At 62.6% G+C, this 55,156-nt stretch carries 58 protein-coding genes and 1 pseudogene (1 of these 59 cut by a window edge); 35 read left to right on the plus strand and 24 right to left on the minus strand.

All coding sequences use genetic code 11. The features are described 5' to 3' along the window. Positions 1-290 precede the first annotated feature (290 nt). Positions 291-1,370, minus strand: coding sequence for a GNAT family N-acetyltransferase (locus KBX07_RS08330; protein ID WP_005291410.1), 1,080 nt, complete (start codon positions 1,368-1,370; stop codon positions 291-293). A gap of 97 nt (positions 1,371-1,467) precedes the next feature. Here KBX07_RS08330 and KBX07_RS08335 point away from each other — a divergent pair, with 97 nt between their 5' ends. Next, positions 1,468-2,019: a helix-turn-helix domain-containing protein gene (locus KBX07_RS08335; protein ID WP_256023859.1), complete on the plus strand. Its 552-nt coding sequence runs from the start codon at positions 1,468-1,470 to the stop codon at positions 2,017-2,019. Between the two features lie 193 nt (positions 2,020-2,212). Here KBX07_RS08335 and KBX07_RS08340 read toward each other — a convergent pair whose 3' ends face one another. The 4 genes from KBX07_RS08340 to KBX07_RS08355 are packed head-to-tail and all read right to left on the minus strand — an operon-like array spanning position 2,213 to position 4,627. Further along, positions 2,213-2,485, minus strand: a complete 273-nt coding sequence (locus tag KBX07_RS08340; protein WP_255997124.1) for a mycoredoxin — start codon at positions 2,483-2,485, stop codon at positions 2,213-2,215. A 2-nt stretch (positions 2,486-2,487) separates the two neighbouring features. Continuing rightward, entirely contained in the window at positions 2,488-3,006 is a 519-nt protein-coding gene (locus KBX07_RS08345; protein ID WP_256023755.1) for a dihydrofolate reductase, read from the minus strand. Positions 3,007-3,008: 2 nt separating this feature from the next. Further along, positions 3,009-3,815, minus strand: a complete 807-nt coding sequence (locus tag KBX07_RS08350; RefSeq protein ID WP_256023757.1) for a thymidylate synthase — start codon at positions 3,813-3,815, stop codon at positions 3,009-3,011. 38 nt (positions 3,816-3,853) lie between these two features. Beyond that, a complete protein-coding gene (locus tag KBX07_RS08355) occupies positions 3,854-4,627 on the minus strand; it encodes a 3'(2'),5'-bisphosphate nucleotidase CysQ (RefSeq protein ID WP_256003290.1) in 774 nt (257 codons plus the stop codon). 231 nt (positions 4,628-4,858) lie between these two features. On the opposite strand from KBX07_RS08355, the gene KBX07_RS08360 reads away from it, so the two are divergent. Continuing rightward, positions 4,859-9,667, plus strand: a complete 4,809-nt coding sequence (locus tag KBX07_RS08360) for a DEAD/DEAH box helicase (RefSeq protein ID WP_256023758.1) — start codon at positions 4,859-4,861, stop codon at positions 9,665-9,667. Continuing rightward, the gene (locus tag KBX07_RS08365) at positions 9,654-10,502 is read left to right on the plus strand and encodes a DNA-formamidopyrimidine glycosylase family protein (protein ID WP_256023760.1); all 849 of its coding nucleotides are present in this window, start codon (positions 9,654-9,656) and stop codon (positions 10,500-10,502) included. The genes KBX07_RS08360 and KBX07_RS08365 overlap by 14 nt, the downstream gene beginning before the upstream one ends. 103 nt (positions 10,503-10,605) lie before the next feature. On the opposite strand, the gene KBX07_RS08370 is transcribed toward KBX07_RS08365, so the two are convergent. The 3 genes from KBX07_RS08370 to pgi form a co-directional block, all read right to left on the minus strand. Then, complete coding sequence (locus tag KBX07_RS08370) at positions 10,606-11,238, minus strand: DedA family protein (protein ID WP_005291391.1); 633 nt, start codon at positions 11,236-11,238, stop codon at positions 10,606-10,608. Positions 11,239-11,314: 76 nt separating this feature from the next. Next, positions 11,315-12,799, minus strand: a complete 1,485-nt coding sequence (locus tag KBX07_RS08375; protein WP_255995379.1) for a glutamate-cysteine ligase family protein — start codon at positions 12,797-12,799, stop codon at positions 11,315-11,317. A 46-nt stretch (positions 12,800-12,845) separates the two neighbouring features. Next, on the minus strand, positions 12,846-14,483 hold the full coding sequence (gene pgi / locus KBX07_RS08380; RefSeq protein WP_256023762.1) for a glucose-6-phosphate isomerase: 1,638 nt from the start codon (positions 14,481-14,483) through the stop codon (positions 12,846-12,848). Between the two features lie 62 nt (positions 14,484-14,545). Between pgi and KBX07_RS08385 the strand changes: the two genes are divergently transcribed. Then, the gene (locus tag KBX07_RS08385) at positions 14,546-14,869 is read left to right on the plus strand and encodes an antibiotic biosynthesis monooxygenase (protein ID WP_255997116.1); all 324 of its coding nucleotides are present in this window, start codon (positions 14,546-14,548) and stop codon (positions 14,867-14,869) included. A 103-nt stretch (positions 14,870-14,972) separates the two neighbouring features. Here the strand turns inward: KBX07_RS08385 and KBX07_RS08390 are convergent, their stop codons facing one another. Further along, a complete protein-coding gene (locus KBX07_RS08390) occupies positions 14,973-15,665 on the minus strand; it encodes a hypothetical protein (protein WP_256023763.1) in 693 nt (230 codons plus the stop codon). 482 nt (positions 15,666-16,147) lie between these two features. Further along, positions 16,148-16,441, minus strand: coding sequence for a chorismate mutase (locus tag KBX07_RS08395; protein WP_255995384.1), 294 nt, complete (start codon positions 16,439-16,441; stop codon positions 16,148-16,150). A gap of 70 nt (positions 16,442-16,511) precedes the next feature. On the opposite strand from KBX07_RS08395, the gene pcrA reads away from it, so the two are divergent. After that, the gene (pcrA, locus tag KBX07_RS08400; RefSeq protein ID WP_256023765.1) at positions 16,512-18,806 is read left to right on the plus strand and encodes a DNA helicase PcrA; all 2,295 of its coding nucleotides are present in this window, start codon (positions 16,512-16,514) and stop codon (positions 18,804-18,806) included. Here the strand turns inward: pcrA and KBX07_RS08405 are convergent, their stop codons facing one another. Both KBX07_RS08405 and KBX07_RS08410 read right to left on the minus strand, forming a co-directional pair. Further along, the gene (locus KBX07_RS08405; RefSeq protein ID WP_256023766.1) at positions 18,807-19,484 is read right to left on the minus strand and encodes a M23 family metallopeptidase; all 678 of its coding nucleotides are present in this window, start codon (positions 19,482-19,484) and stop codon (positions 18,807-18,809) included. 314 nt (positions 19,485-19,798) lie between these two features. Beyond that, complete coding sequence (locus KBX07_RS08410; RefSeq protein WP_005291376.1) at positions 19,799-20,509, minus strand: M23 family metallopeptidase; 711 nt, start codon at positions 20,507-20,509, stop codon at positions 19,799-19,801. A gap of 223 nt (positions 20,510-20,732) precedes the next feature. Between KBX07_RS08410 and KBX07_RS08415 the strand changes: the two genes are divergently transcribed. The 5 genes from KBX07_RS08415 to KBX07_RS08435 all read left to right on the plus strand — a co-directional run bounded on the left by KBX07_RS08415 (position 20,733) and on the right by KBX07_RS08435 (position 25,903). Beyond that, entirely contained in the window at positions 20,733-22,256 is a 1,524-nt protein-coding gene (locus KBX07_RS08415) for a DUF6350 family protein (RefSeq protein ID WP_256023768.1), read from the plus strand. Between the two features lie 2 nt (positions 22,257-22,258). After that, positions 22,259-22,864, plus strand: coding sequence for a phosphoribosylglycinamide formyltransferase (gene purN, locus KBX07_RS08420; RefSeq protein ID WP_370687280.1), 606 nt, complete (start codon positions 22,259-22,261; stop codon positions 22,862-22,864). Beyond that, positions 22,861-24,387: a bifunctional phosphoribosylaminoimidazolecarboxamide formyltransferase/IMP cyclohydrolase gene (purH, locus tag KBX07_RS08425; RefSeq protein WP_256023771.1), complete on the plus strand. Its 1,527-nt coding sequence runs from the start codon at positions 22,861-22,863 to the stop codon at positions 24,385-24,387. The genes purN and purH overlap by 4 nt, the downstream gene beginning before the upstream one ends. A gap of 62 nt (positions 24,388-24,449) precedes the next feature. After that, positions 24,450-25,004: a hypothetical protein gene (locus KBX07_RS08430; protein ID WP_156774847.1), complete on the plus strand. Its 555-nt coding sequence runs from the start codon at positions 24,450-24,452 to the stop codon at positions 25,002-25,004. A gap of 125 nt (positions 25,005-25,129) precedes the next feature. Further along, positions 25,130-25,903 carry a hypothetical protein gene (locus KBX07_RS08435; RefSeq protein ID WP_255997107.1) on the plus strand — a complete coding sequence of 258 codons (774 nt, stop codon included), beginning with the start codon at positions 25,130-25,132 and terminating at the stop codon, positions 25,901-25,903. Here KBX07_RS08435 and KBX07_RS08440 read toward each other — a convergent pair. After that, positions 25,900-26,562 carry a TetR/AcrR family transcriptional regulator gene (locus KBX07_RS08440; RefSeq protein ID WP_005291364.1) on the minus strand — a complete coding sequence of 221 codons (663 nt, stop codon included), beginning with the start codon at positions 26,560-26,562 and terminating at the stop codon, positions 25,900-25,902. The two genes, KBX07_RS08435 and KBX07_RS08440, sit on opposite strands and share 4 nt — an antisense overlap. Before the next feature lie 114 nt (positions 26,563-26,676). On the opposite strand from KBX07_RS08440, the gene KBX07_RS08445 reads away from it, so the two are divergent. Both KBX07_RS08445 and KBX07_RS08450 read left to right on the plus strand, forming a co-directional pair. Next, on the plus strand, positions 26,677-27,237 hold the full coding sequence (locus KBX07_RS08445) for a hypothetical protein (RefSeq protein ID WP_256023772.1): 561 nt from the start codon (positions 26,677-26,679) through the stop codon (positions 27,235-27,237). 42 nt (positions 27,238-27,279) lie between these two features. Next, positions 27,280-27,570 (plus strand): hypothetical protein, encoded by a 291-nt coding sequence (locus KBX07_RS08450; protein ID WP_256023774.1) that lies wholly within the window; start codon positions 27,280-27,282, stop codon positions 27,568-27,570. Between the two features lie 101 nt (positions 27,571-27,671). On the opposite strand, the gene rpsR is transcribed toward KBX07_RS08450, so the two are convergent. Genes rpsR through rpmB form a run of 4 tightly spaced genes read right to left on the minus strand, consistent with a single transcriptional unit; the run spans position 27,672 to position 28,647 of the window. Further along, positions 27,672-27,920, minus strand: coding sequence for a 30S ribosomal protein S18 (gene rpsR, locus KBX07_RS08455; RefSeq protein WP_256023775.1), 249 nt, complete (start codon positions 27,918-27,920; stop codon positions 27,672-27,674). A gap of 18 nt (positions 27,921-27,938) precedes the next feature. After that, positions 27,939-28,244 carry a 30S ribosomal protein S14 gene (gene rpsN, locus KBX07_RS08460; protein ID WP_005291358.1) on the minus strand — a complete coding sequence of 102 codons (306 nt, stop codon included), beginning with the start codon at positions 28,242-28,244 and terminating at the stop codon, positions 27,939-27,941. A 2-nt stretch (positions 28,245-28,246) separates the two neighbouring features. Then, complete coding sequence (rpmG, locus tag KBX07_RS08465; protein ID WP_005291356.1) at positions 28,247-28,411, minus strand: 50S ribosomal protein L33; 165 nt, start codon at positions 28,409-28,411, stop codon at positions 28,247-28,249. Then, positions 28,411-28,647, minus strand: coding sequence for a 50S ribosomal protein L28 (gene rpmB, locus KBX07_RS08470; protein WP_040423806.1), 237 nt, complete (start codon positions 28,645-28,647; stop codon positions 28,411-28,413). Before rpmB ends, rpmG begins: the two co-directional genes overlap by 1 nt. Positions 28,648-28,984: 337 nt before the next feature. Here rpmB and KBX07_RS08475 point away from each other — a divergent pair, with 337 nt between their 5' ends. The 11 genes and pseudogenes from KBX07_RS08475 (at position 28,985) to KBX07_RS08515 (ending at position 36,194) form a co-directional block, all read left to right on the plus strand. Then, the gene (locus tag KBX07_RS08475) at positions 28,985-29,887 is read left to right on the plus strand and encodes a CPBP family intramembrane glutamic endopeptidase (RefSeq protein ID WP_256023777.1); all 903 of its coding nucleotides are present in this window, start codon (positions 28,985-28,987) and stop codon (positions 29,885-29,887) included. Then, positions 29,884-30,930, plus strand: a complete 1,047-nt coding sequence (locus KBX07_RS08480) for a DUF418 domain-containing protein (protein ID WP_256023778.1) — start codon at positions 29,884-29,886, stop codon at positions 30,928-30,930. Before KBX07_RS08475 ends, KBX07_RS08480 begins: the two co-directional genes overlap by 4 nt. Continuing rightward, positions 30,875-31,015 carry a DUF418 domain-containing protein gene (locus KBX07_RS11450; RefSeq protein WP_370687281.1) on the plus strand — a complete coding sequence of 47 codons (141 nt, stop codon included), beginning with the start codon at positions 30,875-30,877 and terminating at the stop codon, positions 31,013-31,015. The genes KBX07_RS08480 and KBX07_RS11450 overlap by 56 nt, the downstream gene beginning before the upstream one ends. Then, positions 30,970-31,179: pseudogene (locus KBX07_RS11455) on the plus strand (DUF418 domain-containing protein); the annotation flags it as partial. The gene KBX07_RS11450 and the pseudogene KBX07_RS11455, both read left to right, overlap by 46 nt. Before the next feature lie 139 nt (positions 31,180-31,318). Continuing rightward, positions 31,319-31,591 carry a type B 50S ribosomal protein L31 gene (locus KBX07_RS08485; RefSeq protein WP_005291347.1) on the plus strand — a complete coding sequence of 91 codons (273 nt, stop codon included), beginning with the start codon at positions 31,319-31,321 and terminating at the stop codon, positions 31,589-31,591. Positions 31,592-31,619: 28 nt separating this feature from the next. Next, on the plus strand, positions 31,620-31,793 hold the full coding sequence (rpmF, locus tag KBX07_RS08490; protein WP_005291345.1) for a 50S ribosomal protein L32: 174 nt from the start codon (positions 31,620-31,622) through the stop codon (positions 31,791-31,793). A 113-nt stretch (positions 31,794-31,906) separates the two neighbouring features. Next, positions 31,907-32,605 carry a response regulator transcription factor gene (locus KBX07_RS08495; protein ID WP_005291343.1) on the plus strand — a complete coding sequence of 233 codons (699 nt, stop codon included), beginning with the start codon at positions 31,907-31,909 and terminating at the stop codon, positions 32,603-32,605. Beyond that, on the plus strand, positions 32,602-34,038 hold the full coding sequence (locus KBX07_RS11460) for an ATP-binding protein (protein ID WP_256003341.1): 1,437 nt from the start codon (positions 32,602-32,604) through the stop codon (positions 34,036-34,038). Before KBX07_RS08495 ends, KBX07_RS11460 begins: the two co-directional genes overlap by 4 nt. A gap of 100 nt (positions 34,039-34,138) precedes the next feature. After that, complete coding sequence (locus KBX07_RS08505; RefSeq protein ID WP_370687282.1) at positions 34,139-35,365, plus strand: trypsin-like peptidase domain-containing protein; 1,227 nt, start codon at positions 34,139-34,141, stop codon at positions 35,363-35,365. Between the two features lie 69 nt (positions 35,366-35,434). Then, the gene (locus tag KBX07_RS08510; RefSeq protein WP_005291333.1) at positions 35,435-36,001 is read left to right on the plus strand and encodes a molybdenum cofactor biosynthesis protein B; all 567 of its coding nucleotides are present in this window, start codon (positions 35,435-35,437) and stop codon (positions 35,999-36,001) included. Positions 36,002-36,023: 22 nt separating this feature from the next. Then, entirely contained in the window at positions 36,024-36,194 is a 171-nt protein-coding gene (locus tag KBX07_RS08515; RefSeq protein ID WP_256003343.1) for a hypothetical protein, read from the plus strand. A gap of 20 nt (positions 36,195-36,214) precedes the next feature. Here KBX07_RS08515 and mscL read toward each other — a convergent pair whose 3' ends face one another. The 3 genes from mscL to KBX07_RS08530 are packed head-to-tail and all read right to left on the minus strand — an operon-like array spanning position 36,215 to position 37,896. After that, positions 36,215-36,640: a large-conductance mechanosensitive channel protein MscL gene (gene mscL / locus KBX07_RS08520; RefSeq protein ID WP_256018862.1), complete on the minus strand. Its 426-nt coding sequence runs from the start codon at positions 36,638-36,640 to the stop codon at positions 36,215-36,217. Positions 36,641-36,678: 38 nt separating this feature from the next. Then, positions 36,679-37,308, minus strand: coding sequence for an SAF domain-containing protein (locus tag KBX07_RS08525; RefSeq protein ID WP_256003347.1), 630 nt, complete (start codon positions 37,306-37,308; stop codon positions 36,679-36,681). A gap of 3 nt (positions 37,309-37,311) precedes the next feature. Next, entirely contained in the window at positions 37,312-37,896 is a 585-nt protein-coding gene (locus KBX07_RS08530) for a 5-formyltetrahydrofolate cyclo-ligase (RefSeq protein ID WP_256003349.1), read from the minus strand. Between the two features lie 70 nt (positions 37,897-37,966). On the opposite strand from KBX07_RS08530, the gene KBX07_RS08535 reads away from it, so the two are divergent. The 5 genes from KBX07_RS08535 (at position 37,967) to KBX07_RS08555 (ending at position 42,633) form a co-directional block, all read left to right on the plus strand. Next, positions 37,967-38,911 carry a UTP--glucose-1-phosphate uridylyltransferase gene (locus KBX07_RS08535; protein ID WP_255997101.1) on the plus strand — a complete coding sequence of 315 codons (945 nt, stop codon included), beginning with the start codon at positions 37,967-37,969 and terminating at the stop codon, positions 38,909-38,911. A 12-nt stretch (positions 38,912-38,923) separates the two neighbouring features. After that, positions 38,924-40,189 carry a gephyrin-like molybdotransferase Glp gene (gene glp / locus KBX07_RS08540; protein WP_256023780.1) on the plus strand — a complete coding sequence of 422 codons (1,266 nt, stop codon included), beginning with the start codon at positions 38,924-38,926 and terminating at the stop codon, positions 40,187-40,189. Further along, positions 40,186-40,863 (plus strand): GNAT family N-acetyltransferase, encoded by a 678-nt coding sequence (locus tag KBX07_RS08545; RefSeq protein ID WP_256023782.1) that lies wholly within the window; start codon positions 40,186-40,188, stop codon positions 40,861-40,863. Before glp ends, KBX07_RS08545 begins: the two co-directional genes overlap by 4 nt. A gap of 108 nt (positions 40,864-40,971) precedes the next feature. Continuing rightward, a complete protein-coding gene (gene glpR, locus KBX07_RS08550; RefSeq protein ID WP_256023783.1) occupies positions 40,972-42,078 on the plus strand; it encodes a gephyrin-like molybdotransferase receptor GlpR in 1,107 nt (368 codons plus the stop codon). A 24-nt stretch (positions 42,079-42,102) separates the two neighbouring features. Then, a complete protein-coding gene (locus KBX07_RS08555) occupies positions 42,103-42,633 on the plus strand; it encodes a hotdog fold domain-containing protein (protein ID WP_005291314.1) in 531 nt (176 codons plus the stop codon). A gap of 25 nt (positions 42,634-42,658) precedes the next feature. On the opposite strand, the gene KBX07_RS08560 is transcribed toward KBX07_RS08555, so the two are convergent. Together KBX07_RS08560 and KBX07_RS08565 are read right to left on the minus strand one after the other, a co-directional pair. Beyond that, positions 42,659-44,302, minus strand: a complete 1,644-nt coding sequence (locus KBX07_RS08560) for a thiamine pyrophosphate-dependent enzyme (protein WP_005291312.1) — start codon at positions 44,300-44,302, stop codon at positions 42,659-42,661. A gap of 67 nt (positions 44,303-44,369) precedes the next feature. Further along, the gene (locus tag KBX07_RS08565; RefSeq protein WP_256003356.1) at positions 44,370-45,107 is read right to left on the minus strand and encodes a DNA-3-methyladenine glycosylase I; all 738 of its coding nucleotides are present in this window, start codon (positions 45,105-45,107) and stop codon (positions 44,370-44,372) included. Between the two features lie 56 nt (positions 45,108-45,163). Between KBX07_RS08565 and KBX07_RS08570 the strand changes: the two genes are divergently transcribed. Then, a complete protein-coding gene (locus tag KBX07_RS08570; RefSeq protein WP_005291308.1) occupies positions 45,164-45,571 on the plus strand; it encodes a DoxX family protein in 408 nt (135 codons plus the stop codon). Positions 45,572-45,581: 10 nt separating this feature from the next. Beyond that, on the plus strand, positions 45,582-46,220 hold the full coding sequence (locus KBX07_RS08575; protein WP_256023785.1) for a zf-HC2 domain-containing protein: 639 nt from the start codon (positions 45,582-45,584) through the stop codon (positions 46,218-46,220). Here the strand turns inward: KBX07_RS08575 and KBX07_RS08580 are convergent, their stop codons facing one another. Then, positions 46,221-47,798 (minus strand): dolichyl-phosphate-mannose--protein mannosyltransferase, encoded by a 1,578-nt coding sequence (locus KBX07_RS08580; protein WP_370687283.1) that lies wholly within the window; start codon positions 47,796-47,798, stop codon positions 46,221-46,223. Positions 47,799-47,848: 50 nt separating this feature from the next. Here KBX07_RS08580 and rsmI point away from each other — a divergent pair, with 50 nt between their 5' ends. From rsmI to metG, 3 genes are read left to right on the plus strand one after another with little or no spacing between them, the layout of a single operon-like run. Continuing rightward, entirely contained in the window at positions 47,849-48,688 is an 840-nt protein-coding gene (gene rsmI, locus KBX07_RS08585; protein WP_256023786.1) for a 16S rRNA (cytidine(1402)-2'-O)-methyltransferase, read from the plus strand. Positions 48,689-48,727: 39 nt separating this feature from the next. Then, on the plus strand, positions 48,728-50,530 hold the full coding sequence (locus KBX07_RS08590; protein ID WP_256003546.1) for a BCCT family transporter: 1,803 nt from the start codon (positions 48,728-48,730) through the stop codon (positions 50,528-50,530). An 18-nt stretch (positions 50,531-50,548) separates the two neighbouring features. After that, on the plus strand, positions 50,549-52,417 hold the full coding sequence (gene metG / locus KBX07_RS08595; protein ID WP_040423804.1) for a methionine--tRNA ligase: 1,869 nt from the start codon (positions 50,549-50,551) through the stop codon (positions 52,415-52,417). Positions 52,418-52,755: 338 nt separating this feature from the next. Here metG and KBX07_RS08600 read toward each other — a convergent pair whose 3' ends face one another. Next, positions 52,756-53,145, minus strand: coding sequence for a DUF3806 domain-containing protein (locus KBX07_RS08600; protein ID WP_005291296.1), 390 nt, complete (start codon positions 53,143-53,145; stop codon positions 52,756-52,758). A 23-nt stretch (positions 53,146-53,168) separates the two neighbouring features. Here KBX07_RS08600 and KBX07_RS08605 point away from each other — a divergent pair, with 23 nt between their 5' ends. Both KBX07_RS08605 and KBX07_RS08610 read left to right on the plus strand, forming a co-directional pair. Then, a complete protein-coding gene (locus tag KBX07_RS08605) occupies positions 53,169-54,020 on the plus strand; it encodes a TatD family hydrolase (protein WP_256003361.1) in 852 nt (283 codons plus the stop codon). Positions 54,021-54,049: 29 nt separating this feature from the next. Continuing rightward, positions 54,050-55,156, plus strand: partial view of a resuscitation-promoting factor gene (locus KBX07_RS08610; protein WP_255995422.1) — the 5' portion only. Its footprint extends 36 nt past the window's final position; only the first 1,107 of its 1,143 coding nucleotides appear in the window; it begins with the start codon at positions 54,050-54,052; the stop codon falls past the right edge of the window.

Consider the following 55,156-nt stretch of genomic DNA (forward strand, 5'->3'; position numbering starts at 1 on the left):
TGAACTCGTCACTGAACTTCCTAGGCATGATCCAATCCTCCTCTAGAAACGATCGGAACTAAACCCAGGACACTTCAACGGGGGTCGTTGCGGGGTGTGTAAGGAAGCGGTGGAAAACGTGTAAGCCGCCGCGGAAGCGGCGGCGAGTCTAGAGGTTGGGGAGTTTACTGAATGTCCCTTCTGAACACGGAAAGCTCCTCTACCTGTATGCATAGGTGAGGTGTTTTGTGTTGTGCAGGGACCGGCACCAAGGAAGTTCGGGCCGAAACCCGCGCATATCAGCGACCCAATCATTGGCCCGTGTTCTCGGAGGCTAGTCGCGCGTATACGAGGGTGTCGGTCCATTCGCCCTTGCTGAACCAGTTTTGGACGTGATGAGCTTCGAGCCGGAGTCCAACGCGCTTAGCGAGCGCCGCGGAGCCACTGTTACGGGCATCCATCTGCGCGGTGATGCGGTGGAGATGGTATTGATCAAACCCGAGGGCAAGTACCGCGCGGACGGCTTCGCTGGCAAAGCCTTGTCCACCGTGCGTGGGGTGGAGCACCCACCCAATCTCCGCCTGGCGGTGTTCCTTATCTGTGAGCCACAGTGCGACGTCTCCGATAGGGGTGTCGTCATGCTCAATGACCAGTGCAAGTGCAGCAGCCTCTCCATCGAGGTCAGTCTTTGATAGCCGCTCCGTGAGATTGTCGCGGGTGACTTCCAAAGTCCATGGCTCGTCCAACAGGTAACGAGCAACGTCAGGTCGTGAGTACAAATCGTGAAGCCATGCGGCATCGTCTGTCTCATGCAGGCGGAGTCGAAGCCGTTCTGTCGTCAACGGCCACGTGGGTGTGGACACGAGATTGCGCCGGTAATGGATCAACTCCTCGCGATGCCCTGCGGGCGTGGTTCCTACATCTTGTCCAGTCTCGCGGAAGCCCGCCGTCGTCAAGCAGCGTTGGGAGGCCGTGTTCTCCGGAAGCGTGCGTGCCGTCAAGGTTTGAAGCCCACTGCTGCGCGCGAAGCGTGATGCCAGCTCCAAGCCCCGACGGGCATGTCCATCCCCTCGTGCATCGGGATGAATCCAGAACCCAACCTCGGCAGCCGCGGGGCTGATGTCAAAGAGAACCACGGAACCCACGAACCGGTCGGTCTCAGCGTCGGCAAGTGTGAGGGCGGCCAACGTGCCGGACGAGAGGCCCGTCGCGACCTCCTCACGGATCATCCGTCGCACGGACTCGGGGGTGTAGTCGGGTTCGGGCAGGTGGGCGAAGCGCCGAACAGCTTCATCTTTGCTGCCGGCTGCATACGCGTCTGCATCTAGTTCGGAGAGAGGGCGTAGGCGAGTGTTCTCAAAGGTGATCGGGAGGTTTGTGGCATCCAACATATGCCAAAACTAACATAGTTTGGATAGGTGCATGTTTGGTTAGGCTGGTGGGGTGAGTTACTGGGAACACCGAAAACCTGTTCAGCGTCTCCGCGCCGTGGATATTGCGGAAATTGCAAGAGCATCAGCGAGGTTGCTGGACGAAGGTGGGCTGAGGGCGCTCACCATGAGAGCTGTGGCTCAACAAGTGGGCGTCGCTCCAGCCAGCCTGTACTCCCGTGTGGAGTCAGTCGATGACCTATTCGACCTCGCCCTCGATACAGCGCTTGCAGACGACCCCGTGATGTCGGACTCGATCCGTACCTCCGACCTGCCCACCCTGATGCAAGATTTCTTCACACACCTCACGACCCACCGGTGGGCAGGTCAGGTCATTGGGATGCGCGCGCCCAGGGGCCCTGCTTACCTGGAGTTTTCTGAGCGCATGTGCGTCCTCCTCGAGCGAGAGGGAGTCCCGGACCCGTTGGGAACTGCCTACCGGTTGTCAAACCTAGTAATCGGCGCCTCTCTGACTGCTCCCATGGCACCCGACGAAAAGCGTGTTGCCATCGACCCCGAACAAGCCCCGGCTTATGCGCGCCTCCACGCGGCGCACCACATTAGCCCACAAGAGATCCTCTCCGAAGGCATCAAGAAACTCTTATCTTGACGAACCATCCCGTTTCTCGGGCCGAAGCCGTGACTGTGGAAGACCTTTTTAGCTGCATATAGGCTTGCGTAGTGTTGTTTTCCCAGGATGGACGATTGCAATCTAGGGTGCCAGCTTAAGCATCTATTTTTCAAAAAGCCCGTATTTTGCAAAATACGAGCTTGAGTGGGCGTTGAAAATTGCAGCCTGGGGGCTAGTTCAGCTCGGCGATCTTCGCCAGCACCTCGCCGGCGGGTGGGTTGGTGGCGTGGGTGCCGTCGGAATAGAGGACGGTGGGCACGACGCGGTTGCCGTTGTTGACGGACTCGACCCAGGCGGAGGCGTCCTCGTTGCCGGGGGCTTCGACGTCGACGATCTCGTGCGGGGCATCGGCGGAGCGCAGGTCCGCGAGCAGCCTGGTGCAAAACGGGCACCAGGAAGTGGCGAAGACGGTGACGGGGGACGTTGTCTCAGGGGTGGTAGCCAACGTTATTGAGCCTTTCGTTTGAATCGTTGGAAGCGGTAGCGGAGGGGAGATTTCTCCACGCCCTCGATGGTCACGCGGCCGCGCTCCGAGGCGAACCAGTCGGTTTCGCTGGTCAGCTCGAAGTCCTCACTGATCCGCGGGGCGTACACGGCATCGTGGGGGAGATGAGGGGAAAGGGAGACGTCGATAAGCGTGCGCTCGATGACGTCGACCTCGTCGAGCGTGGCTTCGTAGAGTTGCGCCCCGCCGATGATCCACGCGTCGGTGTCCACGTCGGGTAGGTCGCGGTAGACGTACGCGCCTTTCGACCACGTGTCCGCTTCACGCGAGGAGATGATGATGTTCGTGCGGCTCGGCAGAGGTTTGAACGGGAGGGATTCCCACGTGCGGCGGCCCATGATGACGGGGTTGCCGAGCGTGGTCTCCTTGAAATGCTTGAGGTCCTCCGGCAGGTGCCACGGCATGCCCGCGCCGTTGCCGATGATGCGGTCGACGGACTGAGCCCAGATTGCGCCGAGCACCGCTACACCGAGACCTTCGCCGCGATCGTCGGGTGAGGGTCGTAGCCTGCGACCGTGATGTCGTCGAAGCCGTAGTCGAAGATGGACTCCGCCTTGGTGAGCTCAAGCTGCGGGTACGGGCGCGGCTCACGCGAAAGCTGCTCTTTGACCTGTTCAATGTGGTCGTTGTAGATGTGGCAGTCGCCGCCCGTCCAAATCAGCTCGCCGACCTCAAGACCCGCTTGCTGAGCGAACATGTGGGTCAGAAGCGAATAGGACGCGATATTGAACGGGACGCCCAGGAACATGTCTGCCGAACGCTGGTAGACCTGCATGGACAGCTTGCCATCGGCGACATAGAGCTGGAAAAGCAGGTGACAGGGCATGAGCGCCATCTTGTCCAGTTCCGAGACATTCCACGCGGAAACGACGTTGCGGCGCGATTCCGGGTCTTGTTTAAGCAAATCGAGCGCATTCTGGATCTGATCGATGTGCTGGCCATCCGGGGTGGGCCAGGAACGCCACTGCACGCCGTAGACCGGGCCCAGCTCGCCATTGGCGTCAGCCCACTCGTTCCAGATCCGAATATTGTTCTCCTGCAGCCAGCGGACATTCGAGTCGCCTTTGAGGAACCAGAGCAGCTCACCGACGACGCCTTTGAAGTAGACCTTCTTCGTGGTCAGCAGCGGGAAAGAATCAGAGAGATCGTAGCGCAGCTGCTTGCCGAACACGCTGATCGTGCCGGTGCCAGTGCGATCGGACTTCGGCGTTCCGGTCTCGAGGATTTCGCGCAGCAGGTCCTCGTACGGGGTGGGGATAGTCCCAGTCATTCACTCACTCTTTGCGGGGGTCGTGCGGTCTGGTGCAGCTATTTGGCGATGCCTTCGTAGCTGCCGTGCTCTTCCTTATACGCTGCGGCATGCTCGAGAATTTCATCGGCGAGCTCCGGGCGGCAGATCAGCAGGTCGGGGATGTAGGTGTCCTCGTTGTTGAAGCGCACCTCGGTGCCGTCCAGGCGCGTGGCGTGGAGGCCCGCTGCCTTTGCCACGCCCACTGGGGCAGCCTGGTCCCACTCGTACTGGCCGCCGGCGTGAATGTAGGCGTCGTAGTCGCCGAGCAGCACGTGCATGGCCTTCGCGCCGGCCGAGCCGATGCCGACTGCCTCGAAGTCCATCTTCTCGGCCACGTACTTCGCCACTGCCGGCGGGCGGTTGTGCGACAGTGCGATCTTGCGGGACAGCGGACCTTCGACGTGGCGCACGTCGGAGGACTTGAACACCACGCCGAGGTCCGGCAGGCCCACGGCGGCGTGGGTGGGAACGCCATTTTCGACGAGTGCGATGTGCACCGCCCAGTCCTGGCGGCCGGTGGCGAATTCCTTCGTGCCGTCCAGCGGATCCACGATCCACACACGCGGGTTGTCCAGGCGGGCCAGATCGTCGACCGCCTCCTCGGACAAGAATCCGTCATCTGGGCGGTGCTGCGCCAGCACACGTGCGATCCAGTTCTGGGCGAGATCGTCGCCTGCCTCCCCCAACTCGCGGCCGCGCAGTAGGCCCACACCGCGGATGCCCTTGAGGATTTCGCCGGTGCCAAGCGCAATGAGGTTAGTCAACCGTGAGTCCGAGTACGTTGCCGTCATGGCCTAGACCTTACCGCGTGCGCGGTGTCCTCGTGCGCTGTGGGCGACTGCTTCTGCAGCGCAACATAACACTTAACTTCCCACATAACATAACACTTGTGGGAAGTTGGGTGTTATGTTGAGTTTCCGCTGGTAGAGGATCGTTTGGTCTTGGCTTCCCATGAAGCTTCCCACTTAACATCACACATGTGGGAAGTTAAGTGTTATGTTCCGGCCGGTTAGGGTGAAAGCGTGCCTGACAGACCTTTCGACCGATTTGTGAGCGGGGATTCCGGTCGCATTCTCGACCGCTTCCACCCGCAGGTGGCCACGTGGTTCGAGGAGGTCTTCGCCGCGCCGACTCCGGTGCAGGAGCAGGCGTGGAAATCGATCTCGGAGGGGGAGAACACCCTCGTTGTCGCCCCGACGGGTTCCGGTAAGACGCTCGCGGCTTTCCTCTGGTCGCTCAATGCGATGGTGCAGCGTTCCGGCCAGCAAGCCCTGCATTTCGACGACAATGCGGCGCTCCAGCGCACCACCACGGGAACGCGCGAGGGCGTGCGGGTGCTCTACATCTCCCCGCTCAAAGCCCTCGGCGTGGATGTCGAGAATAACCTCCGCGCACCCCTGACCGGGATTGCCCGTGTGGCGCAGCGCATGGAGCTGGACATGCCGGATGTCTCCGTGGCTGTGCGCTCCGGCGACACGCCACAGGCGGAACGCAACCGGCAGGCCCGCAAACCCCCGGACATTCTCATCACCACGCCGGAAAGCCTGTACTTGATGCTGACCAGCAAGTCGGCGGGGATTCTGAAAACCGTCGATACCGTGGTCATCGATGAAATCCACGCCCTGGCAGGCACGAAACGCGGCGTCCACTTGGCGCTGTCGCTAGAGCGCCTGCGCCGCCTTGCCGGGAATTTCCAGCGCATCGGTCTCTCGGCCACCGTTCGGCCGCTCGACGCGGTGGCGAATTTCTTGGGCGAGCGCACCTCGATCGTGAACCCGCCGGCGGAAAAGAGATGGCAGCTCGACGTCCACGTGCCCGTCGAGGACATGAGCGACCTGCCCGTGCCGGAGGAGGGCTCGCCGATCGGGGAGGCGGTGATCGACACCTCGTCCATTTCCGACGATGTCCTCGACTTCAACTTGGACGGGCCCGAAGAGAAGAGGGACCTCGCCCCGCCGCCAACTCCGGGCCAATCGTCCATCTGGCCGCACATCGAGGCGCAGTTGTACCGGGAGATCATGGCGCATCGCTCGACGATCGTGTTCGTCAACGCGCGCCGGACCGCGGAGCGCCTGACCAGCCGCCTCAACGAGATCTGGGCGGCGGAGCACGACCCGGAAGCACTCAGCCCGGAACTTCGGTGCCCACCAGCGCAACTGATGAAGGCGACCGACTTGGCAGGCAAAGCCGCGCCAGTGATCGCCCGCGCCCACCACGGCAGCGTGTCCAAAGAAGAGCGCGTGACCACGGAGACTGCCCTGAAGGAAGGCACCCTCAAGGCAGTGGTGTCTACGAGTTCGCTCGAGCTCGGCATCGACATGGGTGCGGTGGACCTGGTCGTGCAGGTTGAATCCCCGCCGTCGGTGGCCTCGGGCCTGCAGCGTGTGGGCCGCGCCGGGCACTCCGTCGGAGCCGTGTCAGAGGGCTCGTTCTATCCGAAGCACCGCTCCGACCTCGTCCAAACAGCGGTGACCGTGCCCCGTATGCGTGAGGGCCTGATCGAGGAGCTGCACACCCCGAAAAGCCCGCTTGACGTGCTCGCACAGCAGACCGTCGCCGCTGTCGCGGTGGAGGACCTCGAAGTCGACGACTGGTACGAGACCGTCACCCGCGCCTGGCCGTACCGCGACTTGGCCCGCGAGGTTTTCAATGCGGTGATCGACCTCGTTGTCGGCGTCTACCCCTCCACCGACTTCGCGGAGCTTAGGCCCAGGGCGATTCTTGACGGCACCACCCTCAAAGCCCGCCCCGGCGCGCAGCGCGTTGCTGTCACCAACGCCGGCACGATTCCAGACCGGGGGATGTTCGGCGTGTTCTTGATCGCAAGCGATCAAGACGGAGGAAGAGGACCGCGCCGCGTCGGGGAGCTCGATGAGGAGATGGTCTATGAGTCCCGCGTCGGCGACGTGTTCACGCTTGGTGCTTCCAGTTGGCGGATCGAGAACATCACGCGCGATCAGGTCCAGGTCAGCCCCGCGCCGGGCCACACCGGCCGCTTGCCGTTCTGGTCCGGCGACAGTTTGGGCCGGCCGTATGAATTGGGTCTTGCGCTTGGCGAGTTTCGTCGAGAAGCGAAAAGCGGCGGTGAGATCGACCCGAGCCTGGATGCGTACGCCCGCGACAACCTCCTGAAATACCTCGACGAGCAGGAGGAAGCGACTGGCATCATCCCTGATGAGAAAACGCTGGTCCTCGAACGCTTCACGGATGAGGTGGGGGACTGGCGGGTCGTGCTGCACACCCCGTTCGGCAAAGGGGTCAATGCCGCGTGGGCGTTGGCGACGGGGTGGCGCGTGGCGCAGGAGACCGGTATGGATGCCCAGGCTGTCGCGGGTGATGACGGCATTGTGCTGCGCCTGCCGCAGGGCGAGAAGGAGCCGGATGCGTCAGTGTTCGGCTTCGACGCAGACGAGATCGCGGACATCGTGACTGAGCAGGTGGGCAACTCCGCGCTCTTCGCGTCCCGTTTCCGCGAGTGCGCCGCCCGCGCACTGCTTCTGCCGCGCCGCAACCCGGGCAAACGCGCGCCGTTGTGGCAGCAGCGTCAGCGCTCCGAGCAGCTTCTCGACGTCGCCCGCAACTACCCGTCCTTCCCGATCATCCTCGAGACAGTCCGCGAGTGCCTACAAGATGTCTACGATTTGCCGGCGCTGCAGGACGTGATGCGCCAGCTGGCTACCCGCCGCATCCGCGTCGCTGAGGTGACCACGGACCAGCCGAGCCCCTTCGCCTCGTCGTTGCTGTTCAACTACACCGGCGCGTTCATGTACGAAGGCGACACTCCGCTGGCGGAAAAGCGCGCTGCGGCCCTCTCGCTCGACCCGTCGCTGCTAGCTAAATTGCTGGGCACCGTGGAGCTAAGAGAGCTTCTCGACGCTGATGTCATCGCAGAGGTCGACGCCTCCCTCCGCCGCGTCGGCAAGGCGGACACCTCCGAGCAGTTCGCGGACACGCTGCGCATCGTCGGCCCCGTACCCGTCGATGAGCTGGCCACCTATACTTCGGTGCCGCTACCGGGGCTCGAAGAAAGCCTGGGTAAACGAGTCATGGTCGTCCGCATCGGCGGCCGCGAGCATCTTGCGCAATCACTCGACGCGCCCCTGCTTCGCGACGGGCTCGGCGTCCCTGTCCCGCCCGGCATCCCCGCCCAAGTGGCCACGATCCCGGACGCTCTCAACCAGTTGGTGAGCCGCTGGGTGCGCACGCGCGGGCCGTTCACCCTGCGCGACCTGGCGAACGCATTCGGCCTGTCGGTCGGTGCGGCCTACACGGCGTTGACCCCGCTGGTTGACGCCGACAAGGTCATTGAAGGCCGCTACCGCCAGGGTGTTGACGAGCAGGAGTACATGGCCGCCGAGGTTCTGCGCATCGTGCGCACCCGGTCGCTCGCCGCTGCCCGCGCGCAGACTCGCCCGGTCTCACAATCGGCGCTCGGCCGGTTCATGCCGGCCTGGCTCAACATCGCCCCTGCCGGCACGCGGCCGCCGTTGCGCGGTGCGGACGGCGTGTATTCGGTCATTGAGCAGCTCGCTGGCGTCCGCCTTCCTGCCAGCGCGTGGGAGTCCATGATCCTCCCGTCGCGCGTGGGCGACTACTCCCCGGAGATGCTCGATGAGCTGACGCTGGGCGGCGAAGTCGTCATCGTCGGGGCTGGCAAGGCCGGCGCACGCGACCCGTGGATCATGCTGCTGCCCGCCGACTACGCCGCCCAACTCATGCCGATCCCGGAAGAACCCTTGCTCAGTCTCACCCAGCAGCAGGTGATGGACAAGATCCGCGCCGGCGGCGGCTACCTGTTCACTGACTTGTTGGATGGTGTCGGTGGTGCGCGCAGCGCGACCACCGACGAGCTCCGCGAGTCCGTGTGGGATCTCGTCGAGGCGGGTCTGATCGCACCTGACTCGTTCGCTCCGATCCGTGCTCGCCTCGCCGGCGGTAAGCATGGGAAGACGGCGCACAGGGCGAAGCGGCGGCCGTCGAGAAGCAGAATTCGCTCTGGGCGCACCACCTTCACCACCGTGACTCCGCCGGACATGACCGGGCGCTGGGCTGCGACACCAACGCCTGACACTGATCCGACGCAACGTTCGCTGGCACACGGCGAGGCGTGGCTTGACCGTTACGGCGTGGTCACCCGCGGCAGCATCGTCTCCGAGGACATCCCCGGCGGTTTCGCCCTGGCCTATAAGACGCTCTCCGGTTTCGAGGAGTCCGGCAAAGCCATGCGCGGTTACCTCGTCGAAGGGCTCGGCGCCGCGCAATTCTCCACGCCAGCCACGATCGACCGTTTGCGCGGGCACCAGGACTCAGATGACCTCGTCGGCTGGCCGTCCGGCACCAAGGAACCGAAGGTCTACGTGCTTGCCGCCACCGACCCCGCGAACCCGTACGGCGCGGCGTTGCCATGGCCAGAATCCGGCCCGACACGGTCTGCCGGCGCGCTCGTCGTGCTTATCGACGGCCTCCTCGCCGCCCACACCACCCGCGGCGGCAAGACCATGACCACTTTCTTCGACGGCTTCCCCGAGGGTGTCGTCGACGGTGACAGGGACGTAGAGCTTCTACGCATGGTCGTCGGGGCGCTCGCCGATGTTGTGGGGCAGGGGAGGATGACGCCATTGACCGTCGAAAAGCTCAACGGCGGGCCCGCGTTCATCCTGAAAGAATACGGCGCGGCCGGTTCGCCGAAGGGCGCGAAGATCGGCGGCAGAACGGTTGCTTCGCCGAAGCGCCGTGGCCGGACGGTGACCGACGCGATCAAGTCGATGGAGCTGGACGACCTCAGTTTCGACGACCCGTCTGACGAGGAGGACACCGATGCCCGAGGGTGATTCGGTCTACCAGCTGTCCAAACGGCTGCAGTTCATGACCGGCCGCGAGGTGACCAAGTGCTCTCTGCGCGTGCCCCGCTTTGCCACCGTCGACTTCACCGGCATGACCGTCGAGCGCGTCTGGCCCTACGGTAAGCACTTGTTCATGCAGTTCGGCGCGGACGGCTACGAGCCCGAGATACTGCACACCCACCTCAAGATGGAGGGAACCTGGTCCGTTCACCGCGCGGGCAGTCGCTGGAAGAAGCCTGGTCACACAGCTCGAGTCGTGCTCCAGCTTGCGGATGCGGCCGGCGATATCGAGCTGGTCGGCCATTCCCTCGGTCTTGTCGACGTCTTCCCTGCCGTCGCGTACGAGGAGGAGATGGGCTATCTCGGCCCAGACATGCTCGCGGAAGACTTCGATTCTGCGGAGGCTTATCGGCGCATTCTCGCCGCACCGGAAAGAGAGATCGGGCGCGCGCTGATGGACCAATACCGTGTCGCGGGAATTGGCAACGAGTACCGCGCCGAGATCTGCTTCCTCGCCGGCGTCCACCCTACCCGCACCGTTGGGGAGTTGGGGGAGGAGAAGGTTCGGTCGATCATCGATATTTCCCGCCGCCTCATGTGGACGAACAAAGATGAGGTCAAACGCGTCTCCACCGGGGTGAAACGGGCCGGGGAGACGGCTTACGTCTTCGGTCGAAACAACAAGCCCTGCCGGCGCTGCGCCACCTTGATCAAAAACGGGTTCCTCGGCGGTGCGGGTGACCTAGAGCGCGTGATCTGGTGGTGCCCCACCTGCCAGCCAGAGCCAGAGGGCTGGGCAGAACGCGCCGTGCGGAAAAGTTGACATAGCGGGACCGTGCTCAAACGACTAAAACGCCGTGACCTGCGGTTACGTTGCTAGACGGACATCCAGTTTGTCAACTTTTCCGCAAGGGACCCGTGAACCCCTACGCCTGCGGTGCGGTCTCGTTGCGCTCACGAATGGCGCGGCGGATGAAGAAGACCAAAAAGCCCAGGATGATGAGGATGAGCAGGACGTAGACGACCTTGGAGTATTGGTCGACGTAGCGCTCGACAACGTCCCAGTTCTCACCGAGCTTGAAACCGAGGTAGATCAGGATGAAGTTCCAAATGCCGGAGCCCAGGGTGGTCCACAGGCCGAAAGTGAGCAGGTTCATTCGGTCGAGGCCGGCGGGAATGGAGATCAGCGAGCGCACGCCGGGGATGAGACGCCCGAAGAAGATCGACGGCTTGCCGTAACGGTCGAACCACTCCAGAGCTTTATCCACGTCGGAGGCCTTGACCAGCCACATCCAATCCGCGATGGCGCGCAGGCGGTCAGCGCCCAACCACGCACCCAGGCCATAGAGCATGTACGCGCCGACGACGGAACCAATGGTCGCCCAGATGAACACCGACACGAAGTTCAGGGAACCCTGCGCGACGGTGAAGCCGCCCAGCGGCAGCACGACCTCCGAGGGGATTGGCGGGAAGAGGTTCTCCAGCAGGATCGCGATGCCGACGCCAGGGGCGCCGAGGGCATCCATGAGGTTGACAATCCAATCGATGATTCCGGACACGCGTCACTCTTTCTTCTGGCGGTCAGTCCTCTAGCACTCTATCCGCTAAAGGTATCTGGACTAGAAACGCGCACCGTTAGATATCTGTTGACCAGGTATGCACCGGGGCGGAGGTCTTCTGATTCTCCAGGTACGCCTCGAGCACACGGGCAAGTGCGTCCTGGCGTTCCGGGGAACCGGGCTTCGTGCCCGCGCCGGTGGAGGCCAAAGCATCGAGCTGCCACGATGCGCCGTTCTGGCGCCGCCACGCGCGCCCTTCGATGACGCCCAGGTACTTGTCAATCAAGTTCTCGTCGACCTCGAGCATCTCCAACCCGAGTCGCGCTTGGTCTAGGAGGTGGTTGAGGACGAGGTTGGAGACGTCGATACGCCCCAGCGTGGGCCACACAACCCGGGCACCGAGGCCGTCGCGCGCGCCGGCGAAGAAGTTATTCGTCGCATCGGTGAAAGTCAGGCGCGACCAGACGGGTCGAGTCTGTTCGCCGAGGAACTTGACCATGCCGTAGTAGAAAGCTGCGTCCGCAATGATGTCGATCGTCGTCGGGCCCGCCGGGAGGATGCGGTTCTCCACGCGGATGTGGGACAGCTCCGTCGACGGATCGTAAATCGGCCGGTTCCACCGCCAGATCGTGCCGTTCTGCAGATTGAGGTAGTGCAGGCCGGGGCTGTTGCCGTCCATGATCGGTTTGCCTGCTTCGGCGCGGCCTTCCGGGATGAGCGGGGAGAAGTAGCGGACGTTTTCCTCGAACAGGTCGAACACGGACGTGATCCAGCGTTCACCGAACCACACGCGCGGCCGCACGCCCTGGTTAACCAGCTCCGCGGTGCGGGTGTCCATGGACTGTTGGAAGATGGGGATGCGGGATTCGTGCCACACTCGGTGGCCTAAGAACAGTGGGGAATTTGCTCCGAGCGCCACCTGCACGCCCGCGATAGCTTGGGAGGCATTCCACGCGTCCGCGAAACGGTCGGGGGCGACTTGCAGATGCAGCTGCATCGAGGTGCAGGTGGACTCGGTAGCAATGTCCTCAAAGGATTCTCGGTACCGCTCTTCGCGCGCGATGTCGATGTCTACGAGTTCGCCGCGGGCCTGCATCACCGAGTTCGTCAGGGCAGCGTAGCGGTTCTCTTTGGTCATCCACTCGGGGCTTTTCAGGTATTCGGTGGTGACGGTCGGCAGGGTGCCGATCATCGCCATCCGCGCTCCTGCCGCCGTCGCGGCTTCCTGCACATTGTGCAGGCGCTCGTTCAGTCCGTTGTGCAGCCTCGTGAGCCCGTCGCCTTCCATCGACAACGGAGGGTGGTTCACCTCGACGTTGTAGCGCCCGACTTCGGCCTGGTATTCATCTGAAAGCTCAGCGAGCACCGCATCGTTGCAACCCGCAGGCGCTGCATTCTCGTCGACGAGGTTGAGCTCGAGCTCCAAACCGATCGTGCCGTGATCGACGAATTCGGCCTTTTGGAGGTGCTTGTCAAAAACCTCGAGCTCGTCGAGCAGGTAATTGCGGTACTGCGTCCGCTGCTTCGGGGTATAAGAATCGCGTGATACGGCGTCGCCCATGGTTGTCAAGAATAACCGCAGGCGGCGCCGATCAACCGCATTTCATTTACTTTTGTTCGCGGTACCAGCGAATCAGCGCGTCCGTTGAAGCGTCGCCGGTGTCGGGTGTTTCTTCGCCGCTGACAGCGCCCGCCAGCTGGTTGGCCTGCTCTTTGCCCAGCTCAACACCCCACTGGTCGAAGGAGTTGATGCCCCAGATCACGCCTTGGGTGAAGGTGATGTGCTCGTACAGCGCGATGAGCGCGCCAAGCGCGTGCGGTGTGAGTTCTGGGGCGAGGATCGTGGTGGTCGGGCGGTTGCCCGGCATGACCTTGTGCGGCGCCAGCTGCTTATCGACGCCACTTGCCTCCACCTCTTGCTGCGTCCTCCCGAAAGCAAGCACCTTGGTTTGAGCGAAGAAATTCCCCATGAGCAGATCGTGCATCGATCCTTCACCGGTGGCCGTCGGCAGGTCTTCCTTCGGGGTGGCAAAGCCGATGAAGTCCGCCGGGATCATCGTCGTTCCCTGGTGGATGAGCTGGTAAAAGGCGTGCTGCCCGTTCGTGCCCGGTTCTCCCCAGAAGATCTCGCCGGTGTCGACGGTGACGGGGGAGCCGTCGATACGCGTGCTCTTGCCGTTGCTCTCCATGGTGAGCTGCTGAAGGTAGGCGGGGAAGCGGGAGAGGTCCTCGGAGTAGGGGAGCACGGCGTGGGTCTGCGCGCCGTAGAAGTTGCGGTACCAGACGTTGAGCAGGCCCATCAGTGCCGGGACGTTGCGCTCGTTCGGGGTGGTGCGGAAGTGCTCGTCCATCGCGTGGAAGCCCTCGAGGAAGCGCATGAAGTCCTGCGGGCCGATGACCGCCATGAGCGACAGACCGATTGCAGAATCGACCGAGTAGCGGCCGCCGACCCAGTCCCAGAACGGGAACATGTTGTCAGTGTCGATGCCGAACTCGGCGACCTTCTCCGCGTTCGTGGACACCGCTACGAAGTGCTTCGCGATGGCGGACTGGTCACCGTCGAACTGCTCCAGCAGCCAACGCTTCGCAGCATGCGCGTTGGACAGGGTCTCCTGCGTGGTGAAGGTCTTCGATGCAACGATGAACAGCGTTTCCTCCGGATTGACCTCATCGAGGACCCGGGACATGTCAGCTGGATCGACGTTAGAGACGAACTCGGCGGTAATGCCCGCCGTGGCGTACGTGCGCAGCGCGTTTGCCGCCATCGCGGGACCCAGGTCCGAGCCGCCGATACCGATGTTGACCACCTTCTTGATCGTGTGGCCGGTGTGTCCCTGCCACTCGCCCGAGCGCAGCTTGGAGGCGAAATCGCGCATCCGGCCCAGCACTTCGTGGACGTCTGCTGCAGCGTCCTGGCCGTCGACTTTCAGATCCCGCTCCGCCGGGATGCGCAGCGCGGTGTGCAGCACAGCACGGTCCTCAGTGGAGTTGATGCGCTCGCCGGTGAACATTTTCTCCGTGGCACCCTTCAGGTCGGCCTCCTCGGCAAGCTCCACGAGCGCGGCGAGAATGTCGGCGTCAACGAGGTTCTTGGACAGGTCGACGTGCAGGCCAGCAGCGTCAAAAGTGTAGGTCTCAGCGCGGTGGTCATCGTGGGCGAACAGTTCGCGCAGGGTGGTCGCCTGCTTCTCGGCGTGAAGCTTGAGCAGGTTGTTCCAGGCAGCGGTGGAGGTGATGTCGGTCATGGCCCCAAGGGTAGTGAAATATCCCGGGCTCTCGGGGTTAATTTTCGGGGATAATGGGCCGCATGAGCATTGTGAAGATCAACGCAATCACTGTCCCTGAGGGAGCTGGCGAGCACCTGGAGGAGCGCTTCAAGGCCCGCAAACACGCCATTGACAATCAGCCCGGTTTCGAAGGCTTTCAGCTGCTCCGCCCCGTCAAGGGGGAAGAGCGCTATTTCGTGGTCACCCGCTGGGCGGATGAAGAGTCCTACAACAACTGGTGGGCTGGGGAAGGCCGCTCTGCACACGGCGAGGGCCGGGAAGGCGGGGAGGCCCGCAAGCCTGTCGCATCCGGTGCGGAACTGCTCGAGTTCGAGGTCGTGCTCGACTCGCTCGAGGAGGACTAGGGGCCCGAGATTTAGTTTGCATAGTTGCACAGGCAAACAATTCTGAACTGGGGTTTTGTCCAGACCGTCACGAGCGAATGCAAACAATATCTTGACGCCGCCTCTAGGCCCTTTCCCGGAGCAACGCGAGGAGGATTCTTGGTAGGTCGTGGAGCGTCCCAGCTGAGATCCGCACGACGGTCCATCCCATAAGCTGGCATTCCAGGTTGATCCGGAAGTCAGTGTCTCGTTGGCCGCGAGCTAGGTGGTGTTCGCCGTCGTACATCAGGGCAATCTTGAGGTCTGTAAGGGCGAGGTCGAAGGTGGTGATGAGGCGTGGGCCGTCGTAAAGCGGGACTTGCTCGGTGAAGGCGAGCCCGTGTGATCTGAATTCCAGCGCGGCCTGTGCCCATTCAGTGTCGCCAATGAGGTTGGGTTTTTCGGTCAGCGCTGTGCACATGAGACGCATCTCAGTTTCTTTGGGCGATTCAGCCCGCGCGCTAGAGAGCTGGAGAACGTTGCGCAGCCATCGGTTGTCCACTCGGCCGCGCGCGGCATCCAGGATGGATTCGGGGGTGACTCCAAGTAGGTGGCGTGAGGCGTCGACTAGCTGGACAGCCCACAGGACGATAGGGTCAGCTACCCATGCTGGGCTTGACCATGAGTGGATCCCTGCGCGGACATCTTGAACAGCTTCGACGACAGCGTCGGGTGGTGCGCTGACGGGTATCTCTAGCCCGTTCCAAATGACGGTCCACGTGCCCTTCGCTTTTCGACGCCTCCTGACCAGCCCCCATTCCCTTTCCCTCCGATCCACCGGTGTGTTCATAGTGGTGTCGCACGAGTCGGCTAGGTAGGGAAAACCCAACAGGGCGAGAGCGCTGAGCCCGGAGACTACGCAGTTGGGGTTCTCATGGGCGTGGGCTACAGCTCGTAGACCGGCAGGCACCCGGTAGGCGGTGTTGTGGGGGTGGAATCGGGCATCGTGCCGGGCAAGTTCAGGTGATCGAACCGGGAAGTCTGACGCGAAGAAACCGGAAGAAACCTGAATTCCCCCGCCTGTCCGGTTGAGGGTGCCGGGGACTCGGCGGGAAATAACCATCCGATCGACGCACGCAAGTTTTGTGTAGCCCATGCCCTTCTTAGACTGCGGGAAGGGTGGTTCGGTTCCCTTGAATCGCGAACAGTGTGGCCTTGTTGGATATAGTTTGCAAGCTTGCCGTGGAAGTTAAATCTGACCTGCTGTTTTGTCAGCTCGGAAGGGGCCGGGTGCAAACTATATCCAGGCCGCCCGCTAACTTAACCTAACTTGCCCCGCCCGAGCCTGAGCAGGATCGCCGCCAGGTTCGGGCCTTCTTCTCCCAGCTCGTCGCGGAACTGGTTGATAATGGCCACTTCGCGGTTGTGCACCAACCGCGTCCCGCCCGAACCCATGCGGGTTTTGCCGATCGCTTGGGAGATCTCGGTGCGGCGCTTCACGGAGTCGAGGATCAGCCGATCGAGTCGGTCGATCTCTTGCCGGTAGCGCTGAATTTCAGCGTTGGAAAGCGGATCGTCGGTGCCCGACGGATGCCTGATCTCGAACTCGCTCATAGCGCTTTATTCTGCCATGACCGGCTGCGGGACAGGTGTGGTACACCCGCCTAGTACGGTTGTAGCCATCATGGGAACTGACTTGACTTTGGGGTTGAATCCGCAGCAGAAGGCCGCCGTGGAGCACACGGGCAGCCCGCTGCTCATTGTCGCTGGCGCGGGCTCTGGCAAAACGGCTGTGCTGACGCGGCGCATTGCGTATCTGCTGCAGGTGCGTGGGGTGGCGCCGGGGGAGATTCTGGCGATCACCTTCACCAATAAGGCCGCCGCCGAGATGAAGGAGCGCGTGGGTGCTCTCATCGGCCCGCAGGCGGAGCGGATGTGGGTGGCCACGTTCCACTCTGTGTGCGTGCGTATTCTGCGGCAGCAGGCGCAGCTGGTGCCGGGGCTGAACACGAACTTCACCATCTATGACGGTGATGATTCGCGCCGTTTGCTGGGCATGATCGCCAAAGAGATGAACCTGGACCTGAAGAAGTTTTCCGCGCGGACGCTGGCCAACGGGATCTCGAACCTGAAAAACGAGCTCATTGGCCCGGAGGAGGCAGCTGCGAACGCCCAGACGACGAAGAACCCCTTCGAGGTCACCGTGGCTGCGGTGTACACGCAGTACCAGCGTCGGCTGCGGGAGGGCAATGCGGTGGACTTCGACGATCTGATCGGCGAGGTTGTCGGGTTGTTCAAGCAGCATCCGCAGGTGGTGGAGTACTATCGTCGCCGCTTCCGTCACGTGCTTGTGGATGAGTATCAGGACACGAACCACGCACAGTACGAGCTGATCCACACCCTCGTCGGCAATGGCCCTGATGCGCCGGAGCTGGCGGTCGTTGGTGATTCGGATCAGTCGATCTACGCCTTCCGCGGCGCGACGATCCGCAACATTGAGGAGTTCGAGCGTGATTACCCCGACGCCACGACGATTCTGCTGGAGCAGAACTACCGCTCGACGCAGAACATCCTCGCCGCGGCGAATGCCGTGATCGCGCAGAATGCTGGCCGCCGCCCGAAGAAGCTGTGGACTGACACGGGCACAGGGGAGAAGATCGTCGGATACGTCGCGGACAACGAGCACGATGAGGCCCGCTTTGTTTCCTCCGAGATCGACGAGCTCGCTGACAGGGGAGTGGATTACGGCGACATCGCCGTGATGTACCGCACCAACAATTCCTCGCGCGCGCTGGAGGACATCTTCATCCGCGCGGGAGTGCCGTACAAGGTGATCGGCGGCACGCGCTTCTATGAGCGCCGCGAAATCCGCGACATTGTGGCGTACTTACGCATCTTGGACAACCCGGATGATTCGGTGAGCATGCGACGCATCATCAACGTGCCCAAGCGCGCCATCGGCGACAAAGCGCAGGCGATGGTCGCGCTTCACGCGGACAATCACGGGATGAGTTTCGGGCGCGCGCTTATCGACGGCGCAGCGGGAGAGATCCCCACCCTAGGCCCCCGCGCGAAGAACGCGATCGGCGGTTTTGTCGAGATGATTCAAGGGCTGCGGGACGAGTTACCGGAGCTGAGAAACGAAGTCACCGGAATGCCCGACTTGGGGGCTTTGGTGACGCGCATTCTCGCCGTCACTGGGTACAAGGCGGAGTTGGAAGCTTCGAATGATCCGCAGGACGGGGCGCGTTTGGACAACCTCAACGAGTTGGTCTCTGTGGCGCGCGAGTTCTCCTCTGAAGCGGCAAACCAGATGGCCTACGGCGAGGAGTGGGACCCGGAGAGCGGTGAGGCCCGGCCGGGGTCGCTGCAGGCGTTCCTAGAGCGTGTGTCCTTGGTCGCAGACGCGGACCAGATCCCGGATGAGGGTCAGGGCGTGGTCACGCTCATGACTTTGCACACGGCGAAGGGCCTGGAGTTCCCGGTCGTCTTCGTCACCGGATGGGAGGACGGCCAGTTCCCGCACATGCGGGCAATGGGCGATCCAGCTGAGCTCGCGGAGGAGCGTCGTCTCGCCTATGTAGGCATCACGCGTGCCCGGGAGCGGCTCTACCTGACTCGCGCGCTGACACGCTCTTCGTGGGGCAGTCCGATGAACAACCCTGCCAGCCGCTTCCTCGCGGAGGTCCCGGAAGACCTCCTCGACTGGCGCCGGGTTGAACCGGAGTACTCCTTCTCCAACGAAGCGTGGGGGAGTCCCGCGCCTTCGCGGCGTGCAATGCCGCGCCGCGAGCGCACACCTGTGAACAAGGATCTGCACCTGGCTAAGGGCGACCGCGTCAACCACGCTAAGTACGGGCTGGGCACGGTCATGAGTGTCGATGGTGTCGGAGCCAGGGAGACCGTCACCATCGACTTCGGTTCCAGCGGAACCGTTAGGCTGATGCTCATCGGCGGTGTGCCGATGGAAAAGCTCTAGCTACACCTCAATGCCGCGGTCCTTGAGCCACGGCACCGGGTCGATGGCGTTGCCGCCGCCCGGACGGACTTCGAAGTGCAGGTGCGGGCCGGTGGACTGGCCCTCGTTGCCCATCTCGGCGATTTGCTCGCCGGCGGTCACTCGCTGGCCAACGCTCACGTTGAAGGAGTGGACGTGGCCGTAGACGGTGATGGTGCCGTCGTCGTGACGCACGCGGACCCACTTGCCGAAGCCCTGTGCCGGGCCGGCGTTGATCACGGTGCCGTCCATGACGGAGTAGATCGGGGTGCCGATGCCGTTGGCGATGTCGATGCCGTTGTGCATGCGGCCCCAACGCGGGCCGTAGCCTGAGGTGAAGCGGCCCTCTGCCGGAAGGACGACCTTCTGGCCGCTTGGTGCGGTGCCCTCCTGCGGGGTCACGGAGGTGGTGGGGACCTCTACGGTCGCTTCCTCCTCGTCGTACTCCGGCAGCGCGCGTGGGTCGTATACGATGCTGTAGCCGGCCGCAGAGAACGTGGCTCCCTGGGACAGGATGTCGTCGAGGGCCATGCCGATGGACGGCAGGGCGGGGGCGAGACCGTCGACGTCTTCGCCGTCGACAGACACGTTGATGGCGTGCGCGGGGATGGCGGCCAGGGTTGTGAGGGCCACCGCTGCGGCGATCAAGCGTCGTTTCATTGCATCCTTCTTTGCTTCTTCGTCTCTACGCATGGAATGGTCCGTTGAACTCGCCACATGCTAACTGGCTCTGGAGCCCCGATCAATGCTTGGACACCGCCGTTGACGTGCAAATTCGCTCCTGTTGGGGAAGGATCCCACGGAAACGCGCTGGATACGGTAGTTAACTTCTGTGACTATTGTGAAACCTGTGAGTTTTGAGGCGGGGGTATCGGGCGGGGGTGATTTTCCGTGATTGAAACCTGTAACGGAAGCGACACCATGCAACGAAAAACGCCCCCTTCCCGATAAGGAGGGGGCGTTCTACGGAGGTTCTAAACCGTGATGCCGCGAGCTGCGAGCCACGGCACCGGGTCGACCGGGGTGGTGCCGTCAGGGTGGACCTCAAAGTGGAGGTGGGAGCCGGTGGAGAAGCCGCGGCTACCCATGCCAGCGATCTTCTGACCGGCCTTGACGCGCTCACCGACGGCGACGTCGAGGGTCTCCATGTGGCCGTAGACGGAAACGGTGCCGTCATCGTGGCGCAGGCGGATCCAGTTGCCGTAACCCTGTGCCGGGCCGGAGTCGATGACCACGGCATCAGCCACAGCGATGATCGGGGTGCCCACGGCGTTGGCGATGTCGATGCCGTTGTGCATCGCGCCCCAGCGCATACCAAAACCGGAGGTGAAAGTGCCCTCTGCCGGCTTCATGGACTTCGGTGTGCGGGCAGCCTCGTCTGCTGCCTTGCGCTCCTGTGCGAACTCAACAGCCTTCCCCAGCTGTTCAGAAAGATTGTCCACCGGCTTGTACTCGCTGATCGCCAGGATCTGCGGTGCTTCCTGCGGAGCTGCCTCTTCGGCGGGGGCAATCCCGTCAAAAGCAGTCTGCGCATCGGCAAGGCGGTCATTATTGGCCGCGGTAGCTACCGAAGCGCCGCCAGTTGTCACTGCGCCCGTGGTCAGGGCGACAAGTGCGACACGGCCCTTGTTAGGGGTCTGCTTCCGGTGCTTGCCGTGGGTGCGGCGTGCGCTCGAAGAGTTCAACTTAAACCTCGTTAGATCGTCAATGGGTTACGGGTCGTTCCATAATCGTAACCGAGTTGTTATCTACCGGACACAGATTAGTCAGTTCCAGAACGTTAAGCAACCTTTCGGGCAACTTTAACCAAATCGGGTGGAAGATCTCATGTGTTACGTCGGAAAGCGAAGTGTCTCACAAACGTGTCTGACCACGATTCGCACGTCACCCGTGACAAGGTGGAATGCAATGAGTAAGAAGTCTAGTCCTCCGACGCGTTCGTCCCGAACGTCGCCCACGGTCGCTCGTCGTCGCCCGCGCTCAGTGAATGTATCAGATGCTGCGCGGGCGAACGCGACACCGGCAGCGCCGTCGACGATGAAGGAGCGCGTCCGCCATTACGCGCCGTACATCGGCGTGCCCAATATCGTGCTTGTGCTGGGCATTATCGCCGTCTGCTTGGCTACTATCCTGCTCGCTGGTGGTCGTGTCGCCGCGTTGCCCGCCGCGATCGCAGAGACGTGGTTCGTGCTCCACGGTGTACCTGTGATCCTCGATGGTGTGATCTTGGGCTCACTTCCGCTCTTGCCGGCGGTCTTGGTGGCTGCGTTCATTGCGTGGCGTGTCCGCGTCGCCACGCGTGAGCGGGTGAGTGTGCTGGATCTGTATGCGATCTTTGGCCTTGTGGTGCTCATTCCGTTCACCCTGTCCGCGATAGCGTGGTTCATGGTGGCGGATGCGTCGAGTGTTTTTCCCGTCAGTCCGCCTGCGATTCACAAGGCGCTCTTCATTCCGGTGTTCGTTCACCTCGTTGGGATGGCGTGCGGCATGAGTGAGCGGCTGTGGCGCGCGCTGTTCGACCGTGCCTCATTGCCGGTCGCGTTGATCGGCGCCACCCGCGCAATGGCCACGCTCGCGCTACGCCTCCTTGCGGCCGCGGCGATCGTTTACCTTGTGCTTCTCGCTGTCGGCTACGGACGCATCGCGGACCTTGTCGCCCAGTTCCCGGTTTTGGATGGGGGAGGGGTACTCGCGCTGGTGGGGCTGTGCATCCTCTATCTGCCGAACGCGGTCATCTCCACGCTGTCCGTGTTGCTCGGCGCTCCGATGCAGATCGCCGAGGGCGGTGTCTCTCTCTTCAGTGCCGCACTTGTGCCGCTTCCGCCGCTGCCGCTCTTCGGCGCGATCCCAGGCACTGTGCCCGCGTGGGCGCCAGTGCTGATGATCGTGCCGGCAGCGGTGCTCATCCACTTCGTCGCTTCTCGACGTTTCCTCCCCATCGACATCGCCGCCTGCACCCTCATCGCTGCCGTTTTCGCTCTTGTTGGCGCGCTCATGGCTGGCGGCCATGTCGGTGCGTACGGCTGGATCGGGCCGTCACCTTTGTTCTTCGCCCTAGCGGCACTATGTTGGGTTGGAGGAGTGATTGGCTTGGCCTGGATCGTGGCAGCGATCAGAGGCCGCACTGTGGCAGCAGACGCCGAGGATGCCGAGGACGCGGATGATGTTGACCACGCGGATGAGGCGGATGTCGTCGACGTGCCAAGGAAGCTCGAGACGGACGAGCGTGAAGACGGCCACCGCGAGGTCGAAGAACCTCAGCCCGAGTCCAAACCCGAGGCGGAAGAATCCGATGAGGGTGTCTCTGAGGGGGAGCAGCCAGCAGGCGGATCCACTGCCTACTCAGTTCTGAAACAGCGGGAAGGCGAAAACGGGCTCGAAGCCGATGAGGCTGGCCCGTTGAGTGAAACGCAGCGCCCCGCCACGGACTAGACTTGGCCGTTGTGTCAGACTCTTCAGGCCCTCCAGAGATTTCCGTTGCCGTGTTGGTGTCGGGGTCGGGGACGCTATTGCAGGCCATCCTTGATCACCAAGGCCGCTACAGCGTAGACCTCGTCGTCGCCGACGTTGAGTGCCCTGCATTGGACCGGGCGCGCGCTGCTGGGATCCGCGCCGAGGTTGTCGCAGTGGATGGTGACCGCGACGAGTGGAATGTCCGTCTCGCGGAGACGGTGGCGAGTACAGACCCCGATGTGGTCGTCTCCGCCGGATTCATGAAGATCCTCGGGCAGGGTTTCTTGGACCGGTTCGAAGGCTCGCTCATCAACACCCACCCAGCACTTCTGCCGGCGTTCCCCGGAGCGCACGCCGTCCGGGACGCTCTGGCGTACGGCGTGAAAGTCACCGGAACGACGGTGCACTACATCGATTCGGGGGTAGACACGGGCGAAATCATTGCCCAGCGTGCGCTGAATGTGCGCGAGGGTGAAACTGAAGAAGAGTTGCACGAACGGATTAAGGTGATGGAGCGCGAGTTGATCGTCGATACGCTCCATCGCGCCACCCCCACGACGACCGGAAAGGTTGAGTTCACCGCATGACTCGCACACCTATCAAACGTGCCCTGATCAGTGTCTTCGATAAGACGGGCCTGGATGAGCTCGCGACTGCTCTCGCCGAGGCTGGTGTGGAGATCGTCTCCACTGGTTCGACTGCGCAGCACATCAAGGACGCTGGCGCGAACGTGACTGAGGTCGCGGAGCTGACCGGCTTCCCGGAGGTGCTCGAGGGCCGTGTGAAGACGCTGCACCCGCGCGTTCACGCCGGCATTCTGGCTGACCTGCGCAAGGAAGAGCACGTCAAGCAGATCCAGGAGCTCGGTGTGGAGCCGTTCGATCTCGTCGTGGTCAATCTTTACCCGTTTAGTGAGACAGCTGATTCCGGTGCTAGCTTCGACGAGGTCGTCGAGATGATCGACATTGGTGGCCCCTCGATGGTGCGCGCGGCCGCAAAGAACCACCCGTCCGTTGCAGTCGTGGTGGACCCGTCGCGGTACAGCGAAGTCATCGACGCCGTGCGAGGCGGTGGCTTCGACGCAGCGCAGCGCCGCCAGCTGGCAGCAGACGCGTTCACGCACACCGCGATCTACGACTCTGAAGTATCCGCCTGGTTCGTCGAGCAACTCGACGAAGGGAGCACACGGACGACTCTCCGGTACGGCGAAAACCCGCACCAGTCCGCGACCCTCATCTCGGACGGCACCGGCTTGGCGGGTGCCACCCAGCACGGCGGTAAGGAGATGAGCTACAACAACTATCAAGACGCGGACGCTGCCTGGCGCGCGTGCTGGGACCACGAGCGTCCATGCGTGGCCGTGATCAAGCACGCGAACCCGTGCGGCATCGCAGTCTCGGACACCTCTATCGCCGAGGCGCACTCCAAGGCCCACGCCTGCGACCCGGTCAGCGCCTACGGCGGTGTGATCGCCGCCAACCGCGAAGTCACCGTGGAGATGGCTGAGCAAGTCGCCCCGATCTTCACCGAAGTCATCATTGCGCCGGGGTACGCCCCGGAAGCCCTGGAGCTGCTGCAAACCAAGAAGAACCTGCGCATCCTCACCGCCGAGCAGCCAGAGCGTGAAGGAATGGACATCGTGCAGATCTCCGGTGGCACGCTGCTGCAGGATCGCGATATCTATCAAGCCGACGGTGACAATCCGGAGAACTGGGAGCTTGCCGCCGGTGAGCCGGCTGACGAGCAAACTCTTAAGGACCTCGAGTTCGCATGGAATTCCGTGCGATGCGTGAAGTCCAACGCCATCCTCATTGCCCGTGATGGAGCCGCGGTGGGTGTCGGGATGGGGCAAGTCAACCGCCTCGACTCGGCCCGTCTGGCAGTCGAGCGCGCGAACACCCTTGAGGGGGGACGTAACCGTTCCAACGGTGCCGTTGCCGCGTCCGATGCTTTCTTCCCCTTCGCCGACGGCTTCCAAATCTTGGCGGACGCAGGGGTGAAGGCAGTGGTGCAGCCGGGCGGTTCCATCCGCGACGATGAGGTTGTGGCAGCGGCCAAGGAAGCTGGCGTGACCATGTACTTCACGGGCACCCGCCATTTCTCGCACTAACCGCCGGTCAAGCCACGCGCCCTTGTAGTGCTTTCCCTGGAAACAGTGCAATAATCAACAGTGTGAGCAACGAATACTGGGGCGCACCCCACAACCAGTACCAGCCTGGTATGTATCCCCCGCAGTACCCGCCGGTGACGCAACAGAAATCATCCAACGCAGGGATGATCATCATGAGCGTCATCGCCGGGCTGTTAGCCATCGCCCTGACGGGATTCCTGGTCTATTACTTCACGACGAATTCGGACGCGAACCGCGCGGCCAACGAGCCCGCCTTGACCAGCGTGCAGCAGCCGAGTGAGGGCGATCGCCCCACCGTTACCCAGACGGTGAACGCACCCTCGCCGAACGAGCAGCAGCAACCGAAGCCTGCGAACAAGCCCACGAAGAACTACACGGATTATTGGGTCAACGACTCTGATGTGACCACTCCGCAGTTCGCGGCAAACGTGTTCTCCGCCTTTGTGGCTAAGTACAACTCCACCGGTAGCCCGAACGTCACTCTGTACGGTGTGTACAGCCCCGTCACCGGTAAGAACTACGACATGACCTGCCGTGACCAAGGAGCGCACGTGGCATGCACCGGCGGGAACAACGCGGCTGTCTACATTTCTTAGGTCCTGTGCGACGATTTCCCGCGTTCTCATGCGCGACCGTGTGTGCGTTGTTGTTGTCCGCATGCACGGTCGGTTCCAGCAGTCCGGCAGGCGGCGGTGACAGGGGTGTCCTGCCAGAACCATCCATGGGAGCCCCCGCTGACAATGATCCGGTGCACGTGCCCGCGCCGCAGGAGCAGGTCATTCCTCCGGCGCCAGTAGGTGATGGCCAGACCGTGCTGAACGATGCTGTTGCCAATGTGCTCGGCGGCTTTGGCGGCCGCGCCGAAGTCGCGGTGTCCGGCCGCGGAGGTGAGTTCTCCGCCGGGGACACCACAGGCTTTGCGGCATGGTCCACAATCAAGGTGCCCATTGCTATCGCCGCGTTGAAGGAGCACCCAGAAATGGCGGGGCAGGCTTCGACGGCCATCATGGTCTCCGACAACGACGCCGCGATGGCGTTGTGGAACAGCGTGTCGCCGGAAGCTGTGGAAGCGGTGCTAGCGGAAGGCGGTACGCCGGTTCCGGTCCAGCGGGAGCGGATCCGGCCGGAGTTCTCGCCCTTCGGCCAAACTGTCTGGTCTGTGGCTGAGCAAGCCCGCTTCGCCTCCAACTTGCAGTGCGTGACCGGCTCTGAACCAGTACTCAGTCTCATGGGCGGGATCACGGTCGACCAGTCCTACGGGTTAGGTACTCTCCCGGGGGCGAGGTTCAAGGGCGGGTGGGGGCCGTCGTCAAGCAATGGCGCGTACGAGGTCCGTCAATTCGGACTTGTGCACGACAGTGTGGGGCGGAATGTCGCCGTAGCTATCGCTGTGACCGCGGGCGACGGCAGTTACGAAAGCGGACAGGCGATGGCGACTCAACTGGCAGCGCAGATCGCTGGTTCGCTCGAGAGTGCTCCTGCGGCGAACTGTTAGCTGTTTTCCAGCAGTTCGATGGTGCGCTCGCCGCGGTCCGGCGGAAGTTCTGCGTGCAAGACGTCGAGCACCGCGTCCGCGAGCATGACCGATGGCGACGGCAGCGCATCTGTGACGAGAGGGTAGGGCGCCTTTCCCGTGTTGTCGCGCATTTCGACGGCTGCGAGCGACATGTGGAATGGCATCTCCACCAGCGGATCGTCGTCTCCGACAATCTCAGCCGCAAAGGAGCGGAAGTAATCCTCCAGCTCAGCGCGTTCCTTGTGATACTCCACAAACTCCTCGGAGGTGGCCACTGGCAGCTGGTACAACCGGCCGATATTCCACTTTGAGGACAGCAGTAAGCGAGTTTGAGCAGCAACGAGCGCCCACAGCTTCTGGTTCGCAGACGCATCCGAATCGCGCAGTACCGCGCCAAGAGCGAGCGACGGTTCGATCGTGGACTTCAGCAGGGTCAAGAAAATATCGGCCTTGGAAGGGAAGTGGTAGTACAGCGATGCCTGACGCACGCCCACGGCATCGGCGATTTCGTGTGTGGAGGTTGTGGCGAAACCCTGTTTGGTGAACAGCTCCGCAGACGCGTCGAGGATTTCCTCGCGTGCCGTGCGTCCTGAGCGTCGCGGCGACGACTTCCGTGGCCGTCCGACACTTCCTGCCATTTCTTCCTCCTGGTGACACTGTAAACCTGTCAAGCAAAAGATACCCGATCTTCCGTGTGGCAGCCTAAACCCTTGCCCTGCTTTCCCTGGAAAGCAGGGCTATGATCTGTAGCCATGATGCGCCACCTCGCCGCTTTCCTCGCTGCAGCCGGGATCGCGATGCCCACTATTGCAGTCCCGAACATCGCTGAAATGCCCGTTATCGGCCCTGCCGCAGTGGAAGCGTTCAACCAGATCCCCAGTAACGTCAAGCGTGATCTCGGGTGGCCAACCCCAATGTCCAGCCAAGCTCTGGGATTGAACTCAGCCGCCCCGCAGCAGCGCCCTCAACCGGTGAACATCCAGCCGCAGCTGCAGGGAATTGTCAACCGCGTCAACGCGCGCCACGGAGGGCAGGCCACCATCTCTGTGTTCAGTCCTGGCGCCAGCGCGACGGCAGGGGATAACCGGCCGCAGCCGGCTTTTTCAACAATGAAGGTGCCGGTCTCCATCGCAGCGCTCAAACAGGACGGTCCTCGCTGGTACCGCGATGCAGAATTGGCCGTGACAGTATCTGACAACCCAGCCATGCACCGCATGGCCGATGCCATCCCCACCCACCAGGTGCAGACAGTGCTGGGCGAAGGGCGCACCCACACTGCTACTTCCCCGGCGCACAAGATGTCCACACTGTAGACCACGAGCGAGCAGGCGCGCTTCGCGGCGAACCTTCCGTGCGTGAATGGCTCGGGCCCGGTTGTGGGCATGATGGCACGAATCACGCCCGATCAGCGTTGGGGACTGGGGCGGATGCCCGGAGCGCGCTTCAAAGGCGGGTGGAACCACCAGGGTGGGGGATACCTAGCCCGCCAGTTCGGTCTCGTGCGCGGGCCACGCGGCGACGTGGCCATCGCCATTACGGCGTATGCACCCCACGGCGGCTACGGCAAAGCAACGCAAATGCTCAACGACATTGCTGCTGAGCTGAACGGTCAGCTCGGATCCCTGCCTGTCGCCCGCTGCGGCTAGCCCGCGCAAGGCGGCGACAAACAGGCCGCGAAATAGAAAAAGCGCTCGTCTCCCTACATAGGGGAGCGGGCGCTTTTCTTACGCTGCTGTCAACCAGTGATTTAGCGGCTGGTGAACGGCAGCAGAGCCATCTCGCGGGCGTTCTTCACGGCGGTGGCCACCTGGCGCTGCTGCTGCGGCGTCAGACCGGTCACGCGGCGGGAACGGATCTTGTGGCGGTCGGAGATGAACAGACGCAGGGTCTCGATGTCCTTGTAGTCGACTGCCTCAATGCCCTTGGCCTTGAGCGGGTTCTTCTTCTGGCGGCGGGACTGCTCCATCCGCGCCTTACGGTTGTTGTTGCGCTTCATTATTGGTGCACTCCTTGCTTACCAGGACGACTTGCGGACGCCCGGCAGCTCACCGCGGTGAGCCATCTCGCGCATGCGGACGCGGGAGAGGCCGAACTTGCGGAGGTAGCCTCGGGGGCGGCCATCGTGGGAGTCGCGGTTACGAACGCGAGCCGGGGAGGCGTCGCGCGGCTGACGGTTGAGCTCGAACTGAGCCTCGAGACGATCCTCGTCGGACGTCTCCGGGTTGCGGATGATCGCCTTGAGCTCCTGGCGGCGCTGCGCGTAACGCTCGACGATCTCCTTGCGCTTTTCGTTCTTAGCGATCTTGGACTTCTTAGCCATTTCTATCGCTCCTCGCGGAATTCAACGTGCTTGCGCGCGACCGGGTCGTACTTCTTCAAAGAGATGCGGTCCGGGTTGTTGCGCTTGTTCTTACGGGTGACGTAGGTGTAGCCGGTGCCCGCGGTGCTCTTGAGCTTGATGATCGGGCGGATGTCGTTCTTGGGCATTAGACCTTCTCCCCTCGGGCGCGGATCTGAGCGACGACGGACTCGATGCCGTCACGGTCGATGATCTTCAGACCCTTGGTGGAAACGTTCAGCGTGATGGTACGGCCCTCAGAGGGCAGGTAGAACCGCCGCTTCTGCACGTTGGGGTTCCAACGACGCGAGTGGCGGCGGTGCGAGTGAGACACGGTTTTGCCGAATGACGGCTGCTTTCCCGTGACCTGGCAATGTGCCGACATGGTTACTTCTTTCTCCTAGCCGCTTGAAAACTCGGAGACATGTAATAGCTGACACCACACTCGAAACTAGAAATCGGCCTGGTAGTGAGGATGGCCGGGTGAGCTCGAGGGCGTCAAAAGTCACCGGTTGACTAAGCGTAAACGTGTACTTCGACAACAGCGAGAGTCAACACTACACCCACAGCCGGCGAACTCCTAATCGCTGGAACGGCATCTGCGGCGGCGTCCATGACAGCTTGCATGGTGGGGCAGTGGCCGCAAAATCGGGGACAACCCTGAGGGGAAATCGGTGCGATCCCCGTGGCGGGAGAAACGGTGTTCTTGGTGGGATGAACCCATGAATACTTCCCGCGCTGCGTCGCCTCCTGATGACTTCATTTCTCTAACCACCCCTTCAGATCCAGCCACCCCGCCTCGGCTGCCGCTGACGTGGTGGGGTATCACGGTGCGCGGCGTGGTCGCGGTGGTGATCGTCCTTGGTGCTACCTTCATCCCTCTCGGGCTGATGTTGGTGACGGGCGTCTCAGATCAGCCTGTGGTCGCTGGCCTGCAGCGGTTCGGGTTGAGCGCGATCAACTGCGTGCTGGCGTTTCTGGCTGTCTGGGCGTGGATGCGTTATGCGGAACGACGGCCTTTTGCTGCCACTGGTTTTGGCGGCGCCAAGGTGGTCACGGGGTTGGTCGCAGGAACCGTCGCGGCAGGCGCACTTGTGCTTCTGGCCCATTTGATCGGCATTGCGTTAGGGATGGCCACCGGTGAGAGGCCCGAGGAGTTTCCATCTGAGTCGGCCGCAGTCAACATCGGCGCTGTGTTTGAGCTCGCCGGGTTTGCATTCTTGCTGCAGGGCATCCCAGAAGAGTTAGTGTTCCGCGGTTGGCTACTTCGGTCGACGCCAGGCCGCCCGTGGCTAGGGTTCTGGTGGTCGACCGGCGTGTTCACGGTCATGCACTTGTTGTCGCAGGCGGGACAGGAAGGGATTGTGGATCACCTGCTTTATCTGGTCACCTCCTTCGGTATCGCCGTCTTTGCGGCGGCATGCGCGATGCGCTGGGGTAATGGATGGATAGCGGCGGGTATTCACAGCGGCTTTCACGTGGGAACCCTCATAGCTACCTACACCCTTCCGCCGATCGAGCCGCGGGTGATGTGGGTGCTCCCAGGCGTTCTTTTCACTATCGCGGCTGGTGCGCTCCTTCGCGGCGCCACGCGCAGGGTAGCGGTGCTATTGTCGCGCGCATGAACCCGCAACCCCAGGGGCATGCTTATCGACGCATCGTTGCCCTCGACGTCGCCCGCGGCCTGGCGATCCTGGGGACGCTGCTGACAAACATTTGGTTGTTCGCCGGATCGACCGAGGATCTTCTCACCGGCTATTTCCCGGACAAGTCCATCGCTGCACAAGCAATGGATTTTGTACGTGGAACGAGCGGGGCCGACGTCCGATTCGACACCTGGCTGATTGATTCTCTCCTGTATCTGGTCACCGACGGCAAATTCCTAAGTCTATTGACCATCATGTTCGGCATCGGCGTGGAGATCCAACGGCAGAGCCGGTTGCGCCGCGGCATGCCCTGGCCAGGCGGCTACATGTGGCGTGCCGGCGTTCTCGTGCTTGAGGGATTGCTGAACTACATCTTCATCTTCGAGTTCGACGTGCTCATGGGCTACGGTCTGACCGCTCTTGCTGTCGCGCCGATTCTTGCGCGCAGTGAGAAGGTGCAGAAGGGGTGGATGATTGCCGGGCTGTGCGTGCACGCGCTCGTTGTATCTGCATTCACCATGGTTGCCATCGGGTTGAACGTCATGCTGAAGGAGAAGGGCCCGGGGGCGTTGGGCCTTGATGAAATCATGGGGGATTACTCCACCGAGAGCTACTGGGGCATGGTCGAATTCCGCGCGCGTGACCTCCTCGGCGGCCGATGGGAGGTGCCCATCATGTTCTTCATGGGCATCGGCGTGTTCATCATTGCTGCACGCCTGTACCGTGCCGGGCTCTTCCAACCTGACGGCCACCGGCTGCGCGGGAAGGTCATGGCAATCGGCTTCGGTATCGGTCTCCCGCTGGATTGGATTGTGAGAATTTTCCTCACCATCAGGGGTTTTCCGGTCGCCCGGTACGTCACCTCAACGATGGTGGCTTTCGGGGTTTTGGCGCTCGTCGCTGGTTTCTACGTGAGGAAAGACAACGTGCTCGGCAGCGTGGGCAAGCCCTTCGCGGCCGTCGGGCATGGCGCTGACGTGCTACATCCTGCAGAACGTCATTGCATCCGTCATCTTTTATGACTTCGGCTTCGGGGTTGCGCGGCGCATTCAGGGCCCACTTTTCACACTTACTGGGTTCTGCTCATCTTCGCGGCTATCGCGGTAGCACTAGTTCTCTTGAGCGTCGTTTGGCTGAATAACTTCAAGCTTGGGCCGGCGGAGATGGTCATGAAACGGATCTATGAGCCGCTGGCGAAGCGGCGGGATCAACGAATTTTGCGCAAGCGGGGCGTAGCGGTGACCACGGGCCCGGAACCGGCAGGGGCGTGATTTTCCTTTTCAACGTGCTGCCGGTAACATCCCTGCAGTCCATTTCGCACCCAACTCAGGCACGATCCGTTTCTGGCGCAGATAGCAGCGCAGAGAAGTGGAACCGACCTGAAGTATCAATCCTGAGGGAAACGAAGAGATGAAAAACGATATCCACCCTGATTACCACCCGGTGATCTTCCAGGACGCAGGTACTGGCCACCAGTTCCTGACACGTTCCACTGCCACCTCCGGCCGTACCGCCCAGTGGGAGGACGGCAACGAGTACCCGCTCATCGTCGTCGATGTCACCAGCGAGTCCCACCCGTTCTGGACGGGCGCGCAGCGTGTCATGGACACCGCTGGCCGCGTTGAGAAGTTCAACCGCCGTTTCGGCGGTATGGCTCGCCGCAAGAAGAAGTCCGACAACTAGTAACGGCCGTTAAGGAGGAGAAGACACCATGGCAACCCCGAAGTTCCGTAAGTCACGTTCGAACACGCACCACCGCCGCTCCCAGTGGAAGGCCGACAACGCCGCTCTGGTTGAGACCAAGATCGACGGCCAGACTGTGCGTATCCCGCGCCGCCTGGTCAAGGCTGCACAGCAAGGCCTGATCGACGTCGAGCAATTTTAATTCTGCCAATCCCATGTGAAAACCACCACGAAAGTGGTGGTTTTTTCTGTCTAAAAACAGTTAAAGGCCCCTCAATGTCATGAGTTTTAGCTAGGTATGGTCATAATAGTGATATGAAGATCTTGGTGGTCGACGACGAGCAGGCGGTCCGGGAGTCTTTGCGGCGCTCCCTGCAATTCAACGGATACGACGTTGCACTGGCAAAAGACGGTCAGGAGGCGCTTGCGAGCATTGAGCAAGAGCAACCGGACCTGACAGTTCTCGATGTGATGATGCCGCAGCTCGACGGTCTGGGAGTATGCCGTGAATTGCGCTCGTCTGGTTATGACCGGCCGATCCTCATGCTCACTGCCCGCGATGGCGTCTCCGACCGTGTGGCTGGTCTGGACGCGGGGGCGGATGACTACCTGCCCAAGCCATTCGCGCTGGAGGAGCTGCTGGCGCGTGTACGCTCCCTGCTGCGTCGCGCTCGCGCCGATGCCATTCAGCAGGATGCTGAAGGCGGCTCGGAGCTCAGCTTTGAAGATCTCCACCTCGACATTTCTTCTCGCGATGTCCGTCGCGGTGACCGCCACATTTCGCTCACCCGCACGGAGTTCTCCCTGCTTCACCTGCTGTTGCGGAACCCCCGCAAAGTGCTCACCCGGCAGAAGATTCTCGAAGAAGTGTGGGGCCACGAGTTCCCCTCGTCCGGCAACGCCCTTGAGGTCTACATTGGATATCTGCGCCGCAAGACCGAGGCAGACGGGGAGCCCCGTCTCATCCACACCGTGCGCGGTGTCGGGTACGTGATGCGGGAGTCTGCGCCGTGATCCTCCGGCGTGTAGCCGGCGAAACCCAAGACATTCAGGGGGTTAGGTCGCGGGAACTCGAGCTGTCGCGCCCGTCGTCGCTACGCAGCAGGATTGCAACGCTTGCGGCGGTCCTTGTGACCCTCGCTGTCGGTGCAACAGCCCTGCTGTCCTACGTTGCCGTCTCAGGGGCCATGGAGGACGGCGAAGTTCTCGAGCTGGAAGCCCGTACTGTGGCGCTGATGCGCCAAACGCAATACGTGCTTGATACCTCGGGCACGGATGTCGAGATGCTCGGTATGCTGGTTGACCAGTTTCGCACTGACAATCCGGGTTACCGGGTAGCGGTGTCACCTGGTGAGAATCAACCGTTTGTCGGTGATCCCGTTCCCGTAGACAGGTTCGCGCGGAAGGGGCAGGGCCCCGATTGGACGCAGGAAACCTTCAGCAACGAGTGGGTTTCGGTACTCCGCGACGGCGACGGCGTGACTGTTGCGCTTGCCCGCGACACGGGCGGAGTGCTCGCCCAGGACAACCGGTTGCGGGCCACACTCATGGGCATTGTCGGTCTAGGAACGTTGCTGGCCGCACTCAGTGGCTCGCTGATTGCCCGCAGTACGTTGCGTCCGTTGGAGCGTCTCCGGCGTTCTGTCGATCGTGTCCGAGATAGCAACGAGCTTGAGCCTATTGAGGTCGAAGGCGACGACGAGTACAGCCGTCTCGCTGAATCTCTCAACGACATGATGGCCTCGCTCAATGACTCGCGCGTTCGCCAATCGCAGCTCGTTGCCGACGCTGGCCATGAGCTGCGTACCCCGCTGACATCAATGCGCACCAACATCGAGCTGCTGACGATGCTTCACCGCTCCGGCCCGAACACCATGATGGCCGAGCAGGAGCTCAACGATCTTGAAGATGATGTCACCGCCCAGATGGAGGAGATGTCGACGCTGATCGGGGACTTGGTGGATCTCGCACGCGAGGATGTTCCGCAGAAGGAGTTCGAGCCGGTGCGTCTGGACGGTGTCCTCGCTGATGCGATTGAACGTGTGAAGCGCCGCCGCCCGGATGTGGAGTTCCGTTTCCGCGCGGACCCGTGGGTGATGGACGCTGATTCGAACGCCCTATCCCGCGCCCCCGTCAATCTCTTGGATAACGCGGCGAAGTGGTCGCCGCCGGGTGGGGTGGTCCGTGTGTCCCTACGTGCAGCGAAGCGCAGCGCCGTGCTCATCATCGACGACTCTGGCCCCGGAATCCCGGTGGAGGAGAGGACCAAGGTTTTCGACCGTTTCTACCGCGCGCCAGAGTCCCGCGCTATGCCGGGATCGGGCCTTGGTCTGGCGATCACGCAGCAGGTTCTGCATCGTCATGGGGCCACCATCGCCGTCGAAGAATCCGACGACGGAGGCACGCGTATCCGCGTCGTCTTTCCCGGCCGCCCGGTGTCGGAGTAAAGCGACCCCGGCACCACACAGTGAGCGAGTAGGAAGTACTACGATGAGCTGAGATTCATCGCGATGTTAGTGACAGCTAGCGGGAGGACAATACCCGATCATGACGTACACGAATGACCCGAACGGTGCTTTTGCCCCTCAGCCGGCCCGGCAACCCATGCTGCAGCCGGAAGCGCAGCCTTTTTCTTCTCAGCCCGTGACTGTGAACACGCGGCAGAAGAAAGGCTTGGGCGCCGGTGGGGCAATCGCTCTGTCACTGGTGACAGCGCTCATCGCGGGTTCGGCCGCCGGCTATGCTGTGAGCCACTTCGCCGGTAACGGATCTGGCTCCGGGCAGAGTCTTGGCATGGGGGCCAGCGACGAAGACAATGCGCTCGAAGCACCTGTGGACAACGACAGGCCGCCAGCGCCGGATGGTTCGGTGGAAAAGGTCGCCGAGTCTGTGCTTCCCGCCGTGGTGTCCATTTCTGTCGTAGCCCGCTCCGGCGCAGCTGAGGGATCCGGTTCGATCATCTCCTCCGACGGGAAGGTGCTAACGAACCACCACGTGGTTGCGGAAGCAGCCAATGGGGATACAAAGATGCAAGTGACGCTTAACGACGGTTCCAAGCATCCCGCCTCATTCATCGCCTCGGATGTCAATACCGATATCGCTGTGATTCAGATTGAGGGGGTATCTGACCTCCCGGTCGTCCAGTTCGGCAACTCCGACAACTTGGCGGTGGGGCAACCCGTTGTAGCGATCGGTTCGCCGCTGGGGTTGTCCGCAACTGTCACCACTGGCATTGTTTCGGCACTGAATCGACCAGTCCGTGCAGCTCAGGGTGGCGGCGAGAGCTCACTGATGGACGGTATCCAGACGGATGCTGCGATTAACCCGGGCAACTCAGGCGGTCCGCTGGTGGACATGAACGGCCATCTTGTCGGCATGAACTCCGTGATCGCGTCCTTGTCGCAGGGTGCGTCCGGTGAGTCGGGGTCGATCGGTCTCGGGTTCGCCATCCCGTCGAACTTCGCTCGCCGTGTAGCGGACCAGCTGATCAACGAAGGCGAAGCGCGTCAGCCGATGATGGGTGTCCAAGTGGACATCCGCCACAATGCCGACGGCGCGTTGATCGACTCTGTGCAGCCAGGCAGCCCTGCTGACGAGGCTGGATTGAAGCCTGGCGATGTGATTATCCGCGTCAATGACCGGCCGATCGATTCTTCTGATGCCCTGGTGGCAGCTACCCGTTCCTACGGCTTCGGTGAGACGGTGACCTTGGAGGTCAAATCTGCTGGATCGGATGAGACCAGAACGGTAGATGTGACTCTGAGTTCGGAGTAGATTTCTAGATGCGAAACTTTTCGGAGTAGCACACCACCTGCCACGAACTGAAGACGAGGAGTAACGGTCATGTCGGACACTCTTGACGCGCTGGACATCCACGAGCCGGACGAGGCTTTTCTGATGGCAACGGAAGCCGAGGTGGAAGTCCCCAGTCAGCCGTGTGCACTCGCAGTCCTGGTGAGCGATCACAAGCAGGGTGGGGCGATCGACGAGGGGACTGACCGTCTCGTCTTCGAACTTCTCCAGGAGATCGGCTTCAAGGTGGACGGCGTCGTGTACGTGAAGTCTAAGAAGTCCGAGATCCGCAAGGTCATCGAGACGGCTGTCGTAGGCGGTGTGGACCTCGTGGTCACGGTCGGCGGCACCGGTGTTGGCCCCCGCGACAAGGCCCCGGAGGCGACCCGCGGTGTCATCGACCAGCTCGTGCCCGGTGTTGCCCAGGCGGTGCGTGCTTCCGGTCAGGCCTGCGGCGCGGTCGACGCATGCACGTCCCGCGGCATCTGCGGCGTGTCCGGGTCCACGGTAGTGGTCAACCTGGCCCCCTCGCGCGCGGCGATTAGGGACGGCATTTCTACGATCTCTCCTCTGGTTGCGCACCTCATCAGCGAGCTGCGCAAGTACAGCGTCCAGTAGTTCCCGCGGTCTTTTCAGGGCAATGGCTTCACGGAAACCCCGCCGCCGCGCTTCTCGTCGGGCTGAGGCCGACTATGACAGGCACGCCGACACCCCGATTACTGAGGAAAAAGGAGACGGCGAGCGCTACGTCAATTTCGATGAAGAACCACCGATTCTTGACGAGCGCCCGCCGCATTACGGAGGGGACTAGGCTTCTAGCTTCTCTGGACCTTAAGCGCGCGGCGTATCGGTCGGTGCAGTGCCGTTCTTGCCGGCGAGCAGGTCGCGGATTTCAGAGAGCAGCTCCTGCTCGGTCGGGTCCTCGGCGTCCGGGTCAATGCCCTTGCGACGCTTCTGTGCGTCGTCGAGCTTGTTCATCGGCGCGACGATGAAGAAGTAAACCACAGCAGCGATCAGTAGGAAGTTGATAAACGCGGTGAGTAGGGCACCGAAGTCCACGAATGTGCCCTCGTTGCCCGGGAAGACGTGGAAACCGAGGCCGGAGAAGTTTGCGCCGCCGACAGCGTTGATCAAAGGTTTGATGATGTTTTCAGAGAACGCGGTAACAATAGCAGTGAATGCGGAACCGATGACGACACCGACAGCCAGATCGATGACGTTGCCGCGCATGATGAAATCTTTGAATCCTTGAAGCATGGTGAGACAAGTTAACACAACAAGTGAGATCTGTCTTCTCAACCTTGTTCGCCGGTGAGCACGACAGCGAGCGGAGAAGACAGCGAGGCTGCCGCAACCGCTTCCGCGTCCTGGTGATGAAGCAGCAGGAGAATACCGCCGGCGGGGGAGTCATCTCCTCCTCCTCCGGCCAGGACCACGATGCCGTTTGTGGCGATCGTTCGGGCTGCGCCTTCCTGCTCTACGTGATCGATGGTGACGACGGAGACTCGGTCGCCGTGGTGGAGCATGGGGATGATGTCGGGCTCGGCAAGCTTGACCGGCACCATCGTGTAATCGACCCGGTCGCCAGGCACGAGCGCTGAGACGAGATCGGGCCCTAACAAACGCGTCGGTGTGACAACCTCACCCGCGCCCGCCGTCGACGCCACAATCTGCCCCTCCACCTCGCTGATCTGGCTCAGAGTCCCATCGGGCACGATCGTCTCCGGCAATCTCCGCAGTTCGACATCGTCCCCGCTGAGCGACTCGCCCGGCGAAACGTCGCGCGCGAACACCAGCACGGCTGGGTCATTCGCTGCCCTGCCCGTCACGGTAGTGAGAAGGGCGGCGAGGAGTAACAGGGCGGCGGTGAGACGTCGTAAAGCAAGCGCGCGGCGGTAGCCAGGAGCGAGAGTGAGAAAGTCCATGCCTTATTGGACTGTCGCAGCCCCCGGACTGGTTCCCTTGAAACGCAAAAACCCTTGCGGGGTGACAGCGCCGTCCACAGGCTGGTCGTGGGGCTCGGAGGGCAGGACGTCGTGCACCTCGTCGTCGTAGACCAGCGCAATCCGGGGAACTGCACCTGCATGCACCAGTGCTCGGTCGTAGTAGCCCGCGCCTTGGCCGAGCCGCATCCCGCGCCGATCCACCCCCAACGCGGGAACAATCACCACGTCACAGCTGCTCAACATCGACGATGGGAAACGCTCACCGGTGGGCTCAGTAATGCCGAAGTGCGCCCCGCGAGCCAGCTGCCCCGGCACATGCAGTGCCCACTCCAACACTCCGGCACCGAGTGTGACGGGCAAGAAGACCTCTAATCCTGCTGCGGCGAGGACGTCGGGAAGCTCCTCGCCCCCGGGTTCAGTAGGCATAGGGGAGTATGCGGCTACGCGGGTGCAGCCGCGGAGATGGGTGAGCAGGTGGTCACGCACAGCGGCGTCGATAAGCGTCTTGTTTTCGCGTACTCGTCTGCGCTGACGCGCAACCGCACGCAGTTGCCCCTTTGAATCCATCGCTATCCTTTGTACAACCTGCGGGAGGCTTTAGCTGAATGTCGAATCATTGTAGGTAGACTCACCACTTATGGCATCTACGCGCAAGTCCAACGTGAAAACCGTGATCGTGCCCGCCGCAGGCATGGGCACGAGGTTCCTGCCCGCCACGAAGACGGTGCCGAAGGAACTGCTGCCGGTCGTGGACACTCCGGGCATTGAGCTCATCGCGGAAGAAGCAGCACAGTTGGGGGCACAGCGCCTGGCAGTCGTGACCGCGCCAGGCAAAGGTGAGGTCATGGAGCACTTCGGCCCATTCGATCAATTGCACGACACCCTGCTGGCACGCGGCAAGGACGAGCAGGCGCAAAAGGTTGCCCGCGCATCCGACATCATCACGGCGGAGGCTGCCGTGCAGGAAGAGCCGCTGGGCCTGGGCCACGCTGTGGGGTGCGCGGAATCTCTGCTGGGTGATGACGAAGATGTTGTCGCCGTCATGCTGCCCGACGACCTTGTGCTGCCCACCGGCGTGATGGAAAAGATGGCTGAAGTCCGCCACACTCTCGGCGGGTCAGTGCTGTGCGCCTTCGAGGTCGACCCGGAAGACGTGTTCAACTACGGCGTGTTCGATGTCCGCGAGGTTGAGGCCGGCGCTGATGTCGACGCATCTCACGTCAAACGCGTCGTGGGCATGGTGGAGAAGCCAGAACCCGCCGAGGCTCCGTCCAACTTCGTCGCCACCGGACGCTACCTGCTCGACCGCGGTATCTTCGACGCGCTGCGCCGCATTGAGCCGGGCAAGGGCGGTGAGCTGCAGCTCACTGACGCGATTGAGCTGATGATCAACGAGGGCCACCCAGTCCACGTCGTCGTCCACGACGGCAAGCGCCACGACCTGGGCAACCCGGGTGGGTACATTCCGGCGAACGTGGACTTCGGCCTCAACCACCCGAAGTACGGTCCCGCGCTCTACAAGGCCATCAAACAGATCGTCGCGGACTTCGAGTCGGAGAACCCACACCTGCGCGACCAGTAGTAGGTTCAAACCATGCGCAGTGTCGACGAGCAGCTGGACATGATCATCGACGCGACGATGACGCCCGAGCCCATCCGCATCGGCATCACCGACGCGTTGGGCTTGATGTGCGCCGAAGAAGTCCAGGCCTCCTCACCACTGCCGGGTTTCTCGCAGGCAGCTGTCGACGGTTACGCGGTGCGCGCGGTCGACGTCGGCGGCGGTCAAACACTGGGTAAAAAAGAAGGACCGGCCGCGGCGGAGACCGAAACGTCACTGCCCGTGGTGGGCGAGGTCGCGGCAGGCTCGCAAAAACCACTGCGCCTCCAACCGCGCCAGGCTGTCCGTGTGGCCACGGGTGCCCCGCTGCCGACGCTTGCAGACGCTGTCTTGCCGCTCGAATGGTCCGACCGCGGCCGCAAACGCGTCTCCCCGCACCGTCCGGTGCGCTCTGGCGACTTCATCCGTAAGGAAGGCGACGACATCCAACCCGGTGACCTGGCCGTGCGCGCTGGTGCCGTGCTCGGCCCAGCGCAGATTGGCCTGCTGGCTGCCACCGGCCGCGATAAGGTTCTGGTGTACCCGCGTCCGCGTGTGACAGTGATGTCTTACGGTCTTGAACTGGTTGACGTTGACCGCAACCCCAGCCTGGGCCAGGTGTATGACGTCAGCTCCTACGCCGTCGCCGCTGCAGCAAAAGACGCCGGTGCGGAGGTCAACCGCGTCGGAATCATCAATGCCGAACCCCGCCGCCTCAAGGAGCAGATTGCCACCCAGGCGCAGCGCAGCGAATTCCTTATTATTACGGGTGCCGTTGGCGGCTCAAGTGCGAAGCCGCTCCAGGGAGCGCTCGGTGAGCTGGGGGAGATCGACACCTCGCGCGTTGCCATGCACCCTGGGTCTGCCCAGGGCTTCGGTCTGATCGGCGAGGACCGGATCCCGGTTTTCCTGCTGCCGTCAAACGCGGTCAGTGCGCTGGTGATCTTCGAGGCACTAATCAGACCTGCGGTCCGAACATCGTTGGGCAAGCGCGTGCCCACGCGCCGCACCGTCAAGGCGCGCTCGCTTAACCACATCGAGTCGATTCCGGGCCGCGTGGGCTACGTGCGTGCCCGCCTCATGCGCGATGCGGAAACACGCGACTACCTGGTGGACAGCATTGGCGGCCCGTCCGGCGGCCCGGCCCACCTTCTGGCCGGTCTTGCTGAGGCGAACGCGATGATCCGCATCCCCGTCGACGTGGCGCACGTCGGTCCTGGCGACATCGTCGATGTCATGTTCCTCCAGCAACGGGCATGATCTTCGGCAAGAAATCCCGCCCGCGTTCTGGCCAGCGCCACCCAGTCCACCCCGGTTGGCCGGAGCCCACGCCGACGGTGTTCATCCCGGGTGAGAACCGTTTGCGCCTGCGTCCGCTCACCATCCAGGACGGCAGGGACTGGGCGCGCATGCGCATTGCCGACGAGCCCACCCTGCGCCCTGTCGAGCCCACGGTCAGTGGCACATGGCGCGAGGCTCACTCGCAGTCCGCATGGATGTCTACCTGGACCAACCTGCGCCGCTACGCCCATGACGGTGTCATCGTTCCGCTGGTCATCGAGCTCGACGACGCCTTCATCGGCCAAGTCACGTTGGGCAACATCCAGCACGGCGCGATCGGGGAGTGCTGGATCGGGTACTGGGTTCATTCGCCCTATTCGGGCCGGGGCATCGCGACGGTCGCGTGCGCCCTCGGGGTGGACCACGCCTTTGCCCGGATCGGCATGCACCGCGTGACCGCGACCTACCTTCCGGACAACCCGGCTTCCGGCAAGGTACTGGCCAACGCGGGCTTCCGGGAGGAAGGCTTCCTCAAAGAGAATCTGCATATCGACGGCCGCTGGCGTGACCACCACTTTGTCGCCCAGAACATTGATGATCTACCCGGATCAGCTGTGGAAAGGCTCGCCGCACAGGGTCGTTTGTGGATTTAAATTCTGCACCAATTTTCACGGCGTGGTTCGGTCAGAGGCCCACTTTCCGTGGCTAGTGTCTAGCTAACAACTAGCAACCTGTCCTGTGTGCAGAAAGGTCGTGGGCCCATGTCCGGCAGCCTCAGCCTGATCATCGTCCTCATCGTCGTGGTGTGGGCGATCGTTCTCGCTCCGATGGTGTTCGGGGACTCCAAACCCATCAGGCGTTCCGGAGAGGGGTACGACGAAACTCGCGTCCTTCACCAGGGCGGCACCGCTGATGTGCAGGGTCGACGCCGTCCGCGCGTGACCAAAGCGGACATTCACCACTTCGACGACGACAATGATTATGAGGTCGTTGAGCCTGTGAAATCCGACAGCGGTTCGGCCTCCTGGAAGAAGCGCAGTGCCGCCGCAGAGCACGATGTCATCGACGCAGAGCCCGAGCCCGCGGCGCTTATCGACGACACCGCAGCCACCGACGACGAGACCGTCACGTATAGCGTCGTTCGCGCCGGTGATTTCGATGACAGTGACGTAGGTGCCGCCGAGTACGAGTTGGACGCGACGTACTTCTCCCCGGAGGATTACGGTTACAGCACCGTCGTCACGCTCGAAGCAGATGAGACTGCGGATCTCGACGCAGATACAAAAGCAGACGCTGATGCCTTCGCTGACGACGAGAGCGCCTCTGATGTGGAGCTGGCCGTTGAGGACGATCTCGACGCAGAAGACCTCGATGTTGACGCTGACGCTGAGGTCGAGCTCGACGAGAGCGAAATCTCTTACGCCCGCGCACGCCGTGGGCGCGGCGGCTGGGACCCGCAGACCGCGCAGCGCGCCCGCGAGGACCGTGCTCGCCGCCGCCAGCGCACCATCCTCGGTCTGGCCGCCGCGACTGCGATCGCAGTCGTGCTCGCGCTCGTCGCTGGCGGCTGGGCCTGGGCAGCACCGGTTGTCGCTGCCGGTCTTTTGGGCTGGTACTTGGTCGCACTGCGCACCCAGGTCATGCAGGAGCGTGAGCTTCACGCGCGCCGTATGCGCCAGCTCCACCGTGCCCGCCTGGGTGTCGTCTCGTCTGAGGAAGGTGCTCCGGTTCCCGCTCACATGCGCCGACCGGGCGCTGTGATTGTGGAGATCGATGACGAAAGCGCCGATTTCGCCAACCTGCCCATCTACCGCCGTCCGGTCGAGCAGCTCGATGAACCCGAGGCACAATACCGCGACATCGCCTAACTATGGCCAGTAACATCACGGGGTATGACTGACGCTTCCGTGACTACTGCTGACCCGACCACCCAGACCAACCCCAACCCGGGCAAATCCGCCCAGCTGTGGGAAAAGTTCAGTGACACCGCGCTCAAGCGTGCGGTGTTTTCTGCCTTTTACTCGGTCAAAGCCCCCTACTTCCGCACCGTCATGCCGCGCGTGCGCGAAGCCGTGCCAGGCCGCTGTGTGGTGCGTTTGGGCAAGTGGTGGGGTGTGCAGAACCACATTGGCACCTTCCACGTGATTGCTGGCCTGAACGGCGCTGAAGCCGCAATGGGTCTGCTGTGCGAAGTGTCGGTTCCGGACACCCACCGTTGGATCCCTCGTGGCATGCGCGCGGACTACCCGAAGAAGTCCACCGGAGGCCTGACCATTACCGCGACCGCGGACTTCCCGGACTTCGACTCCATCACCCGCGAGACGGGCGGACAGCTGGTCACTATTGATTGCCAGATCGTCGACGATGCAGGTGTTGAGCCCATCACCGCCGAGATCGACGTCTGGGTCACCGCGAAGAAGTAACCCCTGAGCCTGAAGGTTCCAGAGACTACGGCAAAGGCTCCGCCTGCTCCTGGTCCACGCGGACGTGGAGCAGCGCCACCCGGCCGTCCGCCACCTGGCGGACGGCCTCTTCCACGGTGTTGTCCACCTGTGCAGGGTCGTCCAGCTTCGCCGCCCACGCGCCGTTCGCTTCGGCCAGCTTGCAGAACTCCGGGTTCTCCAGCTGGGTACCGCTGACCCGGCCTGGGTAGTGCTTCTCCTGGTGCATGCGGATCGTGCCGTACTGGGCATTATCCACGACCACGATGAGAACCGGGGTGTGGTAGCGCACGGCGGTGATCAACTCGTTGCCGTTCATCATGAATTCGCCGTCGCCGGTGAACACGACCGTGAAGCGGTCCGGGAACGCCAGCTTCGAAGCGATCCCAGCCGGCAGCGAGTAACCCATCGAACCCAGACGGTTCGCGATCATCGAGGGGAATGTCCGCGTAGGGAAGAACCGCTGCGGCCAGAAGCAGTGGTTGCCGGCCCCGTAGGTGCAGATCGCGTCGTCGGGAAGCTGTTTGATGAGTGCCTCCATGACGTCGTGCATGTCCACGCACGCGGCGGGTTCGTCGTAACGCTTTGCGACAGTGGGCAACGTGGAGTGCTCCAGGTGCAGCTCGCGCGCCCGGGTGAACCATTCGCTGGTGTCGGGCGTGGAATCGAGCTCGAGGCTGCCCAGCGCTTCGGCGAAGGCCACCGGGGAGGCGATGATGTGACGCGTGACGGCGGCAGTGTGGCCGACCAAGTCCGGGTCCGGCGTGATCACGATGTTCGCTGCACCAAAGTCCTGCCGGCGGGTGAAATTGTCGGTGGGCTTGTCCCACAGGACGCCGCCGACGGTAATGAGCAGGTCGGCGTCGTCGAGAAGCTGCGCGGTTTCCTCTTTGCGCGCGGTGCCTAGCCACCCGGCGTTGGCAGGGGAGTCGAAGCCGATGCGGTCGGAGGAGCGGGTGTCGCCCACGACCGGGATCTCATGCTCCTCCGCAAACTGCTGGACAGCGTCGCACGCTTCCTGCGTCCAGCCCTGGCCACCTTCGAAGATGAGCGGGCGCTCGGCCTTCTCCAGGTGTTCCTTGAGCACCGCCGCATCGGCATTGGACACGCCTCCATGCGCGACCTTGATGGGCGGAGCGAGCTCACCACCTGGGCACTCGGCGGCTACGACATCTTCCGGCAACCCGACAACGACCGGGCCCGGACGGCCCTGCTGAGCCAAACGCATCGCATTCGCGACGACACCGCTGGCGCGGTCTGGCTCATCAACAATGAACACGCCCTTGGCAATCGAGCCGAACCACTGGTGCGGGTCGAATTCCTGGAAAGACTCGCGGTAGCGGTCTTCGCGCGGAATCAGACCAATGAACAGCACGAGCGGGACGGCGTCCTGCCAGGCGGTGTAGACACCGATCTTGGCGTTGGCAGCACCGGGGCCGCGGGTGACCATGACCACTCCGGGTTTACCGGTCGCCTTACCGTAGGCATCTGCCATGTAGGCGGCGCCGCCCTCGTGGCGGCACACAATGGTGGAAATATCAGTGTCGTGCAAACCGTCAAGCACAGCGAGGTAACTCTCACCGGGGACCAGGAAGACGTGTTCCGTCCCGTGGTCTTCGAGGGTCTGGGCGATGGCCGAACCGACGTGCATGGCTCTCCTTGGTGGGGGCTACTTACCCCACCAAGAGTGCCCTGTCATGCCGGTTTCTGCCACTGACTTAGAACTCGAGCGGCGTCATCCGCAGTCCCGCATCGCGACGCCAACAGCCCTGCAGATGGGTGTTCACCACACCTGCCGCCTGCATGAACAGCCACGCAGACTTCGGGCCGATGAAGGTGAAACCGCGGGCTTTGAGGTCTCTGGCCAGCGCAGCAGATTCTTCTGTCCGTTCAGGGATGTCCAGCATCGTTTCCGGTTGCGGCATGATGGCTGGCTGGTAGGCCCACACGAGTTCGGGCAGGCATGTTCCGTCGCGTCGCATCGCCACAGTGGCCTCAGCGTTGGTGATGACGGCGCTGAGTTTCGTCCGGTTACGGATCAGGGCTGGATTGTCCAGCATTTTCTCCACGTCAGCCTCCGTCATCTGCGCCACGACATAGGGGTCAAAATCGCTGAAGGCACGGTTGAGGGCGGGGAACTTCCGCAGCACGGCGCGCATGGAGAGCCCGGATTGCAGGACTTGGAAGCACAGGGCGCGGAACATCTCATTCTCGCTCAGCCCGGGCACACCCCACGTCGTGTCGTAATACAAACGTGTCAGTGGGTCTGTGGCTGCCCACGGCGGGCGGGCCTTGCCGTCTTCGCACATGACGGGGCCGACAATGGCCGGTTTGTCTTCCAACAGGGGCGCGAGCAAGCGGGCGTGCAGCGGGCAGTCGTCGATGGTGAGGAAGTCGAAGGGGAGGTGGTCGTAGGAGCAGGTGCAGTGTGTTTCAAAGTCGAGGTATGTCGTCATACCCTCGTTAGACTGCTGGACGTGCCCGTTTGGTTCCACGTTGTAGGGTTGAATTCATGAATAGACCGGCTGTCCGCGACTTTGCGCTGCTCCTTGCACGTTTCATCGTGGGAGTGGTGTTCATTGCCCGGGGTTACCAGCACTGGGTGGGAACGGGGATGAGCGAGACTGCGCAGCAATTCGCCCAGGCCGGTGTACCGCAGCCACGGTTGGTCGCGTATGTGGCGGGCTCAGTCGAGTTGATCGGCGGTGCCATGCTCATCATCGGGTTGCTCACCACTATCATCGCCGGGTTGATGGCCGTGATGGTGCTGGTGGCAGGCTATTTCATCCACCTTCCGCACGGTTTCTTCGCAGAAGACGGCGGACTAGAGTACCCGCTGATTCTCGCCGTTCTCCTGGGGCTGATCTTCGTGTTCGGCGCGGGCCGGGCGAGCATGGACCGGGTGCTCGTTGATGGTTAGCCACAGCGAGGTGCAAAAAGCGCTCTCTGCGCGTATCGACGGTGAAGACCCCGGCCTAGACAACGCCGTCCTCGACGCTCACCTCGCCGGTTGCCCCGAGTGCCTGGCCTTCTGGGAACGGTCGCTGCGGCTGACCAGCTCCTTGAGCCTGGTGGAGGCTGATGGTGCCATGGTCCCGCCTACAGATCTCTCCGATGTCATCTTTGCTGGGGTGGAGGGCGAATTCCGCCGCGTTTCCTCCCGGCGCGTTGTGGCGTTGGCGGTGGGCCGGATCCTCCTAGTTGTGCTCGGTGTGGTTCACGCGTTCTGGGCCGGTGACTATGTCTTGTCCGCAACGGCTGTCACCGATGATTCCTCCACGGCCCAATTGCTCATCGGGGTGGCCGCGGTTCATGTCGGCATTACATCCGCCTTGCTTTTTGCTGCTTGGAAGCCTGCTCAAATCCCCGGAATCTTGCTCATCGTGGGCGCAATGTTCGGCTTCACGGTGGGCTTCGTCGTGCTGGAGGCCGTTTCTGGCAGCGGCACAGCGCCGTGGATGCAGCTGTTCACACTGTTGCTCACCTGTGCTGCGCTGGTGTTCATGTGGTTTGCCGACAAGGGGCTGGCTAACCCGCTGCGGCGCCTCAGTTCGGGCCCGCTGCCGTAGCTAGGTCCAACTCGGTAGCCACATGATCTGCTGGAACCAGCTGTCGGGGATGACAAAGCCGTAGAGGATCGGGGAGAAGTAGAGGAACATCCCGATCACCACAGCCAAGTAGCTCACCACCGTGAACTGGCCCCATGTGATCGGGTAGCCGGCGATCTTGTGCAACTTCGGCACGGGCCCGCCCTTCTGCGCTAGGTTCCCCAGCGCCAAAGCTATGAGCACGATGGTGAAGGGGACCAGCGGCGCAGCATAGAAGAAGTACATCTGGCGGTCGAAAGCCGCCAGCCACGGCAAAAAGCCCGCCGCAAAGCCGATCAGCGGCAAGACGACGCGGCGGTCACCACGGGAGATCCACGCCCAGATCGCCCACAGCAGGATCGGGACTGTCAGCCACCAGATCGCGGGTGTGCCGAAGAGGTAGATCATGCGGCGGCACTCTTGCCCGCCGGCGCATTCGATGCCGGTGGAGGAGTAGAACAGGATCGGGCGCGACGCCACCAGCCAAGCCCACGGCTTAGAGTCCCACGGGTGCGAGTGGCCGGATGAGGAGGTCAGTTCACTGTGGAAGTTGAGCACGGACAGGTGGTAGTACAGCCAGCCGCCCAAAGCGTCGGGCAGGTTGCTCAGCCAAGGCCAGTCGGAGTCGGCGATGGTGCCGTCGACCGCCGCGTGGCGGTACACCGAGGTTTCGGAGGCGAACCAAGCGCGCCACGACCACAAGTAGAGAACTGCCGGGATGAGCACGATCGACGCCAGCGCTGATGGAACGTCGCGCAGCAGCGTTCCGGCCACGGGCTTTTCCACGCCGTAGCGCCGCCGCAAGTACACGTCATAAAAGGACGACAGCAATCCGAAGAAGGCGATGTAGTACAGGCCGGACCACTTCACGGCCAGAGCGCACCCGAGTACGACGCCGGTGGCAAACCGCCACCAGCGAAAACCCAGCCGGGGGCCGTACGGGCCGGAGGCGGCGATGGTGCCGTCACGCCAGGCGCTGTAAAGCCTCTGATGCACTTGGCGCATATCTCCCGCGAGCGTCCACGCGGCTACAACAACGGGAAGCAGAATGAACACATCCAGCATGCCGAAACGGCTGATGACCAGCAGCACACCGTCGCAAAGAGCAATGATGCCCGCGAACATCGCCACCACCCACGACTGCGAGATGCGCCGCGCGAGCAGCATGATGAACACCACAGTCAACGCACCGAACAGGGCCGCCACGAAACGCCAGCCGAGCGGGGTGTAGCCGAACAGTGTTTCACCGAGTGCGACGAGTTTCTTGCCCAGCGGCGGGTGTACAACGAGGCCGTAACCCGGGTTCGACTCAATACCGCCGATGACCGGGTTGAACGACGAACGGTAAATGTCCCAGCCCTGAGGGACGTAGTGCTTCTCGTCGAAAACCGGGGTGCCTTTCGACACTGCCGTGGTCACTCCGATGAATCGCGTGAAGAACGCCAGCACGGCCACCACCGCTGTGGTGATCGTGTCGCGGCGGTCCCAGGGGACCGTCACAGGTGCGGTGGGGGCGGGACGGTCCACGCGCACTTTCTCGGCCACTAGTGTCGAACTCACGGGTGATGATCTTACTGTGTGCCCCGCGCTGCTTGTGACAAGCTGGGTGCATGGACAACACTCTTCCCGCCCATGGTGTCGTGGTGGCCGCCACTCCGTTGGGCAATATCGGTGACGCGTCCCCGCGCCTGAAGGCAGCGCTGGAACGCGCCGACGTGATCGCCGCTGAGGACACCAGGCGGGCCCGCAACCTGGCGGCAGCGCTCGGGGCGGAGATCCGCGGCAGAGTCGTCTCCAACTTCGACCACAACGAGGACAAGCGCACGCGTGAGCTTATCGACGCTGCACGTGCAGGCATCGTCCTCATCGTCACCGACGCAGGCATGCCGCTGGTGTCCGACCCAGGGCATTCCCTTGTCAGCGCGGCCCACGATGCTGGTGTGCCGGTGACGTGCCTGCCTGGGCCGTCGGCCGCGACCACCGCGCTCGCTCTGTCTGGACTGGGCGTGGGCCGGTTCATTTTCGACGGTTTCGCTCCACGGAAGTCTGGTGCGCGTCGGTCATGGCTCGAGTCGTTGAAGAATGAAGAGCGCGCGGTGTGCTTCTTCGAGTCGCCGCACCGGATTGAGGGAACACTCGCCGAGGCTGCGGAAATCCTGGGCGAGCGCCACGCCGCCGTGTGCCGCGAGCTGACCAAGACATTCGAGGAGATCAAGCGCGGGACTCTCGCGGAGCTCGTCGAATGGTCCCGCAACGGTGTCAAAGGGGAGGTCACCGTCGTGATTGACGGGGGACACGAGACCCAGGACCCTGAAGACGTGCTCGAGCTCGTGCAGCAGCGGGTCGACGACGGGATGCGGCCTAAAGACGCCGTCAAGGAAGTCGCGAAAAACGCGGGAATTAAAGCAGGAGAGCTTTACGACGCCTTCATCGCCGCCCGCAGCCAATAGTCAGCAAAGGTGCACCCTGCGCACATCTCCGTTACCGTCATGTGGGTGAGTAGTGAAGAGAAGATGACAGATCCGCATGACCCGAACGTCGACCCGCACGCTGACGACCCGATCGTGACCCACAACCGCCCCGCTACCGCCGAGCTTCAGGACCTTCTGGATGCGCGGAACGACGGCGACCAGCAGAAGATCAGCGACCCGGAGGATGCTATTGAGCGTGCCTCCGAAGACGAGAACCTGAAAATCGACTGGGCGATTGTCGCCCCGCTCGCCGTCATCGTGGTCGCCGTAGTCGTTTGGGGCCTGGCCGCAAAGGAGAGCTTCAGCGCCTTTTCCAGCGCGTCGTTCAGCTGGGTGATCGAGAACCTCGGTTGGGCGTACGTCCTGTTCGGCACTATTTTCGTCGTGTTCGTCATGGTGCTTGCGGTCTCCAAATTCGGCAAAATCCGGCTCGGCGCTTCCGACGAGCAACCGGAATTCACCACCATGTCCTGGATCGCGATGATGTTCGCCGCCGGCATGGGCATCGGCCTGATGTTCTTCGGCGCATCCGAGCCGCTGAACTTCTACCGTGACGGCGTGCCTGGCATGGACAGCGCGGATGCCGTGGGCACATCCATGGCGCAGACGATGTTCCACTGGACCCTTCATCCGTGGTCCGTCTACGCCATCATCGGCCTCGCCATCGCCTACTCCACGTTCCGCCTCGGCCGCAAGCAGCTGCTGTCCAGCGCGTTTATCCCGCTCATCGGACAAAAGCGCGCGGACGGATGGCTGGGCAAGCTTATCGACGGCCTCGCCATCTTCGCCACCATCTTCGGCACCGCCTGCTCCCTGGGACTGGGCGCCCTGCAGATTTCCACTGGCCTGGAGGCCTCCGGACTCGTCGATTCCCCGTCGACCATGTTGACCGTCGGCATCGTCAGTGTCCTGACCCTGGCGTTCCTGCTGTCCGCCATGTCCGGAGTGGGCAAGGGCATCCAGTGGGTTTCGAACTTCAACCTGATCGTGGCGGCGGTGCTGGCCATCTTCGTGTTCGTCTTCGGGCCGACCCTGACGCAGCTGAACCTGCTGCCGACTGCCATTAGTTCCTACCTGGACCAGTTCTTCCTCATGGCGTCGCGCACTGCCGAGTCCGCCGACACCGAGGCAGGGGAGTGGCTCGGTTCCTGGACCATTTTCTACTGGGCATGGTGGATCTCCTGGTCCCCGTTCGTGGGCACCTTCCTGGCTCGTATTTCCCGTGGCCGCACCATCCGTGAATTCTGCTTTGGTGTCACTCTCATCCCGGCTGGCTTGTCCACCGTGTGGTTCTGCATTTTCGGCGGCACCGCCATCCACCTCGAGCAGACCGGTGAGTCCATCTATGGCGAGGGATCGTCCGAGGAGCAGCTGTTCAACCTGCTGCACTCCTTCCCGGGCGGTTTCGCCATGGGCATCCTGGCGCTGATCCTGCTGGGCACCTTCTTCATCACCTCCGCGGATTCCGCCTCGACTGTGATGGGCTCCCTGTCCCAGAACGGCAAGACCGACGCGAAGCCGCTACTGACCGGCATGTGGGGCCTTGCCACCGCAGCCGTCGGCCTGACCCTGCTCATCGCGGGCGGTGACGACGCTTTGGACTCCCTCCAGAGCGTGACCATCGCGGCTGCCACCCCGTTCCTGGTCATTCTCATCCTGCTGATGTTCGCCATCGTGAAGGACGTCAGCAATGACACCATCTACCTGGACATGAAGGAGGAGCAGCGCTTCAACCACCAGCTGGCTGTCGAGCGCCGGATGCACCGCGATGCCATTGCCAAGGCCCGCAAACGGCAGCGCATGTTCGGCACCAAGCGGTAGTCACTTATGCTGGGGCGTATGACTGTCTCCCCGAACAACGCCACCTCCGAAAATGTCCTCGTGTGCGTGGCGTGGCCCTATGCAAACGGGCCACGCCACATCGGCCACGTCGCCGGCTTCGGCGTCCCTTCCGATGTGTTCGCGCGCTACCAGCGCATGGCGGGAAACAACGTGCTCATGGTGTCCGGCACCGACGAGCACGGCACGCCGCTGCTCGTCCAAGCGGACAAGGAAGGCGTGACGGTCAAGGAGCTGGCGGACCGCTACAACCGCCAGATCGTCGAGGACTTGGCCGGTTTGGGTTTGTCCTACGACCTGTTCACCCGCACCACCACCCGTAACCACTACGCGGTGGTGCAGGAGTTGTTCAAGGGCTTGTACGACAACGGGTACATGATCAAGGAGACGACCAAAGGCGCGATCTCCCCGTCGACGGGCCGTACCTTGCCGGACCGCTACATCGAGGGCACGTGCCCGATTTGCGGTGCAGACGATGCCCGCGGCGACCAGTGCGACAACTGCGGAAACCAACTCGACCCAGTCGACCTGATCAATCCGGTTTCTAAGATCAACGGTGAAACACCGGAGTTCGTTGAGACCGAGCACTTCATGCTGGACTTGCCGTCACTAGGCGATGCCCTCAAGGAGTGGCTCGAGGCGCGCCAAGACTGGCGCCCCAACGTGCTGAAGTTCTCGCTCAACCTGCTCGAGGACATGCGTCCGCGCTCCATGACTCGCGACATCGACTGGGGCATTCCCGTTCCTGTCGAAGGCTGGGAGAACGACCCAGGCAAGAAGCTCTACGTGTGGTTCGATGCGGTTATCGGCTACCTGTCCGCCTCTATCGAGTGGGCTGCCCGCTCGGGCAACCTGGACGCCTGGAAGGATTTCTGGCAGGACCCGGCCACGCGCGGTTACTACTTCATGGGCAAGGACAACATCACGTTCCACTCCCAGATCTGGCCCGGTGAGCTGCTGGGATATGCAGGTAAGGGCACGAAGGGCGGCCAGGAGCACCGTCTGGGCACACTGAACCTCCCCACTGAGGTTGTGTCCTCGGAGTTCCTCACCATGTCCGGCTCGAAGTTCTCCTCCTCCAAGGGCGTGGTCATCTATGTCAAGGACTTCCTGGCGGAGTTCGGACCTGACCCGCTGCGCTACTTCATTGCCGTGGCTGGCCCGGAGAACAACGACACTGACTTCACGTGGGACGAGTTCGTCCGCCGCATCAACAACGAGCTGGCGAACGGCTGGGGCAACCTGGTCAACCGCACCGTGTCCATGGCGCACAAGAACTTCGGCGAGGTGCCGCAGCCGGGGGCGTGGAACGAGTCGGATCAGCGCATTCTCGACCTGGCTGCCCGCACGTTCGGCGAGGCCGGCGCGGAGCTTGGTGAGGCCCACTTTAAGAACGCCATCACCAAAATCATGCACGTCGTCGGCGAGGCCAACGCCTACATCGCGGAGCAGGAGCCATGGAAGCTGGCCAAGGACGAGTCTCAGCGCGAGCGCTTGTCGACGGTCCTCTGGACCGCCCTCCAAGTCGTCTCCGATTGCAATGCGATGCTGACCCCTTTCCTGCCGCACACCGCTCAAAAGGTGCACGAGACTCTCGGCCGCGACGGTGTGTGGGCCGCATCCCCGCGCGTGGAGGAGGTCGTGGATAACGCCGAGCATGACGATGCTGGCATGAACCTCATCGGTGTCGGCCTGCCCGAAATCGGCCAGACCTACCCGGTGATCACAGGTGACTACGAACAGCAGCAGGCAACCTGGTCCCGCGTCGACGTTGTGCCGGGCACTCCTTTGGAGAAGCCGCAACCCCTCATTGCGAAGCTCGACCCGGAGCTCGGCGGGACCGGCCCCGAGTGGGCACCGGTGCAGTAGCGGGCTCGGGCCCGGGTAACCCCTGCTGGGCTCGATCTTGCAAAAGAGGACAAACTCGATTCCTGTCTAGAACAGTCCCCGCAGGTCAGAGCCTTTTAGGGGAGTAGATCGAAATCGAGTTTGTCAACGTTTGCAGCGGGAGTTTGAAGTGCTTCGAGTTGGGACCGCCAGGGCGCCCGTGCGGAAAAGTTGACAAACTGGTTTTCTTCCTAGAGTCATTACCGCAGGTCAGCGCGTTCTAGGACGCTAAACCGCTATCAAAGTCGTCAACTTTTCCGCAAGCGGGCCGGGAGAGGGTCCATCCAGACCATCCAGACCGGCCAGACCCCCTTCCAGCCCTACTCGCCCAAGAACTGCGCGATGAACGCAGTCAGTTTCCCTGTTTCGTCATCTTCGAAGCGGGTATCCACCACGACGAGGGGCGCGGTGTACATGTCGCGGCTGGGGGAGGCGACGACGAGGTCGGTGCCGTAGTCGTCGTTAAGCATCTGCCATTGGAAACCGTGCTCGCGGATGAAGGCGTCGCCGAGCGCGGTGCCGAAGATGCGGGCGGTGTCGCCGCGCGGGTAGGCGCGCTGCAGGTCGGGGTCGAGTGCGAGGTATTCGCCGAGGGTTTCTTCGAAGCTGGCCACGATGTCGCTGATGGAGCCGTTGATTCCGGCGACCGCTGCTTCGGCGAGGTCGCGGTCGATGTGGGCGCGGGTGGCATCGTCGATGTCGGTGAACATGCCCCCAATATAGGCTCGGAGGTATGTCCAAGAAGAAACCGCGCCCTACGCCTGTGCCAGCCGAAGGAATCGCTGGGCTTATTGATGCCCACACGCACCTCGCCTCCTGCAATGCCCGCACCCGCGAGGAGGTCGACGCGATCGTTGAAAGGGCGGTCGGCGCTGGTGTGGAACGGGTGTGCACCGTCGGTGACGGGTTGGAGGAAGCGGAGCTGGCTTTGCAGGCTGCCCACTTCAATGAGCGCGTGTTCGCGGCGTGTGCAATTCACCCGACAAGAGCGCATGAGCTTGACGACGACGCACGCCAACGGTTGGCAGACATGGCCCGCGACGAGCGTTGCGTAGCGGTGGGGGAGACCGGTGTGGACACCTATTGGCTTAAACATGACCCGGAGCGCACCGCCCCGCTCGAGGTGCAGGAGGAGGCGTTTCGGTGGCACATCCAGCTCGCGTGCGACACGGGCAAGACCTTGATGATCCATAACCGCGAGGGCGACGACGACATGATGCGCATCCTCGCGGATTCGCCGCAGCCGAAGCACGTGATGCTGCACTGCTTCTCTTCACCTCTCGACGTGGCGCGGGAGGCGATCGAGCGCGGGTACGTTTTGTCGTTTGCCGGCAATGTCACGTTCAAGCGCAATGAGGAGTTGCGTCAGGCTGCAGCTGAAGCGCCGGTGGGGCAGGTGCTGATCGAGACTGATGCACCGTACATGACGCCCGAACCGTTCCGAGGCGCACGGAATGAACCAGCCCTGATTGGTCATACTGCGCGCGTTGTGGCTGAGGCTCGTGGGGTTGATGTGACTGAATTGGCGCATGAGGTCAGGGGCACTTTTGACCGGCTGCTTCAACCTGCGAACTCGCTTGATTAACACGGGAAGTTATCGTATTGTTATCTTCCATGTCACGTCATCGTCGGATCAATAAGAACTCCACCACCCGTGCAGTGATCGCCTCTGGCGCTATCGGAGCTGTCGTCATTGGTGGTGCGACCACTGCTGCCGCAGCCCAGAAAACAATCACCGTCGACCTCAATGGAGAGGAGACGGAACTGAACACCTTCGCGGGCAGTGTCGACGGCGCGCTGGAGGCTGCCGGCGTGGATGTCGGCGACCAGGATCTGGTGCACCCGGCGCCGGGCGAGTCGCTGTCCAACGGTGACACCGTGACCGTGCGCACGGCGAAGCCGGTGGGTGTACGCATCGACGGCGGCCAGGTGCAGCAAGTCACCACCACGGCTGCGACGGTGAATGACTTCTTGGGCGAGATGCCCGGCGTCGCCGGTGGCTCCGCTCACGATTACTCCGCCGACCAGCGCGTCGAGGACGGAATGACGATCGACGTGACCTCTCCGAAGATCGTCTCCATTACCGACGGCGGCAAGACGACCTACACCTCCGCCCCGGCGCGCACTGTCGCCGAGCTGTTGGCGGCCCGCGGCGTGGTCATCGACTCTAACGACCGCGTCACCCCGAGCCTGAACACCCCGGTGACCGAGGATATGGCCGTCAAGATTGAGCGCGTGGACATCACCCAGCGCACCGCCACCGAGGAGTTCGAGGCGGATCCGACGTACGTCGACGATGACAGCCTTGCGCCGGGTGAAGAGAAGGTCCGCGAGAAGGGCGAGAAGGGCGAACGCAAGGTCACCCGCCGCCTGGTCACCGTGAACGGCAAGGTCGAGTCCGATGACGTGCTCAAGCGCGAGGAGACCCGCAAGGCACGTCCCGCTGTGATTGCCCGCGGCAAGCAGCAGGCGGGCGGCAACACGGGCGCGTCCGCACCGGCAGTCGCTGGCGGTTCCGTGTGGGACTCCATCGCACAGTGCGAGTCCGGCGGAAACTGGTCCATCAACACCGGTAACGGCTACTACGGTGGCCTGCAGTTCGCGGCGTCCACGTGGTCCGCTTACGGTGGCGGCCAGTACGCTCCGACGGCTGACCAGGCGACCCGCGAGCAGCAGATTGCCGTCGCTGAAAAGGTCCAGGCTGCCCAGGGTTGGGGCGCG

Origin of the sequence: Corynebacterium sp. CCUG 70398, from assembly GCF_024454055.1 — a bacterium.
GTDB classification, from domain to species: Bacteria; Actinomycetota; Actinomycetes; order Mycobacteriales; family Mycobacteriaceae; genus Corynebacterium; species Corynebacterium genitalium.

Bases quoted from the DNA above. Each gene is read 5' to 3' on its own strand.
- KBX07_RS08590 (WP_256003546.1), top strand. From the start codon at position 48,728: ATGTGGGTGAGTAGTGAAGAGAAGATGACAGATCCGCATGACCCGAAC.
- KBX07_RS08565 (WP_256003356.1), bottom strand. From the start codon at position 45,107: ATGACGACATACCTCGACTTTGAAACACACTGCACCTGCTCCTACGAC.
- rpmF (WP_005291345.1), top strand. From the start codon at position 31,620: ATGGCAACCCCGAAGTTCCGTAAGTCACGTTCGAACACGCACCACCGC.
- KBX07_RS08440 (WP_005291364.1), bottom strand. From the start codon at position 26,562: ATGGCAGGAAGTGTCGGACGGCCACGGAAGTCGTCGCCGCGACGCTCA.
- glp (WP_256023780.1), top strand. From the start codon at position 38,924: ATGCGCAGTGTCGACGAGCAGCTGGACATGATCATCGACGCGACGATG.
- KBX07_RS08535 (WP_255997101.1), top strand. From the start codon at position 37,967: ATGGCATCTACGCGCAAGTCCAACGTGAAAACCGTGATCGTGCCCGCC.
- metG (WP_040423804.1), top strand. From the start codon at position 50,549: ATGACTGTCTCCCCGAACAACGCCACCTCCGAAAATGTCCTCGTGTGC.
- KBX07_RS08385 (WP_255997116.1), top strand. From the start codon at position 14,546: ATGAGCATTGTGAAGATCAACGCAATCACTGTCCCTGAGGGAGCTGGC.
- pgi (WP_256023762.1), bottom strand. From the start codon at position 14,483: ATGACCGACATCACCTCCACCGCTGCCTGGAACAACCTGCTCAAGCTT.
- rpmG (WP_005291356.1), bottom strand. From the start codon at position 28,411: ATGCCCAAGAACGACATCCGCCCGATCATCAAGCTCAAGAGCACCGCG.
- KBX07_RS08605 (WP_256003361.1), top strand. From the start codon at position 53,169: ATGTCCAAGAAGAAACCGCGCCCTACGCCTGTGCCAGCCGAAGGAATC.
- rpsR (WP_256023775.1), bottom strand. From the start codon at position 27,920: ATGAAGCGCAACAACAACCGTAAGGCGCGGATGGAGCAGTCCCGCCGC.
- purH (WP_256023771.1), top strand. From the start codon at position 22,861: ATGACTCGCACACCTATCAAACGTGCCCTGATCAGTGTCTTCGATAAG.
- pcrA (WP_256023765.1), top strand. From the start codon at position 16,512: ATGGGAACTGACTTGACTTTGGGGTTGAATCCGCAGCAGAAGGCCGCC.
- KBX07_RS08415 (WP_256023768.1), top strand. From the start codon at position 20,733: ATGAGTAAGAAGTCTAGTCCTCCGACGCGTTCGTCCCGAACGTCGCCC.
- glpR (WP_256023783.1), top strand. From the start codon at position 40,972: ATGTCCGGCAGCCTCAGCCTGATCATCGTCCTCATCGTCGTGGTGTGG.
- KBX07_RS08375 (WP_255995379.1), bottom strand. From the start codon at position 12,799: ATGGGCGACGCCGTATCACGCGATTCTTATACCCCGAAGCAGCGGACG.
- KBX07_RS08555 (WP_005291314.1), top strand. From the start codon at position 42,103: ATGACTGACGCTTCCGTGACTACTGCTGACCCGACCACCCAGACCAAC.
- KBX07_RS08560 (WP_005291312.1), bottom strand. From the start codon at position 44,302: ATGCACGTCGGTTCGGCCATCGCCCAGACCCTCGAAGACCACGGGACG.
- KBX07_RS08445 (WP_256023772.1), top strand. From the start codon at position 26,677: ATGATGCGCCACCTCGCCGCTTTCCTCGCTGCAGCCGGGATCGCGATG.
- rsmI (WP_256023786.1), top strand. From the start codon at position 47,849: ATGGACAACACTCTTCCCGCCCATGGTGTCGTGGTGGCCGCCACTCCG.
- KBX07_RS08525 (WP_256003347.1), bottom strand. From the start codon at position 37,308: ATGGACTTTCTCACTCTCGCTCCTGGCTACCGCCGCGCGCTTGCTTTA.
- KBX07_RS08435 (WP_255997107.1), top strand. From the start codon at position 25,130: ATGGGAGCCCCCGCTGACAATGATCCGGTGCACGTGCCCGCGCCGCAG.
- KBX07_RS08510 (WP_005291333.1), top strand. From the start codon at position 35,435: ATGTCGGACACTCTTGACGCGCTGGACATCCACGAGCCGGACGAGGCT.
- rpmB (WP_040423806.1), bottom strand. From the start codon at position 28,647: ATGTCGGCACATTGCCAGGTCACGGGAAAGCAGCCGTCATTCGGCAAA.
- KBX07_RS08365 (WP_256023760.1), top strand. From the start codon at position 9,654: ATGCCCGAGGGTGATTCGGTCTACCAGCTGTCCAAACGGCTGCAGTTC.
- KBX07_RS08530 (WP_256003349.1), bottom strand. From the start codon at position 37,896: ATGGATTCAAAGGGGCAACTGCGTGCGGTTGCGCGTCAGCGCAGACGA.
- KBX07_RS08495 (WP_005291343.1), top strand. From the start codon at position 31,907: ATGAAGATCTTGGTGGTCGACGACGAGCAGGCGGTCCGGGAGTCTTTG.
- KBX07_RS08355 (WP_256003290.1), bottom strand. From the start codon at position 4,627: ATGACGGCAACGTACTCGGACTCACGGTTGACTAACCTCATTGCGCTT.
- KBX07_RS08350 (WP_256023757.1), bottom strand. From the start codon at position 3,815: ATGACTGGGACTATCCCCACCCCGTACGAGGACCTGCTGCGCGAAATC.
- KBX07_RS08405 (WP_256023766.1), bottom strand. From the start codon at position 19,484: ATGAAACGACGCTTGATCGCCGCAGCGGTGGCCCTCACAACCCTGGCC.
- KBX07_RS08545 (WP_256023782.1), top strand. From the start codon at position 40,186: ATGATCTTCGGCAAGAAATCCCGCCCGCGTTCTGGCCAGCGCCACCCA.
- KBX07_RS08475 (WP_256023777.1), top strand. From the start codon at position 28,985: ATGAATACTTCCCGCGCTGCGTCGCCTCCTGATGACTTCATTTCTCTA.
- rpsN (WP_005291358.1), bottom strand. From the start codon at position 28,244: ATGGCTAAGAAGTCCAAGATCGCTAAGAACGAAAAGCGCAAGGAGATC.
- KBX07_RS08485 (WP_005291347.1), top strand. From the start codon at position 31,319: ATGAAAAACGATATCCACCCTGATTACCACCCGGTGATCTTCCAGGAC.
- KBX07_RS08505 (WP_370687282.1), top strand. From the start codon at position 34,139: ATGACGTACACGAATGACCCGAACGGTGCTTTTGCCCCTCAGCCGGCC.
- KBX07_RS08330 (WP_005291410.1), bottom strand. From the start codon at position 1,370: ATGTTGGATGCCACAAACCTCCCGATCACCTTTGAGAACACTCGCCTA.
- KBX07_RS08515 (WP_256003343.1), top strand. From the start codon at position 36,024: ATGGCTTCACGGAAACCCCGCCGCCGCGCTTCTCGTCGGGCTGAGGCC.
- KBX07_RS08395 (WP_255995384.1), bottom strand. From the start codon at position 16,441: ATGAGCGAGTTCGAGATCAGGCATCCGTCGGGCACCGACGATCCGCTT.
- KBX07_RS08570 (WP_005291308.1), top strand. From the start codon at position 45,164: ATGAATAGACCGGCTGTCCGCGACTTTGCGCTGCTCCTTGCACGTTTC.
- mscL (WP_256018862.1), bottom strand. From the start codon at position 36,640: ATGCTTCAAGGATTCAAAGATTTCATCATGCGCGGCAACGTCATCGAT.
- KBX07_RS08480 (WP_256023778.1), top strand. From the start codon at position 29,884: ATGAACCCGCAACCCCAGGGGCATGCTTATCGACGCATCGTTGCCCTC.
- KBX07_RS11450 (WP_370687281.1), top strand. From the start codon at position 30,875: ATGGCGCTGACGTGCTACATCCTGCAGAACGTCATTGCATCCGTCATC.
- KBX07_RS08600 (WP_005291296.1), bottom strand. From the start codon at position 53,145: ATGTTCACCGACATCGACGATGCCACCCGCGCCCACATCGACCGCGAC.